The organism is Xanthomonas sp. 60 (assembly GCF_011761925.1).
Window position 1 is genome coordinate 1 of the sequence record NZ_JAASQW010000010.1, and the last position, 57,671, is coordinate 57,671.

44 protein-coding genes are annotated in these 57,671 nt (G+C 67.5%); 11 read left to right on the forward strand and 33 right to left on the reverse strand.

Annotated features, from left to right (window positions below; all coding sequences use genetic code 11):
* Nucleotides 1-412: 412 nt before the first annotated feature.
* From FHY09_RS15835 to FHY09_RS15865, 7 genes are all read right to left on the reverse strand, one after another.
* A complete protein-coding gene (locus FHY09_RS15835; RefSeq protein WP_166927875.1) occupies nucleotides 413-754 on the reverse strand; it encodes a lipid-A-disaccharide synthase N-terminal domain-containing protein in 342 nt (113 codons plus the stop codon).
* Nucleotides 754-1,476: a glycosyltransferase family 2 protein gene (locus FHY09_RS15840; RefSeq protein ID WP_166927876.1), complete on the reverse strand. Its 723-nt coding sequence runs from the start codon at nucleotides 1,474-1,476 to the stop codon at nucleotides 754-756. Before FHY09_RS15840 ends, FHY09_RS15835 begins: the two co-directional genes overlap by 1 nt.
* A gap of 95 nt (nucleotides 1,477-1,571) precedes the next feature.
* Nucleotides 1,572-2,537 (reverse strand): NAD-dependent epimerase/dehydratase family protein, encoded by a 966-nt coding sequence (locus FHY09_RS15845; RefSeq protein ID WP_166927877.1) that lies wholly within the window; start codon nucleotides 2,535-2,537, stop codon nucleotides 1,572-1,574.
* Nucleotides 2,538-2,658: 121 nt separating this feature from the next.
* A complete protein-coding gene (locus FHY09_RS15850; RefSeq protein ID WP_166927878.1) occupies nucleotides 2,659-3,582 on the reverse strand; it encodes a ParB/RepB/Spo0J family partition protein in 924 nt (307 codons plus the stop codon).
* Nucleotides 3,582-4,379, reverse strand: a complete 798-nt coding sequence (locus FHY09_RS15855) for a ParA family protein (RefSeq protein WP_166927879.1) — start codon at nucleotides 4,377-4,379, stop codon at nucleotides 3,582-3,584. The genes FHY09_RS15850 and FHY09_RS15855 overlap by 1 nt, the downstream gene beginning before the upstream one ends.
* Nucleotides 4,380-4,490: 111 nt before the next feature.
* Complete coding sequence (rsmG, locus tag FHY09_RS15860; protein ID WP_166927880.1) at nucleotides 4,491-5,132, reverse strand: 16S rRNA (guanine(527)-N(7))-methyltransferase RsmG; 642 nt, start codon at nucleotides 5,130-5,132, stop codon at nucleotides 4,491-4,493.
* 24 nt (nucleotides 5,133-5,156) lie between these two features.
* Nucleotides 5,157-5,771 (reverse strand): 4'-phosphopantetheinyl transferase superfamily protein, encoded by a 615-nt coding sequence (locus tag FHY09_RS15865; RefSeq protein ID WP_166927940.1) that lies wholly within the window; start codon nucleotides 5,769-5,771, stop codon nucleotides 5,157-5,159.
* Nucleotides 5,772-5,852: 81 nt separating this feature from the next.
* Here FHY09_RS15865 and FHY09_RS15870 point away from each other — a divergent pair, with 81 nt between their 5' ends.
* Nucleotides 5,853-6,104, forward strand: coding sequence for a GlsB/YeaQ/YmgE family stress response membrane protein (locus tag FHY09_RS15870; protein ID WP_166927881.1), 252 nt, complete (start codon nucleotides 5,853-5,855; stop codon nucleotides 6,102-6,104).
* 75 nt (nucleotides 6,105-6,179) lie between these two features.
* Here FHY09_RS15870 and xth read toward each other — a convergent pair whose 3' ends face one another.
* Complete coding sequence (xth, locus tag FHY09_RS15875; RefSeq protein WP_166927882.1) at nucleotides 6,180-6,947, reverse strand: exodeoxyribonuclease III; 768 nt, start codon at nucleotides 6,945-6,947, stop codon at nucleotides 6,180-6,182.
* 66 nt (nucleotides 6,948-7,013) lie between these two features.
* Nucleotides 7,014-8,423, reverse strand: coding sequence for a coniferyl aldehyde dehydrogenase (locus FHY09_RS15880; protein WP_166927883.1), 1,410 nt, complete (start codon nucleotides 8,421-8,423; stop codon nucleotides 7,014-7,016).
* Nucleotides 8,424-8,763: 340 nt separating this feature from the next.
* Between FHY09_RS15880 and FHY09_RS15885 the strand changes: the two genes are divergently transcribed.
* A complete protein-coding gene (locus FHY09_RS15885) occupies nucleotides 8,764-8,949 on the forward strand; it encodes a hypothetical protein (protein ID WP_166927884.1) in 186 nt (61 codons plus the stop codon).
* 78 nt (nucleotides 8,950-9,027) lie between these two features.
* Here the strand turns inward: FHY09_RS15885 and FHY09_RS15890 are convergent, their stop codons facing one another.
* On the reverse strand, nucleotides 9,028-10,683 hold the full coding sequence (locus FHY09_RS15890; protein ID WP_166927885.1) for an MFS transporter: 1,656 nt from the start codon (nucleotides 10,681-10,683) through the stop codon (nucleotides 9,028-9,030).
* 75 nt (nucleotides 10,684-10,758) lie between these two features.
* Nucleotides 10,759-12,195 carry a DcaP family trimeric outer membrane transporter gene (locus FHY09_RS15895; protein WP_166927886.1) on the reverse strand — a complete coding sequence of 479 codons (1,437 nt, stop codon included), beginning with the start codon at nucleotides 12,193-12,195 and terminating at the stop codon, nucleotides 10,759-10,761.
* A gap of 236 nt (nucleotides 12,196-12,431) precedes the next feature.
* Here FHY09_RS15895 and acs point away from each other — a divergent pair, with 236 nt between their 5' ends.
* The 8 genes from acs to FHY09_RS15935 all read left to right on the forward strand — a co-directional run bounded on the left by acs (nucleotide 12,432) and on the right by FHY09_RS15935 (nucleotide 23,289).
* On the forward strand, nucleotides 12,432-14,375 hold the full coding sequence (gene acs, locus FHY09_RS15900) for an acetate--CoA ligase (RefSeq protein WP_166927887.1): 1,944 nt from the start codon (nucleotides 12,432-12,434) through the stop codon (nucleotides 14,373-14,375).
* Between the two features lie 71 nt (nucleotides 14,376-14,446).
* A complete protein-coding gene (locus FHY09_RS15905; RefSeq protein ID WP_166927888.1) occupies nucleotides 14,447-15,112 on the forward strand; it encodes a response regulator transcription factor in 666 nt (221 codons plus the stop codon).
* A gap of 251 nt (nucleotides 15,113-15,363) precedes the next feature.
* Nucleotides 15,364-16,539: a porin gene (locus FHY09_RS15910; protein WP_166927889.1), complete on the forward strand. Its 1,176-nt coding sequence runs from the start codon at nucleotides 15,364-15,366 to the stop codon at nucleotides 16,537-16,539.
* Nucleotides 16,540-16,569: 30 nt separating this feature from the next.
* Nucleotides 16,570-17,466, forward strand: a complete 897-nt coding sequence (locus tag FHY09_RS15915; protein WP_166927890.1) for a LysR substrate-binding domain-containing protein — start codon at nucleotides 16,570-16,572, stop codon at nucleotides 17,464-17,466.
* A 180-nt stretch (nucleotides 17,467-17,646) separates the two neighbouring features.
* Entirely contained in the window at nucleotides 17,647-19,071 is a 1,425-nt protein-coding gene (gene aldA, locus FHY09_RS15920; protein WP_166927891.1) for an aldehyde dehydrogenase, read from the forward strand.
* Between the two features lie 58 nt (nucleotides 19,072-19,129).
* Nucleotides 19,130-20,431 (forward strand): MFS transporter, encoded by a 1,302-nt coding sequence (locus tag FHY09_RS15925; protein ID WP_208407963.1) that lies wholly within the window; start codon nucleotides 19,130-19,132, stop codon nucleotides 20,429-20,431.
* Nucleotides 20,428-21,645, forward strand: coding sequence for a mandelate racemase/muconate lactonizing enzyme family protein (locus FHY09_RS15930; RefSeq protein WP_166927893.1), 1,218 nt, complete (start codon nucleotides 20,428-20,430; stop codon nucleotides 21,643-21,645). The genes FHY09_RS15925 and FHY09_RS15930 overlap by 4 nt, the downstream gene beginning before the upstream one ends.
* Before the next feature lie 15 nt (nucleotides 21,646-21,660).
* The gene (locus FHY09_RS15935; RefSeq protein ID WP_166927894.1) at nucleotides 21,661-23,289 is read left to right on the forward strand and encodes a GMC family oxidoreductase N-terminal domain-containing protein; all 1,629 of its coding nucleotides are present in this window, start codon (nucleotides 21,661-21,663) and stop codon (nucleotides 23,287-23,289) included.
* Nucleotides 23,290-23,377: 88 nt separating this feature from the next.
* Here FHY09_RS15935 and FHY09_RS15940 read toward each other — a convergent pair whose 3' ends face one another.
* From FHY09_RS15940 to FHY09_RS15950, 3 genes are all read right to left on the reverse strand, one after another.
* Entirely contained in the window at nucleotides 23,378-23,950 is a 573-nt protein-coding gene (locus tag FHY09_RS15940; protein WP_166927895.1) for a manganese efflux pump MntP, read from the reverse strand.
* Nucleotides 23,951-24,242: 292 nt separating this feature from the next.
* Nucleotides 24,243-25,442 (reverse strand): hypothetical protein, encoded by a 1,200-nt coding sequence (locus tag FHY09_RS15945; protein WP_166927896.1) that lies wholly within the window; start codon nucleotides 25,440-25,442, stop codon nucleotides 24,243-24,245.
* Nucleotides 25,443-25,529: 87 nt separating this feature from the next.
* Nucleotides 25,530-28,967, reverse strand: a complete 3,438-nt coding sequence (locus FHY09_RS15950) for a hybrid sensor histidine kinase/response regulator (RefSeq protein WP_166927897.1) — start codon at nucleotides 28,965-28,967, stop codon at nucleotides 25,530-25,532.
* A 230-nt stretch (nucleotides 28,968-29,197) separates the two neighbouring features.
* Here FHY09_RS15950 and FHY09_RS15955 point away from each other — a divergent pair, with 230 nt between their 5' ends.
* On the forward strand, nucleotides 29,198-29,857 hold the full coding sequence (locus tag FHY09_RS15955; protein WP_166927898.1) for a hypothetical protein: 660 nt from the start codon (nucleotides 29,198-29,200) through the stop codon (nucleotides 29,855-29,857).
* On the opposite strand, the gene FHY09_RS15960 is transcribed toward FHY09_RS15955, so the two are convergent.
* The 19 genes from FHY09_RS15960 to sctE form a co-directional block, all read right to left on the reverse strand.
* The gene (locus FHY09_RS15960) at nucleotides 29,782-31,929 is read right to left on the reverse strand and encodes a S46 family peptidase (protein WP_166927899.1); all 2,148 of its coding nucleotides are present in this window, start codon (nucleotides 31,927-31,929) and stop codon (nucleotides 29,782-29,784) included. The genes FHY09_RS15955 and FHY09_RS15960 overlap by 76 nt on opposite strands.
* 108 nt (nucleotides 31,930-32,037) lie before the next feature.
* Nucleotides 32,038-32,484: a hypothetical protein gene (locus FHY09_RS15965; protein ID WP_166927900.1), complete on the reverse strand. Its 447-nt coding sequence runs from the start codon at nucleotides 32,482-32,484 to the stop codon at nucleotides 32,038-32,040.
* A gap of 15 nt (nucleotides 32,485-32,499) precedes the next feature.
* Nucleotides 32,500-39,126 (reverse strand): hypothetical protein, encoded by a 6,627-nt coding sequence (locus FHY09_RS15970; protein WP_166927901.1) that lies wholly within the window; start codon nucleotides 39,124-39,126, stop codon nucleotides 32,500-32,502.
* Between the two features lie 180 nt (nucleotides 39,127-39,306).
* The gene (locus FHY09_RS15975) at nucleotides 39,307-43,161 is read right to left on the reverse strand and encodes a translocation/assembly module TamB domain-containing protein (protein ID WP_456362845.1); all 3,855 of its coding nucleotides are present in this window, start codon (nucleotides 43,159-43,161) and stop codon (nucleotides 39,307-39,309) included.
* Entirely contained in the window at nucleotides 43,158-44,942 is a 1,785-nt protein-coding gene (locus tag FHY09_RS15980) for an autotransporter assembly complex protein TamA (RefSeq protein WP_166927902.1), read from the reverse strand. The genes FHY09_RS15975 and FHY09_RS15980 overlap by 4 nt, the downstream gene beginning before the upstream one ends.
* An 82-nt stretch (nucleotides 44,943-45,024) precedes the next feature.
* The gene (locus FHY09_RS15985; protein WP_166927903.1) at nucleotides 45,025-45,324 is read right to left on the reverse strand and encodes a hypothetical protein; all 300 of its coding nucleotides are present in this window, start codon (nucleotides 45,322-45,324) and stop codon (nucleotides 45,025-45,027) included.
* Nucleotides 45,321-46,019, reverse strand: a complete 699-nt coding sequence (locus FHY09_RS15990; protein ID WP_166927904.1) for a hypothetical protein — start codon at nucleotides 46,017-46,019, stop codon at nucleotides 45,321-45,323. Before FHY09_RS15990 ends, FHY09_RS15985 begins: the two co-directional genes overlap by 4 nt.
* Nucleotides 45,976-46,548 (reverse strand): hypothetical protein, encoded by a 573-nt coding sequence (locus FHY09_RS15995; protein ID WP_166927905.1) that lies wholly within the window; start codon nucleotides 46,546-46,548, stop codon nucleotides 45,976-45,978. Before FHY09_RS15995 ends, FHY09_RS15990 begins: the two co-directional genes overlap by 44 nt.
* Complete coding sequence (gene sctJ / locus FHY09_RS16000) at nucleotides 46,532-47,311, reverse strand: type III secretion system inner membrane ring lipoprotein SctJ (RefSeq protein ID WP_166927906.1); 780 nt, start codon at nucleotides 47,309-47,311, stop codon at nucleotides 46,532-46,534. Before sctJ ends, FHY09_RS15995 begins: the two co-directional genes overlap by 17 nt.
* 3 nt (nucleotides 47,312-47,314) lie before the next feature.
* The gene (locus FHY09_RS16005; protein ID WP_166927907.1) at nucleotides 47,315-47,605 is read right to left on the reverse strand and encodes a hypothetical protein; all 291 of its coding nucleotides are present in this window, start codon (nucleotides 47,603-47,605) and stop codon (nucleotides 47,315-47,317) included.
* A 48-nt stretch (nucleotides 47,606-47,653) separates the two neighbouring features.
* A complete protein-coding gene (locus FHY09_RS16010) occupies nucleotides 47,654-47,872 on the reverse strand; it encodes an EscF/YscF/HrpA family type III secretion system needle major subunit (protein WP_208407964.1) in 219 nt (72 codons plus the stop codon).
* 105 nt (nucleotides 47,873-47,977) lie between these two features.
* The gene (locus tag FHY09_RS16015) at nucleotides 47,978-49,177 is read right to left on the reverse strand and encodes a PrgH/EprH family type III secretion apparatus protein (RefSeq protein WP_166927909.1); all 1,200 of its coding nucleotides are present in this window, start codon (nucleotides 49,175-49,177) and stop codon (nucleotides 47,978-47,980) included.
* Between the two features lie 126 nt (nucleotides 49,178-49,303).
* The gene (locus FHY09_RS16020) at nucleotides 49,304-49,921 is read right to left on the reverse strand and encodes a lytic transglycosylase domain-containing protein (RefSeq protein WP_166927910.1); all 618 of its coding nucleotides are present in this window, start codon (nucleotides 49,919-49,921) and stop codon (nucleotides 49,304-49,306) included.
* A complete protein-coding gene (locus FHY09_RS16025; protein ID WP_166927911.1) occupies nucleotides 49,918-50,145 on the reverse strand; it encodes a phosphopantetheine-binding protein in 228 nt (75 codons plus the stop codon). Before FHY09_RS16025 ends, FHY09_RS16020 begins: the two co-directional genes overlap by 4 nt.
* Before the next feature lie 26 nt (nucleotides 50,146-50,171).
* Nucleotides 50,172-52,049 (reverse strand): hypothetical protein, encoded by a 1,878-nt coding sequence (locus FHY09_RS16030; RefSeq protein ID WP_166927912.1) that lies wholly within the window; start codon nucleotides 52,047-52,049, stop codon nucleotides 50,172-50,174.
* Between the two features lie 156 nt (nucleotides 52,050-52,205).
* Complete coding sequence (locus tag FHY09_RS16035) at nucleotides 52,206-53,339, reverse strand: hypothetical protein (RefSeq protein WP_166927913.1); 1,134 nt, start codon at nucleotides 53,337-53,339, stop codon at nucleotides 52,206-52,208.
* A 10-nt stretch (nucleotides 53,340-53,349) separates the two neighbouring features.
* Nucleotides 53,350-54,477, reverse strand: coding sequence for an IpaD/SipD/SspD family type III secretion system needle tip protein (locus FHY09_RS16040; protein WP_166927914.1), 1,128 nt, complete (start codon nucleotides 54,475-54,477; stop codon nucleotides 53,350-53,352).
* 51 nt (nucleotides 54,478-54,528) lie between these two features.
* On the reverse strand, nucleotides 54,529-55,902 hold the full coding sequence (locus FHY09_RS16045; protein WP_166927915.1) for a hypothetical protein: 1,374 nt from the start codon (nucleotides 55,900-55,902) through the stop codon (nucleotides 54,529-54,531).
* 28 nt (nucleotides 55,903-55,930) lie between these two features.
* Nucleotides 55,931-57,373, reverse strand: coding sequence for a type III secretion system translocon subunit SctE (sctE, locus tag FHY09_RS16050; protein WP_166927916.1), 1,443 nt, complete (start codon nucleotides 57,371-57,373; stop codon nucleotides 55,931-55,933).
* Nucleotides 57,374-57,671 lie beyond the last annotated feature (298 nt).

A 57,671-nucleotide genomic window follows, 5' to 3' on the forward strand; every position in this document is an offset into this window, starting at 1 on the left:
GTTGGGTGGGGGCGTTGAGCGCCATGGATGGCGCGAAGCGAGGCCCGCAGGAGCGGCTTTTGCCGTCCCCCACCCAACCCCACCGCCCGGCCCAATCCCAGTAACCCAGCCCCAGCGCCACCACGGAGGGGCGCAGCCGTTCGCCGCCAGTCTCACAGCCGTCAGCCGTCAGCAATGAAGCGGAACCGCTTCTGCTTTTGCTTTTTTTCTTCTTTCCCGTGGTGGGCGCAGCCCTGTCACAGGGCTGGGCGGTGGGGTTGGGTGGGGGCGTTGAGCGCCATGGATGGCGCGAAAGCGAGGCCCGCAGGAGCGGCTCTTGCCGTCCCCCACCCAACCCCACCGCCCGGCCCAGCCCAACGATGCAAACGAACGCGCCCACCACGGAGGGGCCCAGCCGTTCGCCGCAAGACCGTCAGTGCGCCGCCTTGTCCCGCTTCCATCCCCGATGCTGGATATCCAGTTTCAGGCTGTACAACGCCGTGAACGCCGGAAACAGGTTCTGCAGCACCCCCACCGAATCCTGCTTGGCCGAGAACAGGAAGTAGCTCAGCGTCATCAGGCTGCCAACCACGCTCATGTACCAGAACAACCGCGGAATCACCGGTTTGCCAGCCCGCCGCGAGGCCACGAACTGCACCAGCCAACGCCCGCCGAACATCAACGCACCGGTGTAGCCGATCACCTTCCAGCCTGTGACGTGCAGGCCAGTCCAGTACAGCCAGGTCAGCGGCTGGTCGAGCACATGCAGTTCCATCAGCGTTCTTCCACCTGCGTGCGCTTGCTGCGCACGATCAGCCAGGCCACCCCGCGCAGATCGCGGATACCCACCAACGCGCGCCCCAGGTTGTTGTACTTGGAAACCCCTGCGGTGCGGTGGCGGTGGTTCACTGGCACGCTCAGTGTCTTCCAGCCGGCACGCTGCATCAGCGCCGGCAGGTAGCGGTGCATGTGATCGAAATACGGCAGGTCCAGGAACGCGGCACGTTCGAACAGCTTGATGCCGCAGCCGGTGTCCGGGGTGTCGTCGCGCAGCATGCGCGCGCGGATCGCGTTGGCCCACTTGCTGGCCCAGCGCTTGCTGCCGCTGTCCTGGCGGTTGACCCGCCAGCCGGCGAACAGGCGCACGTCCGCAGGCGCCGCCGCGCGGGCGGCCAGCAGCCTGGGGATGTCGGCCGGATCATTCTGGCCGTCACCGTCCAGCGTGGCGATCCACGGCGCACGCGCATGGCGCACGCCGGTGCGCACGGCCGTGCTCTGCCCGCTCTGGGTGACATGGTGGAGCACGCGCAGTTCGGGCGTGGTGGCCTTCAGGGCGTCGAGCACGGCCAGCGTGTCATCGCGGGAGTGGTCGTCCACGTAGATGATTTCGAAAGGCACCGCGCCCCGCAGCGCAGCGGTGATCTCGGCGATCAGCGGGGCAACGTTGTCGCGCTCGTTGAAGACCGGAACGACGACGGACAACTCGGGTGGGCTCATCGGGCTCTCAGCCATGGAGGTGGGTCAAAGACCGGGCATTTTCCGCTGGCGAGGTTATCCGGAGATGAACCGCCCCATCGGCCCGCCCCGTACGGTCAGGCGCGCTCACCGAAATAGTCCCGGCACCATGCCACGACCGGCGGCAGGCCCGCTTCGATGGGCGTGCGCGCCGCGAAGCCGAAAGCGTCATGCGCACGTCGGGTATCGGCCATCGTCCGCACCATGTCGCCCGGCTGCATCGGCTTGTAGATCTTCCGCGCCGGGCGTCCGGCCGCCTGCTCGATCACCCCGATGAAGCGCTCCAGCTCCACCGGGGTGTGGTTGCCCAGGTTGAAGACGCGGTGCGGCACCGGCGCGGTGCTGGGCTGCCCGAGCGCGCCCAGGATACCGGCCACGATATCCGACACGTGGGTGAAATCGCGCTGCATGCGGCCCTCGTTGAACACCTCGATCGGCCGTCCGGCCAGCACCGCGCGCGAGAACAGCAGCGGCGCCATGTCCGGCCGGCCCCAGGGACCGTACACGGTGAAGAACCGCAGGCCGGTGGCGTGCAGGCCGAACAGCTGCGCGTAGGTATAGGCCATCAGTTCGTTGGCGGCCTTGGTGGCGGCGTACAGCGATCGCGGCTGGTCCACGCGCTGGTCCTCGGAGAACGGCGGCACCGCCGAGTCCCCGTAGACCGAGCTGCTGGAGGCATACACCAGATGGCCGACGCCACGGTGCCGGCACAGTTCCAGGATGTTCACGAAGCCGCTGATGTTGCTGTCCACATAGGCGTGCGGGTTCTGCAGCGAATAGCGCACGCCCGCCTGCGCGGCCAGATGGATCACCGCGGTTGGCCGGACCTCCTCGAACAGCGCCGCCAGGCCGTCGCGGTCGGTCAGGTCCAGCGCGCGCAGGTCCAGCGTCGGGCACAGCGCGGCGACGCGGTCGCGCTTGATCTGCGGATCGTAGTAGTCGTTGAAGTTGTCCAGGCCCACCACGCTGCGGCCCGCCTCGAGCAGGGCACGGGCGGTGTAGGCACCGATGAAGCCGGCAGCGCCGGTGAGCAGGAGGGTCATGGCAGAGCTCGGGTAGTCACGAAGGCAGAGTCTAGGGCAGGCGCTGTCCGGGAAAAGTCCGAAGCGCGTATTCGTCGACGTCGTGGCGCATGTCCCGCTCCCGGCCAGGGCTGCGCCGCGCTCAGCCCTGGCGCGTGCGCAGCCGTTCCAGCACGCCTTCCAGCGTGTCCAGATCGGTGTAATGGATGACCAGCTTGCCCTTGCCGCCGCGCCCGTGGGCAATGGCCACGCGGGTGCCGAGGCTTTCGCTCAGCTCGGTTTCCAGCGAGGCGATGTCCGCCTGCGGCGCGGATTTCGCTGGCGGCTGCGGACGGTTGGCCGGCACCTTGCCGGCCGCGAAGGCCTGCGCACGGCGTTCGACTTCCCGCACGGACCAGCCTTCGTCGGCCGCTTCCTGCGCCAGCCGGCTCGCCAGCTCCGGGGCCAGCGTGGCCAGCGCACGGGCGTGACCCATTTCCAGCCGCCGCGTCTCCAGCAGCATGCGGATGGCGATAGGCAGTTCGAGCAGGCGCAGCAGGTTGGACACCGCCGCGCGTGAGCGGCCCACCGCTTCGGCCGCCTCGGCATGGGTGAGCGTGAACTCAGTGATCAGCCGCTGCAGGGCATCGGCTTCTTCGAGGGGATTGAGGTCTTCGCGCTGGATGTTCTCGATCAGCGCCATGGCGATGACGGTGCGGTCTTCCAGCTCGCGCACCACCACCGGCACTTCGTCCAGGCCGGCCAGCTGCGAAGCGCGCCAGCGGCGTTCGCCGGCCACGATTTCATAGGTGCCGCCGGGCAGCTGCCGCGCCAGGATCGGCTGGATCACCCCCTGCGAGCGGATCGAGTCGGCCAGCTCGGCCAGCTTGCCCTGGTCCATCTCGCGACGCGGCTGGTACTTGCCGGGCTGCAGCTGGCCGATGGGCAGCTTGCGCAGCACTTCACCGGGCAGCGGCTCGATCACCGCCGTGGCCTGCACCTGGCTGACCGATGCCTTCGGCCCCAGCAGAGCATCCAGACCGCGGCCGAGGCCACGCTTCTTCCCTGCAGCAGGCTTGGTGGTCATCACAGGGTCTCCATGGCCGGCGTGGCCGTGTTGCGTTCACTGTTGCGGCGGATGATCTCACCGGCCAGGCCGAGGTAGGCCACGCCACCGCGCGAGCCACGATCGTAGCCGACGATGCTCTGGCCATGGCTGGGGGCTTCGGCCAGGCGCACGTTGCGCGGCACGATGGTGCGGAACACGAGGTCGCCGAAGTGCTCGGTCAGTTCGGCCGAGACCTGGTTGGCGAGGTTGTTGCGCACATCGAACATGGTGCGCAGCACGCCCTCCACTTCCAGCACCGGGTTGAGCGTGCCGCGCAGCGCTTCGATGGTTTCCACCAGCGCGCTCAGGCCTTCCAGCGCGTAGTACTCGCATTGCATCGGCACCAGCACCGAATCGGCGGCGGCCAGCGCGTTGAGCGTCAGCAGGGACAGGGCCGGTGGACAGTCGATGAGGATGAAATCGTACTCGTCGCGGATCGGTGCCAGCGCGCGCTTCAGGCGCTGCTCGCGCTCGCCCTGCGCCATCAGCTGGATCTCCGCGGCGGTCAGGTCGATGTTGCCCGGCAGCAGGTCGAAGCCTTCGGCCGCCTTCACCCGCACCTCCACCGCGCTGCGCTCGCCCAGCAGCAGATCGCACGTGGACGCCTCCAGCTCGCGCTTGTCCACGCCGCTGCCCATGGTGGCATTGCCCTGCGAATCCAGGTCGACCAGCAGGACACGCCGGGGCGCATGGGCCAGCGCGGCGGCGAGGTTGACGGCGGTCGTGGTCTTGCCCACGCCACCCTTCTGGTTGGCGATGGCGATGATGCGGGCCATGCGGGTGAGCCTCGTCGACGTTAACTGGGACCGGTCATTATGCGTACAACCGGCCCCGGGCGGAAATCGGCGTGCGCCATCTGCCGGGTCCGCAACCGGCGGACAGCGGCCTCAGGGACCGGTCACGGTGACCAGATGCCGCTCGCCGGCCAGCCCGGGCACCTGCAGCGGACGCACCTGGCGCACCTGCCAGCCGGCCGGCAGCGCGGCGATTTCCTCATGCGGATGCACGCCCTTCATGGCCAGCAGCACGCCCCCCGGACGCAGCAGGTGGCCGCCGACGCGGACGATGCCGGCCAGGGTATCCATCGCGCGCGCGGTCAGCTGGTCGTACTGGCCGGGCTCGTCCAGCGCTTCGGCGCGGGATTCGGCCACGCGTGCATTGGCCAGCCCGAGCTGGCGCACGGCCTCGCGCATGAAGCGTGCCTTCTTGCCATTGCTCTCCACCAGGGTGACGCGCAGGCCGGGGCAGGCGATGGCCAGCGGAATGCCGGGCAACCCGGGGCCGGTGCCCAGGTCGGCCAGCGAGCCATCGGCCACGTGCGGTTGCATGGCCAGCGAATCGAGCAGGTGGCGGGTGACCATCTCCTGCGGATCACGCACGGCGGTCAGGTTGTAGGTGCCGTTCCAGCGGTGCAGCAGAGCCAGGTAGCGCAGCAGGGGCGGTGCCAGCGCTGCCGCATCCAGGCCCATCTGGGCCAGGCCACGCTGCAGCGTATCGGCCACGGCGGCCGGGAGATCATGTTCGCTCATGCCGCCATTATCACCATTCCGCGCTCAGATCGGCGCCTCGCTGCGCCGGTGCCAGGCCAGCGCGGCACGGAAACGGTCGCTGGCCTGCCATTCGTGCAGGTGCCAGCGCGCGGCAGGACCGAGCGCTTCATCGCACCACGCCATCTCCAGCGCGCCTGCCGGCCCGGCCATGAGCTGCAGGCGATGCAGCCCGAACGAAATGCCCTGGCCATCGGCCTTGAGAATGGCTTCCTTCGCACACCACAGGCGGAAGAACCAGTGCGCGAACGTGGCCTCGTCCAGCGGCTGCAGCCAGGCGATCTCGGCCGGATGGAAAAAGCGCTGCACGATCTCGCGCATGCGCGGCCGTGGACGCACCAGTTCAAGGTCCACGCCAAGGCGCACGCCCTCGCCCAGCGCCACCAGCAGCACATCGCCGCTGTGGCTCCAGCCGGCCTCGTGGGCGGCCAGCGCACCGGCCAGGGAGGGGCGCCCGCGTGGATCGCGGACCAGCGGGATCGCCATCGGATCGCCCCCGAGTGCCTGGGCCAGCACCTCCCGGGCCTGGGGTTCGCCACGCTGCCCCGGCACGTGGGGGCGCTGCCAGACCGTGACTGGACCGAAGCGCCACGGACCGAAGGGGCCTGCCGCAGGCGCCATCACGCCGCCGCGATGGGGCTGCACGGGGGGTTCACGGCGGACCGCGTCAACTGGGGGCGGTATTCAACAGGAGTCTGGACCATGGGCATCATCATCTGGCTGATCGTGGGCGGTATCGTGGGCTGGCTGGCCAGCCTCATCATGCGGCGCGATGCACAGCAGGGCATCATTCTCAACATCGTGGTCGGCATCGTCGGTGCGCTGATTGCCGGCTTCCTGTTCGGCGGCGGCATCAACCAGGCCATCACGGTGCGGACGTTCCTGTACTCGTTGATCGGCGCGGTGATCCTGCTCGCAATCGTCAACCTGTTCACCCGCAAGAGCATCCGCTGACCCGCGCACCGCGCCCTGCGGGGCGTGGACCGGTGCGGTTCTGCGAGGCCCGGCAGCTGCCGGGCCTCGTTCGTTTCAGCCCAGCTGCACCCATGCCGGCGCATGGTCGCTGGGGCGGTCCCAGGTACGTGGCTCGCGGTCGATGCCAGACGCCACCGCGGTGTCCTTCAACGCATCGGAGACCAGCGTCAGATCGATGCGCAGGCCGAGGTTGCGCCGGAATCCGGCCGCACGGTAATCCCACCAGCTGAAGATGCCACCCTCCTCGTTGTGCAGGCGGTAGCCGTCATGCAGGCCGAGCTGCAGCAGCCGGGTCAGCGCAGCGCGCTCGGCGGTGGAGGTGAGGATGTGGTTCTCGTTCCACACCAGCGGATCATTGACGTCGCGCTCGTCCGGGGCGATGTTGAAGTCACCCAGCACGACCAGCTTCGGGTACCGCTGCAGCTCTGCGGCCACCCACGCATGTACGGCCTCCAGCCAGCGCAGCTTGTAGGCGTACTTGTCGGTGCCCACGTCCTGGCCGTTGACCACGTAGAGATTGATCACCCGCAGGTCCCCGAAGGTTCCGGCGATCACCCGTTTCTGCTCGTCCTCGAAGCCGGGAATGCCGATCTGCACGTCCTGCGCCGGCTCGCGCGAGAGCAGCGCCACGCCGTTGTAGGTCTTCTGTCCGGCGAACACACTGCGGTAGCCGGCCGCGGCCAACGCGGTATCCGGGAATTTATGGTCTTCCAGCTTGGTTTCCTGGATGCCCACGATGTCCGGGCCGAAATCGGCCAACCACTGCAGCAGGTGCGGCAGGCGGACATTGAGCGAGTTGACGTTCCACGAGACGATTTTCATGCGGGCGATTGTACCTGCCAGGCGGCGGGAGGATGCCCGGCAACGCAGACCGGCCAGGCCACGCCACTACCGCATCAGCAGCCTCAGCAGGCCCGCCACGCGCGAATACGGTGGCCGCAGGAAATCCGTCGCCGCCCAGCGTGGCTGCCACAGCACCGGCATCAGCTTGCTCATGCCGTCGAATCCCGCGCGGCCGTGGTAGGCCCCCATGCCACTGGCGCCGACACCGCCGAATGGCAGGCCCTCGGCGGCGAAGTGCAGCAGCGTGTCATTGACCGTTACCCCGCCGGCCACCACCGTGCCAAGGATACGCTCCACCGTCGCCCGGTCATGGCTGAAGGGGTACAGCGCGAGCGGTCGATCGCGTGACAGCACATCATCGAGCGCAGCCTGCAGATCCACGTGGCCGCGCACCGGCAGGACCGGTCCGAAGATCTCCTCGCGCATCAGGTCCAGGTCATCGGGCGGATCCAGCACCACGGTGGGGGCGATCAGGCGCTCGCGGGCCGCGCGCTCCGGATCGATATCGACCAGCGGGATGACCACCACGCCCCGTGCACGCGCCTGCGCCAGATAGCCCTGCAGGCGCTCGAACTGGCCCTGGTTGACGATCCGGGTGTAGTCGGGCGCCTCACTGAGATCACCATAGCGTTGCACCACCTGCTGCTGCAGCTGCTGCACGAATGCGTCCCGGCGCGCAATGTCGATCAGTACATGATCCGGGGCGATGCAGGTCTGCCCGGCATTGAAGAACTTGCCGGTGGCCAGCCGCGCCGCCGCCTTGTCGAGCGGATAATCGCTGCAGACGATGGCAGGCGACTTGCCGCCCAGTTCCAGCGTCAACGGCACCAGATGTTCGGCCGCCGCCGCCATGACCTTGCGGCCCACGGCAGTGGAGCCGGTGAACACCAGGTGGTCCAGCGGCAAGGCGGAGATTGCGGCGGCGACGTCCGCACCACCCTGCACCACCGCCACGCGATCGGGCGGGAACACGCTGGCCAGCAGATCGGCAAGGAACGCGCTGGTGCGTGGCGTGTGTTCCGAGGGCTTGAGCAGCACATGGTTGCCGGCGGCGATCGCCGTGGCCAGCGGCACCAGGGCCAGCGTCACCGGGTAATTCCACGGCGAAATCACGCCCACCACGCCCAAGGGCACAGGCCGCAGCTGGGCGCGGGCCGGCCACAGTTTCGCACCCGCCCGGGCGCGCCTGGGTCTGGCCCAGCGCCTGAGGTTGCCAAGCAGGTGATCGATGGCCGAGAGCACGCTCATGCCATCGGCAATGCGTGATTCGTCGTGCGAGCGGTGTCCGAAATCCGCCGCGATGGTGGCGGCCATCTCATCGATGCGGGGCTTGAGGGCGGCTCGCAGGCGACGGAGGTCGTCTACGCGCTGGGCCAGCGAAGGGCGCTGCCGCTGCCAGGCGGCACGCAGAAAGCGCTGCACGGAAAGAAGATCGGGCGGGCTGTTCGGGATCATGCCCGGACTATAGAGCGTGCGTGACGGCGTGGGCGTCAAGCCGCTCCCCGGAGGCGCGTCCACTGAAGCGTGACAGGGCCGGGTGCAACGGCATGCAGCCTTTCTGAAAGCCAGTCTGGCGGCGTTCCATCATCGTTGATGGTTTCCACGCCCGGCCTTTGTCTTGCCAACGATCAGTGCACTGACGCCGTCGCAACCGCTGCCCATCTCCCACCCTGAGGAGGTTCCGCTGCGGGAGGTGCGCGTGGAGAACCGTGCGCTTCCCGCAGGGTTCGGCCCGTCCTGCGCCCTGCCCTGCATGCCGGGTGGATGCGCCAGGCACCTGCGGATCGTGCTGAACATGGCCGTTCTGGTCGCCGGGATGGTCGTGCTGTACTGGGCCTTCGGCAGGCCGTTCGTCAGCGCCGGCGGTGCCGCAGGACAGGCAGCCGGCCAGGCACCTGACACCCCGGGATCGGCCGCCACCCCGGCAATGAGCGCGCGTGCGTACGCCATGTGGCGGGTGCTGGCGAAATCCTGGGGATGACAGGGCTCTCCGGAGCCCGCATGCAGGAAGGCCGCGGTCTGCACCGCGGCCTTCCGTTCACACCATCGGCTGTCCCGCTTACTGGGTGATGTCCACCTTGCGGGTGTCATGCAGGAACAGGCCACCGATCACCACGGTCATCAACGCGATGATGATGGGATACCACAGGCCGTAGTAGAGGTTGCCGGTACCTGCCACCAGTGCGAAGGAAATCGCCGGGAGGAAGCCACCGAACCAGCCGTTGCCGATGTGGTAGGGCAGCGACATCGAGGTGTAGCGGATGCGGGTCGGGAACAGCTCCACCAGATAGGCCGCGATCGGTCCGTAGACCATCGTGACGTACAGCACCAGCAGCCACAGCATGAAGATCGTGCCTGCGATGTTGATGCGTGCACCGTCTGCCTTGGCCGGGTAACCGGCTGCCGTCAGCGCGCCCTTCAGCTCCGCCCCGAAGGCATCGGCCTTGGCCTTGCCATCGTCCTTGGACAGGCCGGCGGCCTCATAGGACGCTACTTCGCCGTTGCCCACGTTCACCACCGCCAGCGAACCGGCCGGCGCCGGCTTCACGTCGTACGGCACGCCCGCCTTGGTCAGCGCGGCGGTGGCCACGTCGCAGGAGCTGGTGAACTTGCGCAGGCCCACCGGATCGAACTGGAACGAGCAGGTGTTGGGATCGGCCACCACCAGCGCCGGCGAAGACGCACGCGCTTCTTCGATGGCCGGGTTGGCGAAGTGGGTCAGGCCCTTGAAGATCGGGATGTAGGTGATGGCTGCCAGCAGGCAGCCGGCCAGGATGATCCACTTGCGGCCGATGCGGTCGGACAGCCAGCCGAAGAAGATGAAGAACGGCACGCCCAGCGCCAGCGCTGCGGCGATCAGCAGATAGGAGGTGGTCGGATCGACCTTCAGCATGCTGCTCAGGAAGAACAGCGCGTAGAACTGGCCGCCGTACCACACCACCGCCTGGCCGGCCGCGGCACCGAGCAGCACCAGCAGCATCAGCTTCAGGTTGCCGTCTTTCAGGCTGTCACGGAACGGCGTCTTGGAGCCCTTGCCTTCGGCCTTCATCTGCTGGAACAGCGGCGATTCACTCAGCTGCAGGCGGATCCACACCGAGATGCCCAGCAGCACGATGGAGACCAGGAACGGGATGCGCCAGCCCCAGGCTTCGAAGGCCTCGTTGCCCAGTGCGTAGCGGCAGGCGAGGATGATCAGCAGCGACATGAACAGGCCGAGCGTGGCCGTGCACTGGATGAAGCTGGTGTACAGGCCACGCTTGTTCGCCGGTGCGTGTTCGGCCACGTAGGTGGCGGCGCCACCGTATTCGCCGCCCATCGCCAGGCCCTGGGCCAGGCGCAGGATGATCAGGATCACCGGTGCGGCAAACCCGATGGAGGCGTAGTTGGGCAGCACGCCGACCAGGAAGGTCGAGATGCCCATGATCAGGATGGTGACCAGGAAGGTGTACTTGCGCCCGATGCGATCGCCGAGGCTGCCGAAGAATGCCGCGCCGAACGGACGGACGAAGAAGCCCGCCGCGAACGCCAGCAACGCGAAGATCATGCCCGTGGTTTCGTTGACGCCACTGAAGAACTGCTTGGCGATGATGGCCGCCAGCGAGCCGTACAGGAAGAAGTCATACCATTCGAACACCGTGCCAAGGCTCGATGCGAAAATGACCTTCTTGTGACCCTTGGTCAAAGCGGCCTGGGTGGGTACGGGTGTTGTGGACATACAGTGCTTCCCCTCGTAGTGCCGGGGGCTGCCCGGCAACGGTTGTCAATCTGTTTTCAGGTCGGTGCGGACGGATCAGAAGCTGTATTTGGTGGTGAACTGCACGCGGCTGATATCGCCCTTGCGGCCGTCTTCGATCTCACGCACGCCGTACATCAGTTCGGCGCCCACATCGACCTTCGGCATCGGGGTGTAGAACACATTGCCGCGGATGCTCTGCACGCTTCTGGTCACCAGCGGACCGAGCGTTCCATCGTTGTCGTAGTCACTGCGCGCGTAGATCAGGTTGGTGCGCAGTTTCGGCGTGAAGGCATGCCGCCAGCCGACGTAACCGGCGAGGACGCCGGTGGTGGCCAGTTCGTCGCGGGCCGCGTCATAGGCGGTATCGGCGGTGATCCCCAGGCCGATGTAGCGCGAGATACCTTCGCCACCGGTGAGCTGGTAGTGCAGCGTATCGGTATCGCCCATCACCCACTTGCCGCCCAGCGTCAGGCCGCCGGCCATCTTGTCCGCGTCGGCCCCGGAGGCCTGGTTGTCCACCTTGAGCTGGCGCACCAGACCGGCCACGCCGAAGGTGCCCCAGTCGCCCTTCCAGCCATAGCGCACGGTCAGGTCCGGCAGGCTGCCGCGATCGGAGTTCGCACTGGCGTTGGTCCATGCGCCGGTGAGCGGATTGCGGGTGCCGGTGAGCGTGGTGGTTTCCGGGTTCTCCAGCGCGACGCTGAGGCCGCCCTGCGTATACCGGATCTGTGCCTGGCGCACGAACACCACGCCGTCGGTGGGCCCCACGAAGTCGGCCGCTTCCGGAAGCGAGGCCGCATCCATGAAGTTGGTCCAGGTCTGGCCGGCCAGCCAGTTGTTCCAGTACATGTATGCGTGCCGCAGGGTCACGCCGTAGGTATTGGTGGCCGTCTGGTTGCCCAGCGAATTGCCGAAGAAATCCATCTCGAAGAACGCACCGGCCTTGTCACCGGATTGGCTCACGTTGTCGATGCCCAGGTTGAAGCGCGAGAACTTGGCGTGCGCGTTGTAGTCCACGTCCGAGCGTTCGCCGCTGCCGCCTGCCCCGGCCACCGGGGTCTGTCCCGGCAGGTACAGCGCGCGGCCGGTGGCATCATCGGCCAGCTGGCCATCACCGGTCTGCGTGGCGAGGAAATCGGCCTTGATGAAACCGCCGACCTTGACCGTGGTACCCGGCGCGGCGCCCGGGGTGATCGTGGTCACCTGGATCGGCTGCTTGCCGGCCGGTACCGCCGGCTTCTGTTCGGCCTGCACGGTCCGCACTTCGGTCACGGCCTGCTGGGTCTGGCTGATCTGGCTCTGCTGCTGTTGCTGCGAGGACAGCAGCAGCTGCACCTGGCGCTCCAGTTCCATGACACGTGCTTCCAGCGCCTGCTCCCTGGCGCTCTGGCCTTTCGCCGATTGCGCGAACGCCATGCCAGGGGCGACCAGCGCGACCAGCATGCAGGCCGCAAGCGGCTTGCGCAGGGTCTTCAACGTACGGTGGCTCATGTTGCCCTCTCTCCCAAAAGTGGCAAATCGAAAGCCGCGCGTGGGGCACGGTCAGGCCGAGGTTGCGGCCGCGCCTGCGCATCCGGCTATACGCCATTAGTCGATAGGCCACCCGGTTACGACCATCGTCTAATCACCGTCCACGCCCAGTACGCGGGTGATGCGGCAAACTGGGCTGAACAGGTCGCGCGCATGCTGCGGCCGCACATACAGTCCACGTGGAAGTGAGGGTGCAGATGGCCGACCGTTATCCCGTTGATCCGCAGTTCGCCGCCCAGGCGCGTATCGACAAGACCGCCTATGAGCAGCAGTACCAGCAATCGCTGAGCGATCCGGATGCGTTCTGGGGCAAGGCCGCCGAGCGCCTGGACTGGATGCGTGCACCGACCCGGATCAAGAACGTCAGTTATGACCTGGCCGACTTCCGCATCAAGTGGTTCGAAGACGGCGAGCTCAATGCCAGCGTGAACTGCCTGGACCGTCAGCTGGCCACGCGCGGGGACAAGACCGCGCTGCTGTTCGAGCCGGACAGCCCGGACGCCCCGGCCCAGCACGTGACCTATCGCGAGCTGTACGAGCGCACCTGCCGGCTGGGTAACGCACTGCGCAGCCTGGGCGTCCAGAAGGGCGACCGCGTCACGATCTACCTGCCGATGATCATCGATGCCGCCGTGGCGATGCTCGCCTGCGCACGCATCGGTGCGATCCATTCGGTGGTGTTCGGCGGCTTCGCACCGAACTCCATCGCCGACCGCGTGATCGACTGCCAGAGCAAGCTGATCATCACCGCCGATGAAGGCCTGCGCGGTGGCCGCCGGATCCCGCTGAAGGCCAACGTGGACGCCGCGCTCAAGCTCCCGGGCACCACCACCGTGGAAACCGTGCTGGTAGTGCGCCACACCGGCGGCGCGGTGGACATGCAGGCCCCGCGCGACCGCTGGTTCCATGACGTGGTGGACAGCCAGCCGGCGGCCTGCGAGCCGGAACGCATGAATGCCGAGGACCCGCTGTTCATCCTCTACACCTCCGGCTCCACCGGCAAACCCAAGGGCGTGCTGCACACCACCGGCGGGTACCTGCTGTACGCGGCGTATACCCACGAAGCGGTGTTCGACCTGCGCGAGGACGACATCTACTGGTGCACCGCCGACGTCGGCTGGGTGACCGGCCACAGTTACATCGTGTACGGGCCGCTGGCCAACGGCGCCACCTCGCTGATGTTCGAAGGCGTGCCGAACTTCCCTGATACCGCGCGCTTCTGGAATGTCATCGACAAGCACAAGGTGACGTTGTTCTATACCGCGCCGACCGCCATCCGCGCCCTCATGCGCGAGGGCGACGAGCCGGTCAAGACGACCTCGCGCGCCTCGCTCCGCCTGCTCGGCAGTGTCGGCGAGCCGATCAATCCCGAAGCCTGGCGCTGGTACTACGAGGTGGTCGGCGACAGCCGCTGCCCGATCGTCGACACCTGGTGGCAGACCGAAACCGGCGGCATCCTGATCTCGCCGCTGCCGGGAGCGGTGGACCTCAAGCCGGGCTCGGCCACCCTGCCCTTCTTCGGGGTGCAGCCGGCGCTGGTCAATGCCGACGGCGAGATCCAGGAAGGCCCCACCGAGGGCAACCTGATCATCCGCGATTCGTGGCCGGGCCAGATGCGCACCGTCTATGGCGATGACCAGCGCTTCATCGACACCTACTTCCGTACCTACCCGGGCAGTTACTTCACCGGCGACGGCTGCCGCCGCGACGAGGACGGTTACTACTGGATCACCGGCCGCGTGGACGATGTGATCAACGTCAGCGGCCACCGCATCGGTACCGCCGAGGTGGAAAGCGCCCTGGTCTCGCACCCCAAGGTCGCCGAGGCCGCCGTGGTCGGCTTCCCGCATGACGTGAAGGGCCAGGGCATCTACGCGTATGTCACGTTGATCGCCGAAGAAACGCCCAGCGACGCGCTGCACAAGGAGCTGGTGGCGTGGGTGCGCAAGGAGATCGGCCCCATCGCCACGCCGGACCACCTGCAGTGGGCCCCGGGCCTGCCGAAGACGCGCTCGGGCAAGATCATGCGCCGCATCCTGCGCAAGATCGCCGAGAATGCACCGGACCAGCTCGGCGATACCTCGACCCTGGCCGATCCGTCGGTGGTGGCGTCGCTGGTGGACGAACGCAAGGTCCGATGATCCAACGCCCGGTGCCTCCCACCGTGGAGGCCCGGGCCTGTTCAAGCTGCCCCCCCCTACAAGCCAACCCCATGCCCACCCTGCTGATTGCCGATGACCATCCGCTGTTCCGAGAAGCGCTGAGGGGGGCGGTGCAGCGCGTGATGCCGGGCGTGCAGCTGCACGAGGCCGACAGCGTGGAGGCGCTGTACGCGCTGGCCGACCAGCACAACGATGCCGACCTGGTGCTGATGGACCTCAACATGCCCGGCGCCCAAGGCTTCAATGCGCTGGTGCACATGCGTTCGCTGCACCCGCACCTGCCGGTGGTCGTGGTGTCGGCACGCGAGGAGCCCACGGTGATGCGCCGCGCGCTCGACCATGGCGCGTTCGGGTTCATTCCAAAATCCGCCGATTCGGACACCATCGGGCACGCCCTGGGTACCATCCTCGACGGCGAAACCTGGGCCCCGCCGGAGGCCCACAACGTGCCGCCGACCGGGCGCGAGGAACGCGAGGTCGGACAACGCCTGCGCGAGCTCACCCCGCAGCAGTTCCGCGTGCTGCAGATGCTCGGCGCCGGCCGCCTCAACAAGCAGATCGCCTATGACCTGGGTGTTTCCGAGGCGACGATCAAGGCGCACGTCACCGCCATCCTGCGCAAGCTCGGGGTCACAAACCGCACGCAGGCCGTGCTGATGGCCGGCAAGCTGGCCGTGGATGACGAACAGATCGTGCTGCCGCCCGAAGAAGACTGACGCAACCGGCCACCTCCGGCGTGCGCCGCGTCCGCCGCGCGGTTCGTGCTGCGGCCACCGCATTGATGTGCCTGACGTGTCCGGCACCCGCAGCGCGCGGCTCGAGAAGAAACATTCCAAAAACGCATCCATGGCATGCCATTTCGCCGTTTGCCGGCGCACGCCCGGGTGGCTAGCGTCGCTCGCGCGCAGAAACCGTCCAGTTGACCGGGGGTCATCCGGCCTGCGCTTGTCAGGTAGCGAGAACGACCATGGCGCTTTTCTGTTCCTGCGGCGTACGCGCCGTGTTCCTGCTTGCCACGGCCTCGGCAAGTCCCGCCGCACTGGCCATCGCCGTCACCGATCACCTCGCACTGGGCGGCGCCGTGCGGCTGCGTTTCGACCACGATCCGGATCGCGACATCGAGAAGGCCGGCCTGGACGTGGTGATGCTCAATGGCGCCTATGACGATGGCCGCTGGATGGCCGCCGCGCGATACCGCTGGTACGGCGGTGCCCACCCCTACCAGTACACCCGTTTTGGCGGGGTGCGCTTCCTGGAATACGGCTGGGCGGGCCTGCACCTGGACGACACGCAGCAGATCAAGGTAGGCCTGCACAACGTGCCATTCGGCCTGCAGCCGCTCTTCAGCAGCACCTTCTACGAGACGCTGGGCAATGTGATCGGCCTGGAGGACCTCAACCAGGTGGGCGCCAGCTGGCAGCGCAGCGGCACGGACTGGAACCTGCAGGCGGGTCTGTACGCACGCCCGGCGTGGGCAGGCCACGGCACGGGCAATGGCACCACGTATGCCGTCACGGTGACCCCGGCCGATCCCGGCGTCGCGGGCGGCACCCGGAACGTGGAACGCGGCCTGGTGGCGGTCCGCCTGGCCCGTACGCTGCACGTTGGCGAGGGGGCAGGCGAGTTCGGCGTGTCGTTTCTGCACTCCACGCTTCACAACCGCGACACCGGCCGCGACGGCGAGCGCCGCAGCGCGGCCGTGCACTATCGCTATCAGCAGGGTCCCTGGCAAACACGGGCCCTGCTGGCCCGGCAGCTGATGACGCCGCGCAATCCCGACGGCAGCCAGCACGTGACGTTCGGCGCCTATGATGGCACCTTCAACGTGGCCAGCCGCGGTACGTTGGGCGTGCTCGACCTCAGCTACAGCGTGCCGGGACGGTGGCTGCACGGCTGGGTCGGCAACGTCCGTCCGTACGTCAATTACAGCCGGTTCGCCAAGTCCGCCGCAGGAGCCAGGGCCAGTGAGCGCGCCTTCCTCGGTGTGGCGGCGTCGGTACGCGCGCTCCAGGTGGCGCTGGAGTGGATGCACGGGCGCAATGACCCTTACATTGGCGGCAGCAGCTATACCCAGAGCCTGGCCGAAGGCGGCATCGACCGCTGGAAGAGCCAGCTGTACATGAACATCGGCTATTACTTCTGATCTCCTGCCCTCCGCGCCCCGGGTGCCCGCATGAAACGTCGCATGCCCACGCTCAATGCTCTGAAGGCCTTCGAGATGGCCGGAAGCACGGGCAGTTTCACCCGCGCCGCGGCGCAGCTCAGCGTCACCCAGAGCGCCGTCAGCCGCCAGGTGCGGCAGCTGGAGGACCAGCTGGGCGAACCGCTGCTGCTGCGCCAGCACCATCACCTGCAGCTGACGCCTGCAGGCGTGATCCTGCTGCGCGCGTTGCAGCAGTCGTTCGATCGCATCGAACAGACCGTGAGGGCACTGCAGGAGCAGCAGCACCTGCGCCGGCTCCGGCTCAACGCACCGCCCACCTTCGCGCGGCGCTGGCTGCTGCCGCGGCTGGGCACGCTGCGGGCGGCGCATCCGGAACTGGACATCAGCCTGACCACCCGCCTGCGCGATGACCTGTACGAATCAGGCCAGCTGGACGTGGCCATCCGCTTCGGCGATGGCGAATGGGAGGGACTGGACGCCACGCGGTTGATGACCGAACAGCACGTCGCCGTCTGCGCGCCGGCCCTGCTGGAACGCTACCGCAACGCCGATGGCAGCCCCGCGCTGGACCGCATGCCGCTGCTGCACGTGCTGGCTGGCACCGATCACCGTTACCTGACCTGGGCGCACTGGCTGGGTGCGGCCGGCATCGACGGGGTGGACCTGCAGGGCGGCTGCGAGTTCGATCTGCTCGACCTCGCCATCCGTGCCGCCCGCGATGGCCTGGGCGTCACCATTGCTGATCGCCACATGCTGGCCGAAGAACTCGACAGTGGCGCGCTGCAACAGGTCGGAGAGGCGCAGGTGGACGGCCACCAGTCCTATTGGCTGGTGCAGCGGACAGAAAGTGCATTATCGCCGGCGGTGGGTATTTTCCGCGCGTGGCTGCTCGCGCAGCGGGCGTAACGGTTCATTCGCGACACATTGCATCGCCTTGCGCGTGAACCTGAGTTTTTCGCATGCCGCGTCCGCCAAATCGTCGCTTGCAGACGCAGTGCAGCAACTTCAAAGCTTGCAGCACGCCGGCGATCAGGCGTCGGCACGGTGCCGATCTCGTCAGATCGTGGCCCACAGCGAGCAGGAATCATGCGCACCGAGTACCCCTTCATCGACGGCCGCTCTGCGGCACACGACGGCGATACGTTCATCGAGGTCATCAATCCGGCCACCGGCCAGTGCATCGGCCGTGTCGCCGCGGCCAGCGCCGCGCAGGCGACGGCCGCCGTAGCGGCTGCCCGGCGCGCGCAGCGCGGCTGGGCGCGCCTGCCGGCCATCGAACGCGCCAGGCACCTGCACCGCCTGGCCGACGCCCTGTGCGCCGAAGCCAGCGCCATCGGCGCGGTGCTGGCCGACGAATCGGGCAAGAGCCTGGACGATGCCAGCAATGAAGCGCGCTATGCCGCCGAGATCACCCGCTACCACGCCGAATGGGCACGCCGCATCGAAGGTGAAGTGATTCCCAGCGACAGTCCGCACGAAACCTTGCTGCTGCAGCGCGAGCCGATCGGCGTGGTCGCCTGCCTGATCCCGTTCAATTTCCCGGTCTACACGCTGCTGCGCAAGATCGCCCCGGCGTTGATCACCGGCAACACGGTGGTAGTGCGCCCCAGCAACAACACGCCGCTGTCCGCGTTCGCCATCGCCCGTGCAGTGGTCGCCGCCGGCCTGCCGGACGGTGTGGTCAACATCCTGGCGATGGACCACGACGTGGCCCAGGTCCTGTGCACGCAGCCGGCGGTGGGCATGATCACGCTCACCGGCAGTGTGGGCGTGGGCCGTACCGTACTGGAGTACTGCAAGGCCAACATCGCCAAGCCGTCGCTGGAACTGGGCGGCAAGACGCCCGCGATCGTCTGTGCCGATGCGGACCTGGAAACGGCCGCTACCGCCATCGCGGCATCGCGCACCACCCACTGCGGCCAGCTGTGCACGGCGGTGGAGCGCGTCTACGTGGACACGCAGGTGCACGACCGCTTCCTGGCGTTGCTGCGCGATGCGATGGCTGCCGTGCGCAGCGGCGACCGTCGGCAGGCGCCGGGCTGCATGGGACCGTTGGCCACCGCCGCCGCGCGTGCGCAGATCCATGCCAAGGTGCAGCGCGCGGTGGCCGAGGGCGCGGTAGTGGAAACCGGCGGCGTCGTGCCGCCCGGCGAAGGCTTCTTCTACCCGGCCACGCTGCTGTCCAACTGCCACCAGGCGATGGAGATCGTACAGGAGGAAACCTTCGGGCCCGTGCTGCCCGTGCTGCGTTTCGATGGCATCGAGGAGGCCCTGGCGCTGGCCAACGACCATCAGTTCGGGCTGTCCTCGGTGCTCTATACCGAGGACTATCGCACGGCCCTGCGGTGCGCCCACGCCATCGAAGCCGGCGAACTGTACGTCAACCGCACGCCTGCGGACCCCTACCAGGGCTACCACGCGGGCTGGAAGCGATCCGGACTGGGCGGCGATGACGGCAAGCACGGCATGCTCGAATTCACCCAGACCCGTCTGGTGGTGATGGCCTTCTGAACGCGCCGCGCCCTGCCGCGCAAGGCAGGCCCGGCCCTTACCGATCTGGATGCTTCCCATGACCGATACGCTTGTCGTTGCGGCGACCGCGCCGCAGCAGGCCGACCGCGCGCGTCTGCTGCGCTATGTCCAGCTGGCCCTGCTGGTGATCGCCGCTGGCGCCATCTTCCCGATGCTCTACCTGCGCCAGGTCTACCAGGGCACCATGCTGCACGCCATGGACATCAGCGAGGTCCAGCTGGGCGTGCTGTATTCCCTGCTGGGCACCGCCTTCATGTTCAGCTACCTGCCCAGCGGCTGGATCGCCGACCGGCTCTCGCCACGGTTCCTGATCAGCTTTTCACTGATCGGCACCGGCCTGCTCGGTCTGGTCTACGCCACGCTGCCGCCGTACGCCACGCTGGTCTGGATCTTTGTCGGCTTCGGCATCACCTGCGGGCTGACGTTCTGGGCCGCGCTGCTGAAGCGTGTCCGGATGATCGCACTGGCCGACGAACAGGGCCGATTCTTCGGCGTGCTGGACGGCGGCCGCGGGCTGGTCGAAGCCTCGCTGGCCACTGTGGCGATCGCCCTGTTCGCCTGGACGGTCAACCGCGGTCAGTCCGAGGCCACGGGACTGCGCCATGTGATCCATCTCTATGCTTTCTGCTGCATCGGGCTGGGCGTGCTGCTGGGCTTTGTCCGCGACCCGCGCGCGGTGGCCGATGAGGACGGCGCGGCCCCGGCGGCGCGGTCCTCGCTCCGCGCGGACCTGGCAACGCTGATCCGCATTCCCGAGCTGTGGCTGGTCACCGCCATCATTTTCTGCGGGTATCACTTCTTCTGGGCCACCTACAGTTTCTCCGCACTGCTTGAGCAGGACGGCCTTGGCCTGAGTGCCACCCTGGCCGGCGTCGTCACCACCATCAAGCTGTGGATGCGGCCGGTGGGCGGCATCGGAGGCGGCTGGCTGGGCGACCGCTTCTCGAAGATCGGCGTGCTGATCGTCGCGCTGTCGCTGGATGCGGCCGGCATGCTCGGCCTGGCCCTGCTGCCGGCCCTGCACAACGTCGGCATCCTGGTGTTCCTGGTCATCTTCATCGGCATGGTGACCTACGCCATCCGTGGACTGTACTGGGCCATCCTCGACGACTGCCGCGTGCCCACGCGGATCACCGGCCTGGCCATCGGCATCATCTCGATGATCGGCTACATGCCCGATGCCTTCCTGCCCCTGGTCAACGCGTGGTTCATCGGCCGCTTCCCCGGACTGCTGGGGTATCAGCTCTATTTCACTTACATCCTGGTGGTGGGCCTGCTTGGCGTGGTCGCCGCCGTGGCCCTCAAGCGCCGCCTGCAGGCAAGGACCTCTACACCATGAAGATCATCGCACTGGAAACCCACGTCGTCGCCGTTCCGCCGCCGCATGTGGGCGGCATGTACTGGCTGTTCGTCACCCTCACCACTGACTGCGGCATCACCGGCGTCGGCGAGATCTATGCCGCCACTTTCCACCCGAAGGTGATGGTGCCGGCCGTGGCCGATGTGTTCGAGCGCTACCTGCTCGGCCACGATCCGCACCACATCGAGCGTTTCTTCCGCCAGGCCTATTCCAGCGGCTTCACCCAGCGTCCGGACCTGACCATGATGGGCATCGTCAGTGGCCTGGAGATGGCCTGCTGGGACATCATCGGAAAGGCGGCCGGCAAGCCCGTGTACGAACTGCTGGGGGGCCGGGTGCACGAGCGGCTGCGCAGCTACACCTATCTGTATCCGCGCAATGCGGCTGGCGAGTACGACTACAGCGATCCGGACCTTGCCGCCGAATGCGCCGCACAGGAAGTGGCGCGCGGATTCACCGCCGTCAAGTTCGATCCCGCAGGTCCGTACTCGGCCTACTCCGGTCACCAGTTGTCACTGGAGGTGCTGGAGCGGTGCGAGACGTTCTGCCGGAAGATCCGCGAGGCGGTGGGCAACCGCGCCGACCTGCTGTTCGGGACGCACGGGCAGATGGTGCCCTCCTCCGCCATCCGCCTGGCGCAGCGCCTGCAGCGCTACGACCCGTTGTGGTTCGAAGAGCCCGTGCCGCCCGGACAGGATGAGGCCATGGGCCGCGTCGCGCGCGCCACGTCCATTCCCATCGCCAGCGGCGAGCGGTTGACCACCAAATACGAGTTCGCACGGCTGCTGCAGACCGGCGGCGCGTCGATCCTGCAGATGAATGTCGGCCGTTGTGGCGGTCTGCTCGAAGCGAAGAAGATCGCATCGCTGGCCGAAGTGCACTACGCGCAGATCGCCCCGCACCTGTACAACGGGCCGGTGGGTGCGGCGGCCAGTTTCCAGCTCGCCGCCTGCTCGCCGAACTTCCTCATCCAGGAAAGCATCGGCACGTGGGACGGTTTCCACGCACAGATCCTGACCCGGCCGCTGCAGTGGGAAGACGGTTATGTCATTCCCTCGCGCGAGCCCGGCCTTGGCGTGGAACTGGACATGGATGTGGTGCGTGCGCACAGCCCGTATACCGGGCAGCGCCTGCACCTGCAGATGGCGGAGGCGCCGGTGGACGTGCGCGACTGCCTGCCGGCGCGGGGCTGACCCATGGAAACACGCATGCGCTATGACTACATCATTGTCGGCGCCGGTTCGGCCGGCTCCGTGCTTGCGGCGCGCCTCACCGAAAGCGGCCAGCATTCGGTGCTGCTGCTCGAGGCAGGCGGCAAGGACGATTCGCTGTGGTTCAAGCTGCCGGTGGGCTTTGCGAAACTCTATTACGACGCCCGCTGCAACTGGATGTACCACTCCACGCCGCAGCCCAACCTGGACGGCCGTTGCCTGTATGCACCGCGTGGCAAGGTGCAGGGCGGCTCCGGCTCGATCAACGCGATGATCTACGTCCGTGGGCTGCCGAAGGATTTCGACGACTGGGCCGCGCAGGGCAATCCCGGCTGGAGCTTTGAGGAGGTGCTGCCGTTCTTCCGCCAGCTGGAAACCCACCCACGGGGGAACACGGCCTACCACGGCGGCGATGGCCCCATCCACATCACCCCCATGCGCGGCGCCACGCATGCGGTGACCGACGCCTTCCTGCGTGGCTGCGACGAGCTCGGCCTGCCCGCCTGCGATGACTTCAACGGCGGCCACGTGGACGGTGCCGGTGTCTATGACATCAACACCCGCAAGGGCCAGCGCTGCAGCAGCAGTGTCGGCTATCTGCAACCGGCGCTGGGCCGGAGCCAGCTGAGCATCGAGTATCACGCACAGGCGCAGCGGCTGCTGTTCAATGCGCAGGGGCGCGCCGAGGGCGTGGAGGTGGTCCAGCAGGGCGTGCGCCGATCCTTCCACGCGCGCCGCGAGGTGATCCTCGCTGCCGGTGCGGTGGACAGCCCCAAGCTGCTGCAGCTGTCCGGCATCGGCGATCCGGCCGCGCTGGCCCGGCAGGGCATCGCGGTGCGCCATGCGCTGCCGTCGGTGGGTGCGAACCTGCAGGACCATCTCTGCGCGAGTTACTACTACCGCGCCAACCAGCCAACGCTCAACGATGCCTTCCGTGGCTGGGGCTCACGCCTGCGGATGGGGCTGCAGTACGCGCTGCACCGCACCGGGCCGCTGGCGATGAGCGTGAACCAGGCCGGAGGATTCTTCCGTGGAACGCCCGGGCTGGCCACGCCGAACCTGCAGTTCTACTTCAATCCGTTGTCGTACCAGATCCCGAAGAACGGCAAGGCGCGCATCCAGCCTGAGCCCTATCCAGGTTTCCTGCTGTGCTTCAACCCGTGCCGCCCCACCAGCCGCGGCAGCATCCGGCTCGCCTCCGCCGATGCGGCCGACGCGGCGTTGATCGATCCCAACTATCTGGCCACCGCACATGATGTGGATGAAGTCCTGCAGGGCAGCCGTCTGATCCGCACGCTCATGATGACACCGGCCCTGCGCGCGGTCACCGTGGAGGAGGTGCTGCCGGGCGCAGCCGTCGCCGATGACGATGACGAGGCCCTGCTGGCGTATTTCCGCCAGAACTGCGGCTCGATCTACCACCTGTGCGGCAGCTGCGCGATGGGACCGGACCCGGCCACGGCCGTGGTGGACGCGCGCCTGCGCGTGCACGGCGTACCGGGGCTGCGGATCGTGGATGCGTCCATCTTTCCCAACGTCACCTCCGGCAACACCAATGCGGCGGTGATGATGGTGGCCGAAAAGGGCGCTTCGATGATCCTGGAAGATGCCATGCGGGGCGTGTGAGGGGCGCATCGGCCACGCCGGTGTGGCCGATGCCGTGCGCCCGCTCGCCGGAACGCCACGATGCGCTGACCGCCCTCGTAGGCCCCGATCACGCCACGCCGCTGAGGTGCTCGTAGAGGATCGTGCTGCCGATCAGGATCAGGATCACTCCACCGATCGTCTCGGCACGCTTGCCCACCAGACTGCCCAGCAGGCGCCCGAGCATGATGCCGGCGGTGACCATGGTCAGTGTGCACAGGCCGATGATGGCCGCCATGACCCCGATGTTGACGTCGAGGAAGGCAAGACCGATGCCTACGGCCATGGCATCGATGCTGGTGGCGAAACCGGTCAACGCCAGCTGCCAGAAACTGCCCGGGCGCGCGCCCTCTTCCTCGTCGTCGTCTTCCGGACGCAGGCCGTTGATGATCATGTGCAGCCCGAGCGCGCCGAGCAGGCCGAAGGCGATCCAGTGATCGTAGGCCTGCACATAATCGAGCGCGACACGACCGATCAGCCAACCGATGACCGGTGTGACCGCCTCGATGACACCGAAGATCAGCCCGGCGCGAAGGGCATCGACGAAGACCGGCCGTCGCATCGCCGCGCCCTTGCCGATCGCCGCAGCGAAGGCATCGGTGGACATGGCAAAGCCGATGAGGAGCATGGAAAGCGGAGACATCGCAGCAACTTCAGGCCGGGCGGGACGAGACACGGCCTGCGCCCGCGCCCAACCTTCGTTGCGCACGCAGACCGCTGGTCTCGCCAACCATCACTGGCTGCCCGCACCACGGCGCACTGGCCGAGCATGTTGACGCGGGCGCTTCCTTCTGCAGGAAACAGGCTACTCCCCAAGGGGACGCGCAGCTTAGCACCGGGTGGATGGCCCGTGGCGTCAGTTGGCCATCGCGCAGGCCAAGCTGCCTTTCATAGCCTGGGCTATGAGTGCACCAACGCTCGGCAGGGCGGCGTACTCATGGCGACCATCTGACCGGATGCGGGCTGGCGTGGTAGTCGTAGATGCCCAACAGCTCATAGCCTGCCTCGTTGCGCTTGTAGAGCACACGCCATCTGCCCCGGTCGCGGTCACCCTCGACCGAGGCATCGGAGGCGTAGCAGGCCTGTCCACGCAGTTTCACCATGTGTCCTTGCAACCGGCCGTGTTCCAGGTCGTCGATCAGCTCTTTCAGTTTCTGCAACGTGGGACTGTGTGGCGGCAGCTGATCCAGCTCACGCGAGAACCCCGCCGAGATGACCACCGTTCGGCACGGTCTTTGCGTCGCCCCGGGCTCGGCACCCTCGTTCGATCGCCGCGTCGGCGTGGCGCCCGGAGAGGCTCTGCCACTGCGTGCGATGCGCTGTACACGCACCACCGGCTCGGCGGACGGCAGATAGCAGTCCACCAGCGGTACCGGGTCGAGCGTCGCACTCGGCGCGACCGTCCATTCGCCCGCCGCGCAGGTCACGCGGAAAGAAGACGCCTCGCGCAGGGCATTGCCCAGCAGATCCAGGCGCACGAAGGGCAGACCCATCTCATGGAGAACGTCGCGGGGAGCCCGCCCTTCGACATTGATGGCCTGGTCCAGATCGGCCGGCGCCGCCGAACCGACGGCCACCATGTAGCGACTGCCCTCCTCCAGGCAGGTGATGATGCAACCCGCCTGGTGGGTGCAGTGACTGAGGTAGAACGCCTTGATGACGTTGTCCAGGATCTCGCTCTGCGGCAGGTTGCGCAGCTGGCAGTGCTGGCGGTAGCGCTGCACCTTCTCGTCCAGGCGGCGCTGCAGTTCGTCGTGGATCGTGCGTACGCGGGCGCGATCATCCATGCGCACGCCATACTGGTCGCAGAGCTCCCGCAGCGCGGGATAGGCCTGGAGCAGGCTTACGCGATGGGGATGCTGCGCACGATCCCAGCGCTCGCCCCGCGAGAGCAGCAGGGATGTTTCGCCCAGCAGTGCGCCGAGCACCAGCGCGGGCACCGGGGCGATGGCATTGGCCACCAGTCCCACCAGGCCGCCGAGGGTGGCGCCGATCACCAGCGCAAGCGGGCGGGCGGCCGGTGCGTCCATGTCCAGGTTGCGCACGCTGTGCAGCACGTGCCAGCCGGTGCTGGAGGGATGCCGGGCGGCGCAGGGATGGGGTGGCGCGGGCTGCGCGATGGCGGAAGCGTTCATGGAGCGCCTGCAATAACGTCGGGGGTATCATTTGATACTGCCCGGCGGCGCGACGACCATGAGCATTGTCCTAAACCGGCCCCCACCTCATCCGCGCAGCGTCGAGTACGCCGCCAGGAACGCCCGCAGCGAGGCCGGTTTGATCGGCTTGGTCAGCAGCCGATAACCCCTGTCACGCGCCTGTTTCTTCAGCTCGTCGCGTCCGTCGGCGGTGAGCAGCGCACCTGGCACGTCGCTGCCTGCCGCCTCGCGCAGCGCGACCAGCGTGTCCAGGCCGTTCATGCGGTCGTGCAGGTGGTAATCCACCAGCATCACGTCCGGGTGGTCGGCGACCCTTTCCAGTGCCTGGTCCACCGTGCTGGCTGTCAGCACCTGCACCTGCCAGCGTCCCAGCAGCGCGCGCATGCCGTCCAGGATCTCCTCGTCATTGTCCACGCACAGCACGCGCATGCCGGCCAGCGAATCATTGCGTGTCACCGGCAGCGTGGCCGCCTCCCCGGCCGCCACGCCCGGCACTCCCGCTACCCGTGGCAGGGTGATGGAGAACATCGAGCCGCTGCCGACGCGGCTGCGCGCGTTGAGGCGATGATCCAGCAGACGCGAGATACGCTGGCAGATCGAGAGGCCGAGCCCGAGCCCCTGCTCGCCCCAATCGAACGGCTGCTGATAGCGATGGAACTCATCGAAGATCTGCTGCATGTGGTGCTGCGGAATGCCTGGCCCGGTATCCCACACCTGCAGCTCCACTTCATCGCCGCGCTGCCGAACCGCCAGCACGATGCGGCCCTGCCGTGTATAGCGCAACGCGTTGGCGAGGAAGTTCTGCAGCACGCGCCGCAGCAGGCGACGGTCGCTGCACACCCAGGCCGGGCGCGCGAACAGATCAAGCCGCAGCCCACGCCCGGCCGCCACCGGTGAGTACTGCGCCGCCAACTCGCGCATCAGGGCGCTGGCATCGAACGCGCCGATCACCGGGTGCAGGCCACCGGCATCCAGGCGCGAGACATCCAGCAGGCCATCGAGCAGTTCCTCGGCGGCACGCAGCGAGGCATCCACGCGCTCGGCGAGGTGGCGCTGCTCCTCGTTGTTGGCGTGGCTCTCGCGCAGTGCCGAAGCGAACAGCCGTGCGGCGTTCAATGGTTGCAGCACGTCATGGCTGATCGCGGCCAGGAAACGCGATTTGGACTGCTGCGCGGTCTCGGCCGCGTGCGAGCGCTCGGCCACCCGCTGTTCGAGGGTTTCGTTGGCTTCCAGCAGCGCCTTCTCGGCATGCTTGTAATCGGTGATGTCGTTGTAGCTGGTGACATAGCCGCCCCCCGGCAACGCCTGGCCCCGCATCTCGATCACCTTGCCATCGCTGCGCGTGCGCTCGAACACGTGCGGTGAGCCGGCCCGCATGTAGCGGATGCGGCGGCTGATCTGCTGTTCGATGTCACCTTCTCCGAGCTCGCCGCGCTCGGCGTTGTAGCGGATCAGGTCGGCCACGGGGCGACCCACGTACAGCATGCCGTCGGGGTAGCCGAACATGTCCTGGTAACGGCGGTTCCACGCGGTCAGGCGCATGTCCGGATCGACCACGCTCACGCCTGCGCTGATGTTCTCCAGCGTGGTGGACAGGATCTCGCGGTTGAAGCGCAGTTCCTGGCCGGCTTCGTCCAGTACCGCCACCACCTCACCCAGGTCCATGCCCGAGCCGCGCAGCAGGCTGGTCAGCAGCAGGCGTGCCGATGCCGCGCCGATGGACGCGGCAAGCAGGCGTTCGGTGAACTGCACCCAGGAACGATCGGCCGGCACCTGGCTCTGCAACTCGCGCCCCAGCGACTGCGCCTGTTCGACGAACGAGCGCCGGGCGTGGCGCTCGCCGACCACGCGCGAGGCCAGCGCCAGCAGGTCACCCACGTGCACATGGCCGGGCCAGCCACTGCTCACCGAGGGGCGCTGCACGTAGGGGTCCAGGAACGGTGCGGCCCGCAGGCGTTCGTCCACGCCAGGGCGCCAGCGCGCGGAGACCAGCATCATCGTCGCCGCGTTGATCAACAATGACCAGAACGTGCCGTGGGTGAGCGGATCCCAGCCGCTCATGCCGAACAGCTGCTGCGGCCGCAGCCACGTCACCCCGAACGGCCCGTGGAACAGCCAGCCGGCGTCCATCCACCCGGCCTGGGTCAGCGCGGGAAGCAGCAGCGTATAGATCCACGTACCGAAACCGAGCACGATGCCGGTTTCCACGCCGCGGCGGCTGGCACCGCGCCAGTACAGGCCGCCGATCAGTCCGGGCGCGAACTGCGCCACGGCGGCGAAAGCCATCAGGCCATAGGAGGCCAGCGAATTGTCGTTGCCGCTGCTGCGGTAGTAGCTGTACGCCATCAGGGCCAGCAGCAGGATCGCCAGCCGACGGATCCACAGCACCCGTGAGGCCACGTCCGCCGCATGCTCATGGTTGCGCCGCCGGCGCAGCAGCAGTGGCATCACCAGGTCGTTGCTGATCATCGTCGCCAGTGCGATGGACGAGACGATCACCATGCCGGTGGCGGCCGAGAACCCGCCGATGTAGGCCACCAGCGCCAGCACGTTGCGGCCCTCGTGCAGCGGCAGCGCCAGCACCATGGAGTCGTTGGCCACCGTGCCATCGGTTCCGAACAGGGTCATGCCGGCGGTGGCGATGGGCATCACCATGGCCGAGATCAGCACCAGGTAGCCGCCGAACATCCAGCGCGCGCGGCGGACATCACGCACATCCCCGCACTCCACCACCGCCACGTGGAACTGGCGCGGCAGGCAGATCAGGGCCAGGAAGCTGAGCAGGGTCTGGGAGATGAAGCCCACCGGCGGCAGCGCGGTGAACAGCGCATGTGTCGAGGCGACCACCGCATCGGTGCGCTCGCTGAGCCAGACATAGGCGAAGACGCCCACGGCCACCATGGCCAGCAGCTTGATCACCGACTCCAGCGCGATGGCCAGCATCATGCCGTGGTGGTGCTCGGTGGCATCCACCTGGCGGGTGCCGAACAAGGTGGCGAACAGGGCCATCAGCAGGGCCACGTACAGCGCTGGATCACTGAAGAAGCCGGTGGGCCCGTGATCGCCGGTCAGCACCTGCAGGCTCATCGCCACGGCTTTGTACTGCAATGCCAGATAGGGCACCACGCCGACCAGCGCGATGATCGCCACCAGCGCGGCCAGCCGCCGTGAGCGCCCGAAGCGCGAGGACATGAAGTCGGCGATGGAGACCACGTTCTGGCTGCGCGCGATGAGCGCCAGGCGTTCGATGATGCGCCACCCGAACAGCATCATCAGCAGTGGCCCGATGTAGATCGGCAGGTAGCCGAAGCCGCTGCGGACGGCCGTGCCCACGGCCCCGTAGAACGTCCACGAGGAGCAGTACACCGCCAGCGCCAGGCTGTAGACCACCGGTCGCAGCCATGGGCGGTCGGGGTACATCGGGCGTCGGTCACCCCACCAGGCCACCCCGAACAGCAGGGCGGCGTAGGCAACGGACACCAGCAGGAGGATCCAGCTCGACACCGGGCGAAGGTTCCGCGGGGCGGGAAGGCTGACAGTGTAGTCGTGATCGACCGGATGCGGCGGTGGCCGCGTGCTGGAAACCCGGACGTGAAGGCTCGCCTGCCTTCAGGTTTCGCGCAGGCAGGCGGCGGAGCAAGGTGACTGCGACGCGTGAGCGCTTTCCAGATCGACACGTGCCGCTTTCAAGGCAAGCGTAGCGGTCCAGCTACGACCGGAAAGGCAGTAAGATCATGTTCACCCCCCCTTTGCGTCCGACCCCTCAGCTCACCCCGACGCCGCTCGATCCGACAGGTCGGTCGATGCCTCGGCGGTCGGAGCGCATCCGGATCGATCCCAAGCACATCGCCAATGGGCAGCTGGACCCCTCCGGCGGCAGCGCTGTTCCACCCATCGCTTCCCCCCGCCGGCATTTGATCGCTGAACTGATGCGGGAACTGGGCACCACCGCATGGGCCGAGACGCAGGCCGCCTGCAGCCCGGCATCGCGACGGCAGGCGATCGCGGCGAAGGTGGCCGACTGCATCCTCGCTGTGACTGCCCACGGTGGTCCCACGATTACCGACGTGCGCATCGTCGATTACAGCGACACCGTCTGGGTCATGGGGTGGTCCGCTGATTCCCCGCTGCCCTTGTGCAGGTCGCACAGAGGCGGTGAGAGCGGCTGGAACCCTTCCAATCCGCTTTCACTGCCGGAACCTGCCGCACCGGACTATACCCGCGCCCCGTTGCGCCTGCGGCTCATGGAGATCGCCCCCGAGGCCTTCGATGCAGACCTGCCGACACCGCCGCCCAGCACGGCTGGGGTGGCCGTCGGCTACTCCTTCGGCACGCCCATTTCCTGCAGCAGTGCCGGTGCCGGATACACCTTGGCCAGCAGCCAGCGCAGGTAGCGCATGTCCACGTGCACGGCACGCTTGTAGCGCGGGTCGAACCACCAGCTGGCGCTGACCGACTCCCAGTTGCTGTCGAAGTTCAGACCGATCAGTTCGCCCTTGGCGTTGAGCACCGGCGAGCCGGAATTGCCACCGGTGGTGTCCAGGTTGGTCAGGAAGTTCACCGTCTGGGTCTTCAGCGCCGGGTCGGCGGTGCTGCCGAAATCTCCCCTGGCGATGGCGGCCAGCAGGGGCGCCGGTGCATCGAAGGGATAGGCGCCGGTGTTCTTCTCCACGATGCCGGCCACGGTGGTGACCGGATCGAAACGCACTGCGTCTCGAGGCTGCAGCGCTTCCACGGTGCCGTAGCTCACGCGCAGGGTGCGGTTGGCGTCCGGATAGACCGCACGCCCCTGCTGCGCGCGCCAGTCGAACAGCGCCTGCATGTAGGCCGGCCGCAGGCGCAGCTGCTCGCCATCGCGGGCCTTCTTCTCATCTTCGATCCGTCGCTGCGCCGCCACCAGCGGACCCGCCAGGTCGAGCAGCGGATCGGCGGCCAGCGGCCGGCCTTCGCGCGCGGCGGCCAGCCGTGACAGCCGCTCCTGTTCATCGCCCAGGCGGGTGCGCGCGTACAGGCCGTCCAGCGCCTGGGCCAGGGCCTGGGGCGTGCGTCCGAACGCAGCATCGAATTCGGGGACGCGCTGCGCGTCGGGCAACTGCTGGTAACGCGTCAGCAGCGTCTTCAGCAACGCCTTCTCCACGGCCGGCGCGTAACGTCGCTGCACCTGCTTGAGCACCCCTTCGATCAGCGCCTGGTCACGCTGCTGGAAGCCGGTCTCGCGCTGTGCATCCGGCTTGGCCGATTCGATGCGCAGGCGCTCCAGCAGCAGGGCCGAACGCAGCAGCTGCGACTGTGCCGCCAGCTGGTCGAGCAGCAGATCGCGCTCGCCCACGCTCGCCCCCTGTCCGAGGCCGGCCAGCAGGGCCTGGATGTCGGCGCGATGACGTGCATCGGCCGTGGCCAGCATGGCCTGCTCGTCCTGGGCACGCTGCGCCTTCGCATCGCTGCGCAGCAGCCCTTCCAGCTCGCCTGCCGCGCGCTTGCGGTTGTTCTTCAGCGACTGCAGCTGCGAGGCATAGCGGGTGCGCGCCTGCGCATCCTCGCGCGTGGCCGCTTCGATGGTGTCGATCATCTGCTGGAACAGCGCGACGCGGCGCGGCAGCACGCTGTCGATCTGGCTGGCGAACTCGGCCGCGGTGCGGTGGCGGTAGGTGATGCCCGGGTAGCCGGCAAGCATCGCGAAATCGCCGGCCTTCGGCCCTTCCAGCGACATCTTCAGATGCGCCGGGGGATGGTAGGGCACATTGTCCGGACTGTACGCGGCAGGTTTGCCGTCCTTGCCCACATACGCGCGCAGCAGAGTGAAATCCCCGGTGTGGCGCGGCCACATGAAGTTGTCGATCTCATCGCCGTAATTGCCGATCGCCCGTGGCGGGGCATAGACCAGCCGCACATCGCTCAGCTCGAGCTGCGAGATGCGGTAGAAATCGGTGCCGTAATACATGTCCGCCACCGAGCACCGGACCTCGCCGCTGCGCTCGCAGTCGGCCACGATCTGCTTGCTCGCCGCATCCACCGCATCGAAGTAGGCGCGACCGGTCTTGCCCCTGGCCTGCGCCAGCACCTGGTCGGTGACCTTGTCGAAGCCCACCGTCACCAGCACGCGGAAGTCCGGGTTGGACGGACGTTCGTCCGCGCGGCCCGCTGCGATGAAGCCCTCGTTGATGAAGTCGTGCCCGGAACCACTGTTGTACTGGATCACGCCCATGGCCACGTGGTGGTTGGTCAGCAGCAGGCCGTCGCCGGACACGAACGATCCGGTGCCGCCGCCCGCCCGCACCACCGCGCTCAGCGGTGCCGCAGTGACGTCGGCCAGGTCGCGGGGCGCGCCCCTGAACCCGGCGGCCTTGAGCGGCTTGGCCAGCTCGGGCAGCTGCGTGGGCATCCACATGCCCTCATCGGCATGGGCGGCAGCGGACAGCGTCAGGCCCAGGGCGAGCGCGGCGGGAAGGACGTTACGTACGGGCATGGGCGGTTCCGGTGGTGCAGTGGCAGGAGCCGACCTTAGCCGCTGCCGTCCAGGACGGCAACGGCTCCCCCCATCGCGGATCTTCGCTTCGGACCCGGAGCGAGCACCTCAGTCCTGCTGCAACTTCACCACCACCCGATCAAAGTGTTCCCAGGTCTTCCAGTCACTGACCCAGACCTCGTTCGTCCCGTCTTCGCCCTGATCGATGACAACGTGGGCAAAGCGCGAATCTTCGCGGGTCGCGCCGGGCTCGTACAGGTAATAGATCGCCGGGTCGGTCGGTCGCCAGGCAAAAACGCAGGCCCGGGGCAGGCGTCGCAGCCGGGGTTGCGAGTCGACGACTACCTCGGCCAACGGGCCACGGACCTCACTGTCCGGGCGCAGCCGGGCCGTTTCCAGCAGCGCATCCAGTTCGCGCTGTGTTTCGCCGGGCCGCCCCGGCACGACCACCTCCGGATCGACGAACGCCACGTTACGCAGGTCCTCCAGCGTGGCTTGGGACGGGGCATTCACCGGGGATGACGGTCCGGACGGACCTGGGACAATGCTGATCATGGCGTTTGCTGCTCCTCATTCGTAGACGTTGGTGCTGTGGCCTGTTGCATCCCAGGTACGAGGGGGATGGTCGTATTGATGCGCATACCAGGCCTGCGTGGCGAGCTCGGTCATTTCAGCATCGGTCTTCCGGGCCTGCTGCCACTGTCCGCGCATGGCCTCGATGTAGGACTGCCGCCACTGGGCCTGCGCGTCGATGCGCGCCCTCTGATCAGCGAAGGCGCTCTGCACGCGGATCTGGAGATTGGGGAAAAGGTTCTGCAACGCACGCAGGCGCCGGTCGCAGCTGGTCTGGCATGGGTCCATATCGGTAAACAACGCGATTCGCCCCCGCACGTCGGGATCCGGCCTCAGCGCACCGCTCTGGAGACGAGCGTAGCCGTCGCTGCTGCGCATTTCACGGGCAGAGGACGAGTGCGTGGCCAAGGCATCGAGCAGGCCATCAAGGAATTTTCCTTCAGCACACGAACGCACGTCATAAGCACGGTACGTACCAGGCTTGAGCTTTTCCAGGTTTTTCTGCATCAGTACGGGCTTGCCGGCGCCGAAGAAAACCCTCAGGGGCTCTGGCACCTGGTTGGGCTGCACCTTGGCCAGTTCGGTATCCGTCATCTCCGTGATTTTCTTCCTCGACTTTCCAATCGGCATGTCCAGGGCGGCCTGGGTCACCTCGACCAGATCGCCCCGGGTGCCCTCCGTCCTGGCGATTCCATCCGCACCGAACGCGTAGTGTTCAGGCATCACGCCGCGCAGGACCCCACTCGTCGCTGCGCCACCTTCGACGGGCACCAGCAGGGTGGTCAAGGGTGCGCCGGGCAGCATGCCGTCCAGCCGGAAACTACCACTGACCGTGCTCCCCTGGGCAATTCCGGGCGGCAGCTGGATCGCGACCCCGTTCACCTGCATGCCCTCTGTTTTCCAGCTTGCGAAGTTCGCATTGCTGAGCGCGGTCCTGGTTTTCCTGTCGAGGTTCAGCGCGCCTGAATCGACCTTTTTCCAGATGTCCGCCGTGGTGGTCCTGTGCTGTGCCAGCACATCCTCGCTCGCGCTGATCAGTACCGGATCGGTGGGGGGCTGTTTGACCGGTGCCGGGCACGGGAGATCAACCGGCGTGCGCTTTTTCCTCCGCCCGCTGGTAATGCTGCGAACGATGCAGCTGCGTCCCAGTGCAGTCACGCTCAGCTGCTCGGCCACGTGCTGACGCAGCGTGGCCGGCGCAGGTATCGCCTGCCTTGCAGCGTCGGGCAATCGCGGGTGGATGCAGGCCTGCCACGACGTGCAGGCGGTGGCGGAACCCGGCGGGTACATCGTGCCCGCCTCGTCGATGCGCATGCACTCGCGGGTCCGGCCATCATGCACGTAGTGCAGGATCTGGCCCCTGCCCGGCTCTCCCCGGATGCTCCAGCGTACATAGGGCATCAGCTCGCCGAGCTGTGTCTGCAGGGTGGTCAGGTGAGCCAGGCTGTCAGCCCGGCCATCGAGCAGGTCCTCGCGCACCTTGCGCGCGTTGCGCTGCGCGAGGAGCTCGCTGACCAGGCCATCGGTCCGGGTATTGAACTGCCCTGCGCGTGCAGCCTGCGCCACCCCGGGGTCCTGCTGGACCAGATGCCGGGCCTCCCGCCGGGTCAGCGCCGGGTATTGCTGCTGCAGCGCATCGGCGGGGGGGTGCAGCGGATCGGCATGATGCGCCTGCCAGCGTCGCCACCCCCGCGCGGCCTGCCCCTGATCCGCGGCGAACTGGGCAGCGAGCTCGTGCCTGACCGCGGTCATGACCGGGTCCCACGCGCTGTCTGGCGGCAGCCCCAGCTGGCTGGCGACCTTGGACACGCCCACGGTTTCAACGACCTTTTCCAGCGAAGGCAGGCCGTGGCCCGGCGGAACCGCGATGCTGACGCCGATGTCCGCGTAGCCGAACACCGGTCCAATGGCCCCCCCTTGGTTGCGTGTCGAGGCGGTATAGACCTGGAGGCCCTGCTGCTGGCCGAGCCGGGGTGAGCGGCACCAGGCCGTCAACACGGCCGGCATGTCCGTTGGCAGGCCGATGCTCCCGGGGTCTTCAGTCATCTGCCTGATGCGCGTTGCAATCATCGCCTCCTCCACGCGCCCTGCCAGATCCGGAATCGAATGCACTTTTCCGCTGCCCAGTCCAAAGGCCGCGGAAAGGCGCGTCTGGTCGGCGGCGTCCAGCAGCGCGTAGGCGGGCACGTCGGCCACGGTCACCGGCAGTGCGGCCGTCGGCGGCGTGGTCCGCAGGTGCCAGTGTTCGGGTACGGCATCCTGCCGGCGCCATTTGCCTGCGCTGTAGGTCACCGGCGCACCCGGTGCGCCCGCCCGTTGCGCGTGCGCCACACGTCGGACGCCATGTTCGTCGACGATCGTCTCGGCAAAGCCACCGTCGGCGGTCGCCACAAAGGTGCGGCCGTCCTGGATCACCTCGGTCGCTCCGTCGCGCCCACGCCGCGTGATCGCCGGCAGGTGGCCCAGCAGGCCGGCAGAAGACACCAGCACCCCGTGGACATCGAAGCTGGCGGCCTGCGCGCCCACGTCGAGCAGCATCTCGGCGGCATCGAGCATGTTTGACACGACGCGTCGATTCGCATGGAACAGCATGCGGGCGATGCCTGATGGTCCCAGCAGGCCCAGGGTTCCCGCGCCGGCGCCCAGCAGCTCACCCAGCGCGCGCCCGAGCTCGCCACGCTCCAGCGCCTCGGTGCCGTCGCGGAAGCCCTGGAGCACCCAGCCCGCGCTGGCCACCGTGCACAGTGCCGTGCCAAGCCCGCCCGTCGCCAGGGTGCACACGCCCATCGTCGCCAGGCCCGCTCCCACCGTGAGCCACTCCTCCAGCGTCATGTCGCCCTGCGTGGCGAGTGCGACCGCATTGGCCTCCAGCTTCTGCAGCCACTGCCCGGCGGCCGCGGCAGGTGTGTGACGTCCTTGGCAACCCACGTCGATGCCGACGCTCGCGCGCCTGCGCGTCAGGATCCCTGCCAGGTCGGCATGCGTGTCAAAGGCCGCACGCCGCTGCAGGAAGGATTCGGCGCGGTCGTAGTCGTCAGCGATGAACGCCTGGAACTGGGCGGTGTCCATCAACTGGTCGCCGTTGGGACCGGACAGCACGATGACGTAGGGTTCCTGCGCCGTGCGCAGGGCCCAGAGCCCTTCGACAGCAACGCCACCCAGCGTCACCACTGACAGCGAAGGCTCTGCACCGTCCAGGCGCGCGTAGGCGTCCAGCAGCGCTGCGCGTTTCTCCGGCTGCAGGTTGCCGTCCGCTGCGGTGGCGCGTTCGATCAGGGCACGCGTGCGCCACCGCAGGCTGTCAGCCATGGCGCGTTGCAGTGTGAGACCCTCGGGCTGTGTCCTGAAACGGGCCAGGTAGGTGCGGTACGCAGCCAGGGGCCGTCCTTCGCCGACCAGGGCGCGCATGCCATAGCACAGCTGTGTCAGATAGAGGGGCGTGTTGAGCAGTGCCGTCGTGGTTGCATCAGGTTCCAGGGCACCGCTGGCGGTGGTGCTGAACACCTCGACCTGCATGCCTTCGATCACCGTCCTGTCAGGGAAGATCCTGCCGGTGCCGTCCTGGGGTCCGTGCTGTTTCCAGCCGTGGGTCGCCCACCAGGCCAGGTCTTCGTATTTTCCGCCGAAGCCGAGCATCACCCGGTGCTGCGGGCCAAGCAGTCCGGCCTGTCCTGTCGCCCTTTCGTGGAACGTGTTGAACACGTCCAGGCTCATCGGGCGCGCCACGTCCTCCCAGCTGGAAAGCGCGCTCTGCGCGGCGGCCACCGCCTGCGTTGCCCGCGCCGCCTGGCGCCCGATCGGCGTCCACTGCGCGGCGCCTTGCGCGTGCAGGTCGCGTGCCACCGCCGCTGCATGCAGCGCGTCCTGCGTGGCGGCCTGGCGTGCCCAGTGATCGAAACGGTGGCCCGCCGCTGGCGGTGGGTCGAAGTCGAACTGCAGGTGGTCCTGCCGCGACCACTCCGGCGGACGCCCAGGGTAAGGCGCCCCGCTCTGCGCCGTGCGCAGCAGGGACCGCGAACCCGGTGGCGCGGCGGCCAGGACGTCGGCCCGCAGATCTTCGCGCACGGCCAGCTCCTGCCCGCCGCGCCTGGCGTTGATGAAGCTGTGGAAGGCGTAGTCGTCGGCGAAGGTGTTCATGCTGCGGTCGGACGCGCGGTAGACCACGATCTGTCCACGACGGTGGCTGTCAGGATCGGAGTGGCCGCTTCGCAGTACCAGATAGCCCGGCAACCGGAAGGCATCCGGTGCCACGCCGGCAGGCAGGCGCAGTCCATCGGCTGCGAGGCCTTCGTAGACCAGCGCGCCCTGTTCGATGTGGGGATCGCCGTTGATGAAGCCCAGCACGATCTCGGCGCCGCGCAGATACGACTGGCCACCACTGCCCAGCTGGCCACGCGCCTTGGACTCCAGCGCCGCGCGCTTGAAGCGTGCCTTAACCTTGTCGACCATCACGCTGTCGACCACCGGCGCCCGCGTCGTCGCGCCGGGCAGGTCGCGGCACGCGGGCGATTCGATTACCGCGGTGAGCGTACGCTCCTCGTCCGCCGTCAGCGGCATGCCGTTGCGGCTGAACAGGCGCAGGCCCGCGTGCCCTGGCCGGTACAGGCAGTATTCCAGCAGTGGAAGCTGCTCACGGTACGGCTGTCCATCGATATGGGCGCCTGGCACTTCCACCCGGAGGTCGTCCCAGGGCCCGGTCCACCCGCCCGCCCGCAGGCTGGCCTCCAGCTGCGCGGTGGCGCCAGGATGCTGCTGTACCTGCACGGCGTGCAGCCGTTCCAGCTCGATGTGCTGGGTGAGCCACAGACGTTGCTCGGCGGACGTCAACGCGCTCAACCAGGCGTATGCGGGCCGCTTGGCGAAGCTGGACAGCAGGGCCTCTTCCACCGCGTGGCGGCTGATGACACAGGTGTCCTCGATCTCCCCGGTCGCCTGTGTCTGCACCACCTGCGGTGCCGATGCGTGACGTCGCGAACGGTGGTGTGAGGTCACCGAGGGCGGCGGGGTGTGCTCCACGTCCCACTGACTTGCCCAGCTGCCGTCGGGCAGCGCCACGATGGTGCTTTCGCGCTGCTGCAGGTCACGCAGCGCGGCGGGGGTGGGATCGTCGGTGGCCTGCTCAACCGGTGCCGTGGTGTCCTTCGTGCCTGCCCATGCGCTTCGAACGGCGGCCAACGCGCCGGCACCCACCATCAGCGCGACCGCACCACCGATCGCCCCCGCCAACGACCCCTGCCGCGCCACGCCCTGCTGCTGTGCGGCAGCCACCGCGAGGGTCGGCAGCAGCGCTGCCGTGACCGCTGTATCCCGGGTGGCCGCCGGCGAAGCGGCTGCACGCTGCGGCTGTACGGCGGGGAGTTCCTCGGGCGGCCGTGTTCCACTCCGGCGCAGGTTGCCGATCGATCCAAGCGCGTGGGTCACTGTGGCGGCGCAGGACCGCCACAGGGACGCGGGCGACGCTGCACCGGATGCCTCGGCCGGCGCCGGTTCGCTGGCGGGGTCCGGGGGAAGGCCCTGGAACAGGACAGCACAGGTGGTGGGGTCGGCGACCAGAGCGCTGCCCTGTACAGGAGCCTGCCCGCCCAGCCGCTGGAGGAGTTCGGCGAGATGATCACCCATGTCATTGGACAACGACTGGCAGACCGGCGTGCCTGCGTCCGGACCGGCCAGCCGGCTCTGCAGAAGGCGGGACACCTCCGCATAGGCGCGCGCGACCGGCGTTGCCTGGCCGCGCGTGGCCTCGGCACATTCGATCAGTCCCGTGATCGTGACCTCATCGCGCTGTCCTGCTGCCCTCGCATCATCCAGGAACTGTTTGATGGCCTGGAAGGCGACATACCGGTCCTTGAGTGCCTGGTCCGCCACGACCGGGGGCTCGGGCGTGGCGAAGGCCGCACCCAGCTGGGCATTGGCCCGCAACGCGTGCATGAAGGACTGGGGAAGCCGCAGCAGCCGTTGTGCATGATCGCCGTCCACATCGCCCGCGGCGCCATACAGCGCCCACAGACCCGTTGCGATGGCTAGTGCCGCACAGGCGGGAAGTGAGTGCGGCGTGCATCCCTGTTCCAGCTCGGACAGCGTCTGGTGCGACGATGCGATGAGGTCACGCAGCGTCTCGGGCAGTGCACTCACCAGCTGGTCGATCTGCGCTATTGAACGCAGCGGCGGCAGCAAGGCCTGCCATGGAACCAGCTGCAAGGCCGCCAACGCAGCGGGCCAACGGCCACGCGCCAGGTGCGGCAGGACGCTGCTCGCCATCTGCGCGACAAGGGTCGCCAGCCGCGCCTGGGGGCCGAAGCATGCGCTGGCTGCGCCGTGCACAGCGGACCAGGGTATGCCGCCCAGCAGTGCATCGGCCAGGGGCCTGTGCAGCGGCGGATCGAAGCCGCCGTTTCGCTGGCGATCGACGACGGCCTGGTGCAGGCGTTCCTTGACCGCAGGCCACGCGCTGGCAGGTGTGGTGGCCCTGGCACGTACCGCGAGCGCGGTGAATTCACCGACAGGAAAGCCATCTGCGTTGCGCAGGTTGCTGAGCAGTGCCGGGATGAAGATTTCCTGCGGTGTGCCCTTGAGTACGGCGTCGAGCGCCGCTTTCTCTTCGTGCGGGCAGCGGGCAACGTTCACCGACCCCGACGGTCGAGTGGAGGCATGGACTGGCATTGTGAAAATCCGTGGAAGGGGCCCGGCACGTGCCGGGCGCGCATCTTCACACCGCCCTCACCCCACGCTCTATCAACAACGGGGCGTTTCAGGAAACGCCCTCTTTATCGACAGAATCGGCACATCCGTGCCTCGCCGATGCGCTTATTTCTCCCGCCGCCAATTCAACGAGCCTCGGTTTTCTACCGTGCTCGATTCAACTTCAATATCGAAGCCGCGGCTCAGCAGGTACTTCAACGTCAGCACCGAACCACTGCCGACCAGCGAGACGCCGTAACCGACATAGAGCTTGGGCGAAATGAACTTGCCCACGCCGATCACCGAACCGCCCAGCGCGCGCGACTGGCTGACACCGGCATCGTCCAGGCCCAGCTTGGCACCCAGCTGCGAGGCCAGCAGGCCGCTACCGGCCGACAGGGCCGCCGAAGCGGCGTTGACCTGCTGCGTCTGGTCGCTGGTGGCCCCGGTCAGGCTGCGTCCCAGCACCAGATAGCCCAGCGCCTCGGACTGCGACATCGACGGATCCGACCAGACCTGCGCACGCGGCTGCATGGCACGGCCGGTCACATCGATGCCGGCGGTGACATCACCGATGCGGCGTTCGGCGCGCAGGTTGATGCGCGGGTCCGAGACAGGGTTGTAGTTCCAGGTCAGCTGACCGCGGGTGATGGTCAGGTCCTGCCCGTAGGCCTTGTAGCGTCCGCTGACATCGAGCCCGCCATTGGCGGTCATTTCGCGGCCGGGCCGTGCCCAGACCTGCATCTTGCCGGCGAGCGCGCCCTTCAGGCCGAAGCCGGCCATCTTCACGTTCTCCCCCAGGCTGACGGTCAGGTCCATGTCCAGCGGCGAGGCGACGGTTTCTTCAGGATCCACCGGGTCCAGCACCACCACGTCTTCGGACACCGAGGTGCCACGGTCCAGGCGCTCCAGATCGATGTCCGCTTCCGGCACGTGCACCGTGCCCTTGAGCTGCATCGCCGTGCCGGCCAGCGTGAAATCCAGGTTCGGATTGGCCACCACGCGCAGTTCGCTGGTGTTGGACAGCAGCACGTTCTCGCCATGGATGTTGAGCTGCAGCGGCTGCGCATCGCCGAACCACGACAGCCCCCCGTCCACGTACAGCGTGCCCTTGCCCGAGTTCGCCTGCGCGGTGATCTTCGCCGAGCCGTCGGGCTGTGCGCTGAAGCGCCCACTGCCCTGCTCGAAGGTCAGCCCGAGAGCCGGGAACTCGCCCTTGAAATCCTTCAGCGTGGCTTCGCCGCCCAGCGACGGCGTGCCGCGTGTGCCGCGCAGGCTGACGTGACCTTCGATCAGCCCCGTGGGCCGCACGATGTCCGGGGAGAACAGCTCCAGCCAGTACAAGCGCGCCATGTTGAGGTAAAGCTCGCCGTTGAGCGGTGCGTTGGCGTCCCAGCCGGTCTGCACGCGGGCGTTGACGAAGCCGTTGCCCTGGAAGCCCATGCCGAGGAAGGCCTCGATCCGCGCCGGGGTCAGGTCCAGGTTCACCGAGAACTGGTCGTAGCGCAGCAGTTCGCCGCGGGCGTTGTCGCCCAGCCGCACGCCGCCCTCGCTGGAACGGACTCCCACCTTGCCCTCGAAGGCATTGCCACGCGGACGGATCTGACCGTCCATGGTGACCTCGCCACGCAGGAAGATGCGCCGCCCGGAGGTCGGTGGCAGCCACGGCTGCACCAGCGTCAGCGGCAAGGCGTCACCGCGCACGGTCACGCCCTCGCGCGGCCAGTTGGCCTGGGCGCACAGCGCGCCCCCCGCGGCCGCACCCAGACAGGCCTCGGACAGGGTGAAACGATCACCGATGACGGCGAATTCGGCCGGCGCGCGCAGGGTCCAGGCATCGCCCTTGACCGGCGCGATACGCAGCGCCGACAGCTGGCCGCGCCACTGCGCGTTGAGCTGGCGCACGCTGCCCTGCAGTTCGGCCGCCCCCAGCTCGTTGCGCGTCTGCGCGGCCACGCGCAGGTTGCTCAGGCTGCCCTGCGCCGTCAGATCCAGCGTGTCCAGCAGCAGGCCGACCGTGACGTTGCGGCCCTGCAGCGCCAGCGCACCGCTGTCACCGCTCCAGGGCAGGCGACCCTTGAGGCTGACGGTCTCGGCGCTCCAGTCGTTCCAGTTCAACGCGCTGCCGGCGATATCGGCGGTGATGTCCGGTGCGTCGCGGCGCCCCTTCACCTGCACCTGTCCGCGCAGGCTGCCGTTGGCACCGGGCATGAGATCGCTGAGCAGCAGGGGTTCGAAGCGGGCGTCGATATCCAGCCGATCGCCCACCGTGCCCTTCGCAGTCACCCGGCTGGTGCCCAGTGCCAGGCGGAGATCGCCCTCGCCCTGCTCGCCCTTCAATGCGAAGCGGCCGCGGGCATCCAGGGCACGCTTGCGCAGGATGCCCTTCAGCGCAGGCAGGTCGACCGTGGCTTCAAGCACGCCCGTGGTGCCCGGCGGCGCATTGGCCGCTACCGGCTGCTGCAGGCCAGTGGTGGAGAACGTGCCGGACAGCCGGCCGTCCCAGCCCGGCGCGAAATAGCCCGGGTCGAAGTCCTTCAGGCTGGCATCGGCCGACCATTGCAGCTGGGGAGCCCAGGCCACGGTACCGGCGACATCCAGCGCGCCACCGGGCGTGCGCGCCTGCAGCTGCTCGATGCGCGCAGCCTCCTGGTTGCCGCGCACGTCGAACTGCAGCGCCGCACGCTGGCCCTCGCGCTCCACGTCCGCACGACCGATCGCCGCCCACGCCTGGAGCGTGCCGGCAATGCCCAAGCGGGCGTCCTTCAGGGTCACCGGGACCGCCGGCGCACCGGCCGTGCTGTCGTCGGCCACTGGCGTATAGGTCATGCCGTTGGCAACGACCGCGAAGTTGAGCGTCTCGTTGCCCGCTTGGCGGAAATCGGCGGTGCCGGACACGCGCACGTCGCCCCCGAAGGCCTTCACCACCAGCGGCTGGACGTTGAGGACTTGGTCCTCCAGCGTCACCTTGGATGGCGCCAGCTCCACCACGTCCTGGCCCAGCTGCGCGCGGCCCTGCAGGTCGGCCGCCCCGCCCTTGCCATGGGCCCGCAGGTCCACCGTGACCGGCTGCAGCGTGGAGGCCGCCATGGCCGGTCCGAGCAGGCGCACGTCCAGTTCGTCGGTACGCACGCTGGCCGTCCATGTGGGATCGGTGCGGCCATCGAAAGTCAGCAGCGCGCGCAGCGGCTTGGGCGCGCGTCCTGCCACCGCCACTTCCATGTGCCCCAGGTCACCGCGGGCGACCAGGCCCAGGCTGGCCGGCGTGCGCCCGCGCGGCGCCGGCAGGATCGCCGTGGCGCTCAGGTGGGTGTCGTAGTCCTTGGCCGGATGGTAGTGCCCATCCACGCGCAGGTTGGCCATGTCGCTGTCCACCCGCAACTGGTTGGCCTTGAACTCGCCGGTGGCGACTTCCAGACCGCCGCCGATATGGCTGATGTCGATGGTGGGCTCGCCGGCGGTGGTGATCCGCAGCCCGTTGACCTGGATGACATCGGCCTGGAGGGCCAGCGGCATTTCGATCTGCGGAAGCGAGTCCGGCCACGACGGCAGCTTGAACGGTTCCTCGCTCTTGGCAAGGTTGAGCGTGGCATTGTCCAGTTCCAGCCGGTCCAGCAGCAGCTTGCGGCCCAGCAGCGGACGCAGGTCTGGCTCGAGGTAGGCACGCTCGGCATGGAAGTGGATGTCGTTGTAGCGGAAGTCCACGTTGCGCAGCGTCAGTGGGCCGGCAAGCGGGCCGTCGGCCTCGCTCCAGGTCAGGCTGGCGCCCGCGGGCAGCCGCGCGATCACCTGCGCCAGCAGCACATCGCGGCCGGCCACGGTCTGCAGCAGCCAGTAAAGGGCCAACAGGGCCAGCAGCACCAGCCCGAGCACCCCCACGCCGGACCAGGCCCAGAACCGCTTGCGGCGGTAGAAGCGGCGGCGCGGCATCGGCGCACGCGCCGGGGTGGGCGGGGTGCCGGGCGGCGTGGGCGTACTCACAGGTCAGCTCCGATGTTCAGGTAGATCTGGAACTGGGAGTCCGGATCGTTGAGGCCATGCGCGAGGTCCACGCGCACCGGGCCCACCGGTGATTTCCAGCGCACGCCGAAACCGATGCCGGTGTGCAGATCGATGGTGTCATCGAACGCGCTGCCGGTATCCACGAACGCCGCTGCGCCCCAGGGGCCGCCACCGAAATAATGTTCGTACTCCACCGAACCCACCACCAGGTTCTTGGCGCCGAGCGCGAAGCGGTCCGGCGCAGGCGTGCGCGGACCGACTTCGCGGTACGCGTAGCCGCGGATGCTGCGGTCACCGCCGGCGAAGTAGCGCAGGCTGGGCGGCATCGCCACCAGATCGCTGGTCCAGGTGGTGCCGCCCTCGCCGCGCAGGATCAGCCGGTTGCTTTCGCCGAGTGGCACATACCAGCGCACTGCCAGGTTGGCCTGTACGAAGCTGGTGTCCGAGCCTGCGCCTTCCACGCCACCGCGTACCGTGGCACTGCCGCTGATGCCGCTGCGCGGGAACAGCCGGTCGTCCACGTTCACATAGTCCGCCGCGATCTGCGGATACACCAGCGTGGAATACTGGTACACCGCATTGGTGAACTCGGTACCCGAGGCATAGCCCCAACGCTCGCGCAGCGCATTCATCGAGGCGGTGGCCGTCCAGAATTCGTTGATCTGCCCGCTGCGGCTTGCGATCAGTTTGATGTTGCGCAGATCGATGTAATCAGTCTGTTCGTCATAGGCGCTTGCCGCGAACGTGTACCAGCCGTCGAGCCAGCGGAAGGCCGGAATACGGTAGCTGGTGATCAGACTCTTGCGCTTCTGCGCATAGTCCAACTGCGTGTTCATCTTGTGGCCGCGGCTGTTGAGCCAGCGCCGTTCCAGTCCGCCGCGCACACCGGCGCCGCTTTCGCTGCCGTAGCTCAGACCGGTGGTGTAGATGCTGCGCTTGGCCCGCGTCAGGTTCACATCCACCGGCACATTGCCGTTTTCGTCCGCGCGGTCCGGACGCGGCTGGATGTCGATGGTGCTGAAATAATCCAGCTTGGTCAGCGACTCGCGCAGCCGGTCGAGCTTGCCTTCATGGAAATAGCTGCCCTCGTCCCAGTACACCAGCGGATCGAAAAGCTTGTCGACGAAGTAGTTCTGGTGGAACGTGATCGGGCCCATGTTGTAGCGACGGCCGCTGTCCCACGTCAGGTCGATATCCGCCGCGTTTTCCGCACGCGTGATCTGTACCTGGCGCTGGGTGTAATCGGCGTCGAAGTACCCGCGCTCGGCCAGCCGGCGGGTGACGGTGATCTTGCTGGCCTCGTAGACGGTGTGCTCGAACGGATCGCCGATGCGCGGCCTGAAGGCCTCCAGATCATCCTGCAGGTACCGGTCGTACAGCGCCGGCCCGGTGATTTCCACGTGTTCCTTGCGAACCCGCACCGGCTCGCCCTTGACGACGTTGATCACGACACTCAGCGACTCCCCGGTACGGGGTGCTTCCACGCGGATGGTCGGGTTGTAGAAGCCGAACGGCTCCAGCGCTTCCCGTGTCTGCCGCTCCGCCTGCGACAGCAGGTACTCCAGGCGGGACTCGCCCTGGACCTTGCCGATCGTGTCGAAAAGACTCAGCGAAACCTGGATGTTTTCGATGATTTCGGCGTCGTCCCCCTTGTCGAGACCGGCGATGTCGACCTTTTCGATGGTGCCCCGCGCGTGGGCCAGAGGCGACACCAGCAAGGCCAGACAGATCAGGGGGATAGCGGTTTTCGATGGCTGCATCCGCACAGCATAACGGGGCAGGATGACATCGGGAATGAAGGCAGCGCGGCGTCCCTGCCTGCACCGCTGGCCCTACCGACGATCAGAGATCGATCGACAGCGAAGGAATTCCGGTCTCCTCCTCCTCGCCATACATCATTTTCTCGACGAACTGCTGGCAGGCCCAGTGCTTCACCGCGGCCTCCATCTCAGGGCTGATGATGGGCAGAAAGCCGACGAGATTGTCCTCTGCCGAGGTCTCCTGCGTCGCCGTTGGGGGCTCCTTCCCCTCCGGCGTGCGCGCGAGGTCCCGGCGCACGCGTTCTTCCAGCGGCAGGAGGGCGGTATCGAGGGAAGCAGCCTGTGCAGGCCCCCGGATCGAGCTCAGCAGGGTTGGGGTCATGGGACATCCTTCAGCAGGGCGAATCCACGTGCCTGGGCGGCACGGTCGAGGTGGGTCATCAGTTGGGCCGCGTACTGCCCGGCCAATGCATCCAGGGCATCGTCGATGCCTGGCAGGGTGGCTGCCACGGCGCGGTCCCGGTCCTCGGCCAGCGCGGCCTGCAGGTCGAACTCCCACGCCAGCGCACCGATCTCCAGCAGCGGCGCACCGCGCGCCGCCGCGCGCACGTCCAGTCCCGCCAAGGCCGGCGCCCCGCGCAGGGCCTCGAGCAGTACCGGCTGGTCCTGCGGCACATGCAGCACGGGCCGGGCGGGGGACGTGGCGGGCTGCAGGTGGGCAGCCAGCGCCGCCCGCACCTGTTCGGCCACGATGTCCGGCGCGCAGGTCATGCGCCGCAGGGCCACGTCGAGCTCGGCAGCGACCGCTGCAGCAAGCACCGCCTGCTGGTCGCGCAGCGATTCCACCTGCGGCACGAAACAGGCCAGCGCCTGGATGAGGCCGGCGCGAAAACCTGCCTCGGTCGCCTCGCGCCGCAGGGCCGCGGCTTCGGTCCGCGCCTGCTCACGCTCGCGGGCTGCATGGCGGCGGGCAAAGGCGAGCTGCGCCTGTTCGTCCGCCACGCGGTGCAGGCTCGAGGCCGGAATGACGCCGTCAACGGCGAAGTCCAACAAGCGGTCCGGGAAGGTCTGCAGCATGGTTCCACGCACTCCAGAAACAGGTGATGTCGAAGGATGTATCGGCCGGCGACGCCACGCCGGACGCGCGCGGCAGCCCGCTGAACCACAGGCCGATGCGCGCAACCAGCCACGCCGGCAGGTGGTCGCGCAGCCCCGCCTGCAGGTGGTCCCCGCCCCAGGCGAGCAGCGTTTCAGGTTCCATCGCGGCGCCCGGCGGAGCCGGTGCGAAGCCGAGCAGCAGGAAGGCCTGTACCACCGGCGGTTGCTGCAGCAGCAGCCGCGAGCCGAGTACGCAGTTGCGCTGCTTGGCGCACGCCATCAGCCACGCCACGGACGGAATGCGCTGCCAGCCGGCAACGAGCCGCGCCACGGCGGCCTGCTGCGATCGCTCCGCCGGCCCCTGGGAAGGCAGCTCATAGGTACCGGTCAGCCAGCGGTTGAGGGCACCGCGCTGGGTCGGCGTGAGCCCGTCCAGCCGACCCTGCCACGGGCGGTAATACCCGGCCGGGTCGTGCAGGACCCGCAGCGCGTCATGGCTGGTCGGCATGCCCGAGCCCCAGTCGAGGCGAACCCAACCGCTCACGCAGGCGTGCGGCGTGACGGGTCGGACTGCGCAGCACCCAGACCACCACGCCGACGATCGCCACGACCAGCAGCAGGGGCAGCAGCAGCCAGGTGAGGTTGGATGTCCGATCGGTCGTCCGCGTGACCGCCAGCGTGCCCGGCTCCGCCGCCTGGGTCAGCACCACCGATACATCATCGTAGGCCACGTCCACGAAGGCATTGCGCAGGAAGCGCTTGGCCATGACCTGCAGCGCCTGCTGGTCGGCGGTGCTGGCGTGCGACAGCACCGCCGCCACGTGCATCGACGGTGGCCTGCGTTGTTGCAGGCTGCCTTCGGCCGGGCTCGCGTCGTAGCTCACATGGACCCGGGCCGAGCGCACGCCCTCCAGAAGGGACAGCGATTCTTCCAGGCGCTGCTCGATGGCTGAAAGCAGCCGCACCCGTTCGGCCAGCGGCGTGCTGACCATGGCGTCGGCGGGAAACAGCGCGGCGATCTGCGTGCGCGGCAAGGACGGCAGTCCCTGCAGCTGGACGATGTTGATCGCCTCTGCCAGGTCTGCCCCGCCCACGCGTACGACAAACCCGGCCTTGCCCTGGGCACGCTTCTCGGCATCGATGTTGTGGTGGAGCAGCGCCGCCACCACTTCGTTGGCCTGGCGTTCTTCCAGCCCCTGCAGCAGCTCGGTGCGCGTGCAGCCTGCAAGCAGCAGGCAGAAGAAAAGCGCGGATGTCAGAGGATGCGGCATGGCTCAGCTCTTCAGCAGCGTCTCGACGCCCTTGGTGAAATGGCTCATGAGCGCCGAGCTCACGGCCACTTTCTTGCTGTAGGCCTCCTGCCGCATCTGCAGCTCGTACAGGCGCTGGGGGTCGGCGGCCGTCATCGGATCATTGGCGGTACGCAGCAGTGCATCGCGCTCGGTACCGGCCCAGACGTAGGTTTCCGCCAGGGCGGAAGTGAAGCGGTCCGACAGCGGGACCGCCTGTGAATCGATATCGGTCGCCAGCGGCGAGACGCTGGCGATGGGACTGATGCTCAGCATGGTGAAGCCTCGTGAAGGTGGGGGCCGCAGCCAGCGGCACCCCAGGCGTCATGCCAGGTTGCGGACGACGGACTTGCTCTGGTCGGTCAGGCTCTTGGTCGAGTTCGACTGCAGCATGCGGTACATGTTGTATTCGGACAGCGCGCTCTGGTATTTCGCCAGCAATTCCGGCGAGCTCGCGTCTTGGGAGAGCGCCGCGAAGGCCGCCTCCAGCTTGGCCTTCAGATCGTTGACGCCCTTGTCGAACTGGTTCGAGTGATTGCTCATCCAGCCATCCCATCGCGAAGCGTCGCCCGTACCATCGGACGGGTCGCCCCAGACGGGAGGAGTTGCAGTTGTCGTTGTCATGTCGTGCTCCAGTAGGTGGGGAGGTCAGGGTGATGCAGGTGCAGCGGAGCCGGCACCGCCGGCGTAGTCCCAGCGCCCGTTGCCGATGGACAGCAGCTGGCCCGGGGTATAACGGTAGGAACGGCCCTGCAGAAGGTCGTCCCACAGCCGCGGAATGATGGTGATGCGGCGCGTGCCCCACTGCTGCTGGAATTCCGCCGCCGCAGCGGTCATCTGTGACAGCGCCGCATCGTCCAGGTAGACATCGTTCACCACACTGGCGCGCGTGCCGTCCGGCTCCACGCGCGTGCTGATGCCCCGCACGCGCAGCGCCTGGCGCGCCTGCGCGATGAGCTGCTGGTCGGTGATGGCTTCTACCTGCAGCGCGTGCTGCCAGGGAATCTTCCCGCCCAGCACCTGTTTCACCTGCTCGGCCCGGCGGCCTGGCTGCGCTCCAGCGAGCACGACGGTCGGCCGCGCGGGATTCTCCAGGCGGACGAGAACCACATCGAGCCCGGCCTCGATCAAGGCCTGCTCCAGGCGGCGAACCTGCTCCTGGCGGACCACATGCACATCATGGCGACGCTGCAGGCGGCGGCTGGCACGCTCGGCCCAGGCCTTGTCGGCGGGTGTGTCGGCAAAGACGTACAGGCGGTCGTCCTCCCCGGCGATGATCTGGAAATCGGCCGGCGCATCGTGGAGGACGCCGGCCAGCCCCCGGATGCGGGTCTCGGGCAGGTAGTGCCAGTGGAACCAGCCCGCGCCGACCGCGACCAGCGCGACAATCGCGGTGGCCAGCAGCACCACCGCGCCACGTCGACGGGTGCGGGGTGGCGTCAGGGTGGCCTCGGAGGATGCCAACGCTGCCGGCAGCGCCGGCGGCACGAAGGCCGTGACCGCTTCGGACCAGGACGCGTCGCGGTGGCGGATCGCCACGTGGATGCCGGCAACGGCGTGCGGCGTCTGCAGGGGCGCCTCGCGCCATGTCCATGCGGCCTGTTCGCCTGCACGTTCACCCAGCTGCAGCCTCGGCACACCGTCATCGCCCAAGCACCTGAGCATGAACGCCGCGGGCGCCGCTTCGGCGGGGATGTAGTAGGCATTGTCCGCGTGCCCGAGCAGCCGCGCGGCATTGCCGTTGATCAGTTCCTGCTGCGGTCCGACATGGAACAGCGTCTCGGTGTCCGACAACGTGTACTCGACACCGCTCAGACTGCCGGACAGGATTTTCAGCACGTGATGCATGACGTGAAAGGGGATCCGGGGGTCGGGAAGTTCGTGCATTCTGTTGCGCAGCCACCTGCTTCAACATCAGCAGAATTGTATTTTCGTGACCGGATCACGCCGCTGCACCGCGGTGACCCGCAAGGGTCAGATGCCGCCTGGCGATTCGGCCCGGGCGTAGGTCCGCAGCACCCTGCGGACATACTGCTGCGTCTCGGGAAACGGAGGGATGCGGTTGCCGTGTCTTGCGACGTTGCCTTCGCCAGCGTTGTAGGCCGCCAGCGCCAACGGGACATCGTGTCCGTAGCGCTCAAGCAGCCAGGCAAGGTAGCGGGCTCCACCGCGCAGGCTCTGTGCTGCGTCGAAGCGGTCGTGCACACCGAACCGCTGCGCGGTGCCTGGCATCAACTGCATGACACCGGCCGCGCCAGCCCGGGAAACGGCCAGCGGGTCGTAGCGCGACTCGTTCCACGCCACGGCATGGACCAGCGCAGCCTCGATCCCCGCCTCGGCAGCGGCCCGCTTGATCAACGCGTGCATGGAGGCCGGCGGCTGGGCATCCTGCGCCCGGACGTCTGTCCGCAGGGTGCCGCCAGCGCGCCGTCGGCCATGGGGATCGAATGGCCGCGAGCCCGGGGTCGGGTGTGCGCTGACCTGCAGACGCCCGTCTTCATCCAGCACCGCATGCACGCTGTGCGCGCGCACGGAAGGTGGCGTGGAGACCACGAGCATGGCGGCCAGGGCCGGCAGCCATGCGTGACTCATGCCCGCACCTCATGCCCGGCGCGGACGATCGCCGCGTGCAGGTCATCCACGGTATGAACCGTCTCCAGCATGTCCGAGGTGATGACCACCCCGAAATGGTGTTCGATGTCCACCAGCAGTGCGGCCATCTCAAGTGAATCCACGCCCAGGTCTTCGTGCAGGCGTGCGCCTGGGCGCACCTCCGCCGCGACCGTATCGGCCGCGGCAGCGATCAACCGGGCCAACAACCCGAACCCTGCCGCCCCGCCGCTCATGGCGAGCGCGGCACCGAGATGATGAAGGGCTCTGGCACGACCCGGACGGTACCGTCACGCTCGGCGCCGCGGCCGCGGTGATTGACCTGCTTGGGGGCGTGGGGCTGCTGGACGACCACCGGCAATGTCCCGTCCTCTGTCATGGGACCTTGCGCGACCAGGATGTTGCTGCGACGAACATTGTTTCGTTCTGTGGACAGGTTAAGTGTGAAACGCTCGGCATTGGGCGTCCGCTGGGGCTGCTTAAGTCCCGGATTCTTCATGTTCATGTACAGCCCTGGCCGTCTTGGCGACGTGCGCGATGCCAGACGATCGGCCGCTTCCTCACCGACCGAATCAGTACGTAACGGGGTCACGGCCGGCGTCGACTGGTGGTCCAGCCGCTCTCGCACCATTAGACGGGGTGGTTCGTCGAACATGTCGTTCGGGGGAGGCGGAATGGTGTTTCCGGTCAGCGGGGTCGTTGGCGCATAGTGCTGCGATCGTTCGACGTTGCAAGAGAGGTCATCGAGATCAATGGCATCGCTGCTGGGATCGAATTCGCTGGTCGATGATTCGCTGGTCGATGATGCTCTGGAGGACGCGGAGGTCCGCCGTGCGCCTGCGTTGTCCCTGAGCCAGGGGTCCACCCGCGGCCCCCCAGGTTCCCGCTCGTCATGGCTCGGCGCCACATTGCCCGGCGGCGGGTAGTTTGGTGCTTCGTAATTCGGCGCTTGGTAGTTTGGCGCTTGGTACTTCGGCGCTTTAAACACCGGTGCGTGGTAGTGAATCACCGGTGCTGCCGGGCTCACTGCAGACGCTGCAGTCGGTGATGCAGGCGGCGGCGTGGACGGTGGACTCGGCTGGGTCGGTTCACCGTGGGCCGCGCGCAGCAGCTTGGGCAGGGTGTCTGCCATCCGCAGCAGCATGTCCGGGCGTTCCGTCAGCTTCAGGAACGCCCCGAGCGCCTGCGGGTTGAGTGCTGCCGCAAGCGACCGGTGCGTCACTGGATGACCATTCCTTTCCAGGCCGTCCAACAGCGCGGGGGCAAGGGCCTCCATGATATCGGTACCGATCCGCTCCCTGCCCAGGGCGCTGGTCAATTTTTCCAGTGATCTCCTGATGGCGTCGCACTGCTTGGCCCCACCGCCTCCCCAGGTTTTCTGCGTGGCGTGCAGATCGCCCTTGTCGACCTTGAGATAGGCCAGGATGTCTTTTTCGAGCTGCTTCACAAGCTCACCGTGTCCGGGATCCGCAGCACAGGGCAGCGCGAGTGCGAGACACGCGATGCGCACCATTTCCCCACCCCGATTGGCGCCATGCTCTTCCAGGGCGGCCAGGTAATGCTCGCGTGACTTCTCTGCGTTGCAGAAGCGCGCCACGGCGGTTGCGATCAGGTTGCGCGATTGCGCGATCTGCGCGCCGGAGTAAACGTCCCTCGCCCGCGAAGGCTGGCGATTCTCACGCTGCAGATGGACGGCTGCGGCCTGCATATCCCGGTCGATCCGCTGCTTGGCGGCAGACAACGCTTCGTCCACCGCCTGCGCATGCAGGGCGTCGACGCCGCTGGTGGCTCCGACCTCCGCCATCTGCCGGCGGAGCGTTCCACTGAGCTCGGGTTGTTCGCTTGTGTCGATGGTTCCGAAGGTCGTCATGCCAACCACGTCGGTACCCAGCGGCGAGCTGTAGTCAGCGTCGTCCTGACGCGACACGCGCGAGTGGTGATCCGTAGGCGGGACGGTAGTGGCGTAGAACCTGTTGTACAGACGCGACGCGTCGTTACGCGGCCGCTCCAGACTGCTGGCAGTTTGTGCCGACGCGGCGTTGGGCGTGGTTTTCGCCACCGGTGGCGTCACAACGTTGGTGGCTGAAACGACGCCGTTGTTGACGTTCACCAAGCGCAATGCTGGCTTGTTTTCCGCAGGTATGGACAGGGAAGCGGGCGATAGGGTCAGTGCGGGTTGTTGCGAGATGGCTGTCATGGCAGTCGGGCGTCAAACCTTGTTTTCAATGGGAACGGCGGCGGGGCCGTGAATCAGGCCATGGACGTGTCAATGCCCGGGGAACACAGGAGGTTCCAGCCAGTCGTGCGCTTCGGTCTGTCCGTACTCCGCCGAGGGCGCGGGCCTCAGCAGATTGGGGAGCACAGGCCCTGTCCTCAGCAGACCATCCACCGTTTCCGTCAAGGCCTTGTAACCGCCGAAAGCGGACGGACTCAATGCAGGCGCCAGTGACCGATAGATCGGCAGGTGTCCACGGTTTTCCAGTGATCGCATCAGCGCCGGGACCAGCGCAAGCTTCAGGTCCGTAGCGAGGGCTTCATATCCGATCGCATCCGTAAGACGCTTCAGTGCCTTCTCGACGGATGCGCACTTGTCGAAGTGACGACTGGTCCAGGTGTGACACGTCGCGTGCAATGTCTTGATGTCTACTTTGAGATAGGCCTCGATTTTTGATTCGAGCCAGGTGACCAGCGCCGCATGCTGCGGCGCCATGGCTGAGCTGAACGACAGCACCAGGCAGGCGCTATGTACCACCTCCGCCCCGCGATTATGTTCATGTTCCCTCAGCGCAGCCCGGTAGACAGCGCGTGCGGGTTTCTGGCTGCAGAATCTGTCAACCGCACTTTGCCTGGGGTTTCGCGACGCATGCATTTCCTGTTCGGAGTAGATATCGGCAACCTCCAGGTCGTCGTTCAGATCGCGACCCAGCCGGCTCAGCGCGTTTCGTCGGTCACTGTCGATACGAGCCTTCACAACGCCCAGGTGGTCATCGACGTCCTTGACGTGCTTGGGATGAACGCCTCGCGCGGCGGCCTCCTCCTCCATCGCCAGGCGACGGGCGGTGGCCACCGGCAGTGGCGCCCGGGGATCGTCCCACCAGGCTTGCGTTGTGGAATCGGCCGCTTCGCGTTGGCGTGGCGGGGGAGGCGCCGGTTGTCGCCAGGCTGCAGCCGTAGGGGTCGCGATCGTCGAAGGTCTGAACGTGCCCGTAGCGCGCTCCGGAACGGCCCCCGACGCTGTGCCGATCAGGCGGGCACGGGGCACCTCATGGTAGAGGTGCTGGCCTGCGGGAGGAATGTTCTGCAGTCCGTTCGGTGAAAGGCCGGTGCCGTGCGCGGGTGGTGGCGGTGGCTGCACGCACGCTGCCGGCCTCGTCTGGCGGATTGCATCTGCGACGTTCATGTATTTGTCCTCAGGCCATGTTCTGCATGATGAGCTTGTTGGTGTCGGCCATCGAATCGATGGTGCCGCTCAGCGTTTTCACCAGCGTGTCCCACATCTGCAGCTGCCGCTGATATTTATCGGGCAGAACGCGATTGATGTGGTTGAAGCGCTCCATCAGGCTGTCTTTGGCGCTGGTCATGGCGGCATGCGCCGCAGGACTCATCGGTCCGACCCAGATTGAAACCTCCCCTGGCGGCCGCCTGATTTTTTCCATCAGCTGGTCGATCAACGCCGTGTCCACCACCAGCTCGAAGGTGCCGTCGGCTTTCTGCCGGACCTTGAGGTCCTGCAGCCCCAGGTCGGCCAGGAAGGCCTCGGCCTCGGCTCTGGTCTTGAAATCTCCCCCCAGCCCCAGACCGTTCTCAACCTCCTCCTTGAGTGCTCGCAATGCCCTCTGGACACTGCGGAAGTCGACCCAGAAATTGCCGTCCTTGTCCGTGCTGGTGATCGATCCTGACAGCAACGCCAATGCATCGGTCAGCTTGTTGAAGAAGGTCACATAGTTGCCCAGGATGTCGCTGAAGCGCGAGAGCCACTCCTTGTCCAGCCGTTCCATCAACGCAAAGATGTCTTCCAGGAAATCGCTGCTGGACGACTGCAGCCCCGCTGCCCCGGCGCCTTCGCTGCCGTCAGACGGATGTCCTTCGTCATCGGCCCTCTGCTCCTGCAGCAGGCGTGCTGAAAACTCGCGCAGGGGCGGCGGCGGGTCCTCGAAGGTGGACAGCAGGCTGCGAAACGCGTCCTCTTCGGGCACGTGGCTGTCAGGGGCGTTGAGCGTGACCAGCGCGTCGCGCAACTGGCGGTCGCGGAGCATCGCCTCCTTGGCGATGACGGCCTCCAGCACGTCCGGCTCAAGCGGCGGCAGCGCCGCCTTGTGCTTCAGAGCGATGAAGGCTTGCTGGGCACCGGGGGTCGCGGGGAGCCGCTGACGGCTCATCTCCTGCAGCGACGAGGCGGGCCGCTCCGTATGTGGCGCATCGGTGCCCGAAGGCGCCGGTTCGCTGCGTTCGGTGCGTTCACTGCGTCCCTTCTCCGAGGCCAGCCACGCGGCATGAAGCGGCCTGCTCGACGTGTAATCGATCATGGGTGAAGTCATGTCATGTCTCTCCTGGGCAGCGCGCGCCGCCAGGGCGCGCGTCTTGTGTGGTCAGCGACCGATGTGGCTGGTGATGGCATTGCGGGCATCGGCCTTGTCCTGCTCGGCCTGCTGCGCCTGACGGAACAGGGCTTGGCTGGATTCATCCACCTTGCTGGTGTTCTGGCCGATGGATTGGCTGACCTGCTGCCCGGCGCTCGCGTCGGCGCGTCGCTTTTCCTGTCGCGCGGTCAGATTGGCCGCCTCGATCTCGTGCCCGGAGCCGGCCAGGTTGCCTGCCGCATTGCCGGCGTGGCCCAGCATCTGCCCAGCCTGGTTGATCACGGCCGCGTCGGTCTGCGTGACAGCGTGCTCGGCGGAAAGGACCGCGGCCCGGTTGTTGTCACGGGCGATAGCCTCACGCAGCTGATGGCGCTCAGCGGAGGTCAACGGCACGGGCGTCTTCGCCCTGGGGTCAGTGACGCCGGAGGCGAGCCTGAGCTCATTCTCGGCAGAGTCCTTGTGCAGCCTGTTGGTGTTGCCCTGGTTCCTTTCAATGCTCTTGATGTTGCGGGCGGCCGCCTTGGCACCGACACCTACCGCTACCGTGGAAACCACCACCACCACTACCAGTGCCACGACCTTGGCCAGCTGCTGCTGCCTGGCACTGTCGACCATGCGTTCGCCCATGTCATGGACGGATTTCTCGGCGAAGACCAGCATCCCTGCCGCCTGCTCGCGCTGGGATGCCGCCAACTTCATCAGGAACGCGATCAGCAGGAGAACGAACGCGAAGCGCGGGTCGCTGTTCATCCGCACCGACAGTTCTTCATCATTCAATGCGTTGGCCTCGTCGATCACTGAGGCGATGGCCGGGGTGTCACTGAGCAGCGCACCCAGCGGCTCCTGGCCATCGGTGGTGGGCGTGATCAGGCCGCTCAGGGCTTCGCGCGCCTTCACCGTCGGGAAGACCAGTTCGCCGTTATGGCTCTGCAGGCCGATCAGACTCTTGAACTGTTCCTGCAGCGCCGCCGCAGGCACGGGGGACGGGGTCTCATCGCGCTCCGTGGGGGGCAGATCGGTGCCACGCAGCGAGGGCCGTTCCTGCGCACCGACGCTTCCGATGACCGACCGCATGAACACGGCCAGGTCCGTGCGCGGGTCAGTGCTCATATCAAGTGCCGCATGGAGATCCTGGAGCGCGGCAGGGGTCGGCACCGGTGCCGAGGGCTCATTGAGGGTCGGCAGCGACCTTGAGGCGGCGGTGCTGCGTGCCTGTGCGCGCGGCAGGCTGGTGACCAGCGCGTCGGCGGCACGGTCTGCGTTGCGCAGGTCAGGTGCGGTGGGGGCCCGGGTTGTCTGCGCCGGCGTGGTCTGCGCCTGCAGGTTGGCCAGCAGGCGGCTGGGCTGGCTGGCGCTCGGGACGACAGGGTTGATGGCGGTCATGAGGAAATCTCCGTAGAAAAGGGCGCGCTCAGGCGCGCATCGCGTTGATGATGGTTCGGCCAGTGGCGTCGCTCTCACGCATGACGTTGGAAGACTGCGTCAGCAGCTCGAAGGCCAGGTTGTCCAGCAGGGCCACGGCGTCGCGGATCTTGCCGATCAGGTCACGCAGCACCTCGCTGCCGAACAGGTTTTCCTCGATGGCCTTCATCAGGCGCGCGACTTCGACCATGATGCCGGCCACGACGATCTGGCCCACGCCCTGGGTGACGGACCCGGCCAGGCTGGCCAGTTGACCCAGAACCTGCACGACCTGGACGGCTTTTTCCGCCATCTCGGCCACCCGACCGGCCGTGCTGGCGGCTGCGCTGGCTGCCCTGGTGGCGGCGCTGCTGGCCTGCAGGGCATTGGCCATATTGCCTGCCATGATCGAGGCGGCGATCACCATCACCACCACCACGATAGACGCGGCGATGCTGCCGATCTTCTTGGCCAGTGCTTCGTTCACCCCCACCGCGACCAGAGCCTTGCTGATCCCGGCGCCGATCACGTCAGTCAGCTTGCCCATGACGGAAAAGCCGAGGTGCTCGCCCGCCATGCCGTCGAGGGTCATGGCCACGCTGATGATGCCGGCGGCGATCAATGCCGGATTGGCAGTCAGCACACCCACCGCCAGCACCACGACGGATATGGCCGCGGCCGCCCATTTGAAGACCTTGCCGATACAACCGGTTTTCTTCTCGGCATCAGCCGCACGCTGGGCCTCTTCCTCCTGCTTGCGCACCGCTTCCTTGTTCTGTGCTTCACGCGCCTGCAGGGCGGCCATGATTGCCTCTGTCTCGCTCTTCAGTTTTTCCAGCGCCACGTCGGCGGACAGTGTGCTGAGCATCACCAGCAGCTTCTGCAGCGTGGCTGCCGCCGTGAGTTCGCGACCATCCAGTGGCGGGGAGCCTGCGCCGCGCCGGGCCCCGGCACCCATCTGGTCGCGCTGTAGCTGCACCTGCTCGAGCGCGGCGTTGAACGCCCCGCCGGCTGCCAGCAGCGTCCGTGTAGCCTCCTCCAGGTGGCTCTGTGAGGTCTGCAGACGCTGTTGGGCCGCCTGCAGTTCGCCCTGCTTGGCAGCCAGGCCCGGATCGTCCGGATCCATCGCGTCCAGTTCCGCCTGCCGTGCCGCCACTTCATCGCGAGCGGCCTCCAAGGCCCCGCGTGCGACACCCGCCTCGTCGGCGGCCGCCTCCGCCGCCGCACCGGCGGCCTCAGCAGCTGACAGGGCCTTTTCAAGCGCGGCCGCCAGCTGATTGTTGTAGTGGGTGTTGGCCAGGGCTTTTGCCTGATAGTGCTGCAGCCGCTGTTTCGCAGCTTCCAGCCCGCTCCGCTGCAGCACCTGCTGCAAGGAACCAAGCGCACGGGTCAGCATGGCCTCCGGCGTGAGGCGCTCGCTGCCGGGGCCGGCAGCGGCGGCAACGCGGGCCATGTCCGGCTGGCGCAGCGAGAACGCATCCGCTCCAGCGGACCTGCCGGTGCCGGTGCCGGCAGGCACGGGGCCCGCGCTGACGACGGCGGCAAACAGCTGGGCGGCCGTTCTTTCGATGGCGGTGGCCTGCGCGAGCTGCACGCCGAAGCCGCTGGCCTGCTCGATGGTGGAACGGTGCGCGTTGCTTCGTAGCGCCAGTGGCATCTGCGACGGCGTGACGGGCTGCTGGGTGATCAGCGAAGTCATCTTGATATCCGGGATGAAGGCTGGCGTACCAGCGACCGGGGCAGTATCCCGG

What these genes read in the sequence shown, in the direction of transcription:
- FHY09_RS15925 (WP_208407963.1), top strand. Translation starts at nt 19,130, where the DNA reads ATGACCGATACGCTTGTCGTTGCGGCGACCGCGCCGCAGCAGGCCGAC.
- FHY09_RS15935 (WP_166927894.1), top strand. Translation starts at nt 21,661, where the DNA reads ATGCGCTATGACTACATCATTGTCGGCGCCGGTTCGGCCGGCTCCGTG.
- FHY09_RS15845 (WP_166927877.1), bottom strand. Translation starts at nt 2,537, where the DNA reads ATGACCCTCCTGCTCACCGGCGCTGCCGGCTTCATCGGTGCCTACACC.
- FHY09_RS15835 (WP_166927875.1), bottom strand. Translation starts at nt 754, where the DNA reads ATGGAACTGCATGTGCTCGACCAGCCGCTGACCTGGCTGTACTGGACT.
- FHY09_RS15880 (WP_166927883.1), bottom strand. Translation starts at nt 8,423, where the DNA reads ATGATCCCGAACAGCCCGCCCGATCTTCTTTCCGTGCAGCGCTTTCTG.
- FHY09_RS15990 (WP_166927904.1), bottom strand. Translation starts at nt 46,019, where the DNA reads ATGCTGCAGACCTTCCCGGACCGCTTGTTGGACTTCGCCGTTGACGGC.
- FHY09_RS15895 (WP_166927886.1), bottom strand. Translation starts at nt 12,195, where the DNA reads ATGAGCCACCGTACGTTGAAGACCCTGCGCAAGCCGCTTGCGGCCTGC.
- rsmG (WP_166927880.1), bottom strand. Translation starts at nt 5,132, where the DNA reads ATGAGCGAACATGATCTCCCGGCCGCCGTGGCCGATACGCTGCAGCGT.
- FHY09_RS15885 (WP_166927884.1), top strand. Translation starts at nt 8,764, where the DNA reads ATGGCCGTTCTGGTCGCCGGGATGGTCGTGCTGTACTGGGCCTTCGGC.
- xth (WP_166927882.1), bottom strand. Translation starts at nt 6,947, where the DNA reads ATGAAAATCGTCTCGTGGAACGTCAACTCGCTCAATGTCCGCCTGCCG.
- FHY09_RS15865 (WP_166927940.1), bottom strand. Translation starts at nt 5,771, where the DNA reads ATGGCGCCTGCGGCAGGCCCCTTCGGTCCGTGGCGCTTCGGTCCAGTC.
- FHY09_RS15870 (WP_166927881.1), top strand. Translation starts at nt 5,853, where the DNA reads ATGGGCATCATCATCTGGCTGATCGTGGGCGGTATCGTGGGCTGGCTG.
- FHY09_RS15945 (WP_166927896.1), bottom strand. Translation starts at nt 25,442, where the DNA reads ATGAACGCTTCCGCCATCGCGCAGCCCGCGCCACCCCATCCCTGCGCC.
- sctE (WP_166927916.1), bottom strand. Translation starts at nt 57,373, where the DNA reads ATGGCCCGCGTTGCCGCCGCTGCCGGCCCCGGCAGCGAGCGCCTCACG.
- aldA (WP_166927891.1), top strand. Translation starts at nt 17,647, where the DNA reads ATGCGCACCGAGTACCCCTTCATCGACGGCCGCTCTGCGGCACACGAC.
- FHY09_RS16015 (WP_166927909.1), bottom strand. Translation starts at nt 49,177, where the DNA reads ATGCATCACGTGCTGAAAATCCTGTCCGGCAGTCTGAGCGGTGTCGAG.
- FHY09_RS15850 (WP_166927878.1), bottom strand. Translation starts at nt 3,582, where the DNA reads ATGACCACCAAGCCTGCTGCAGGGAAGAAGCGTGGCCTCGGCCGCGGT.
- FHY09_RS15985 (WP_166927903.1), bottom strand. Translation starts at nt 45,324, where the DNA reads ATGACCCCAACCCTGCTGAGCTCGATCCGGGGGCCTGCACAGGCTGCT.
- FHY09_RS15930 (WP_166927893.1), top strand. Translation starts at nt 20,428, where the DNA reads ATGAAGATCATCGCACTGGAAACCCACGTCGTCGCCGTTCCGCCGCCG.
- FHY09_RS16010 (WP_208407964.1), bottom strand. Translation starts at nt 47,872, where the DNA reads ATGAGCAATCACTCGAACCAGTTCGACAAGGGCGTCAACGATCTGAAG.
- FHY09_RS16040 (WP_166927914.1), bottom strand. Translation starts at nt 54,477, where the DNA reads ATGACTTCACCCATGATCGATTACACGTCGAGCAGGCCGCTTCATGCC.
- FHY09_RS15955 (WP_166927898.1), top strand. Translation starts at nt 29,198, where the DNA reads ATGTTCACCCCCCCTTTGCGTCCGACCCCTCAGCTCACCCCGACGCCG.
- FHY09_RS15910 (WP_166927889.1), top strand. Translation starts at nt 15,364, where the DNA reads ATGGCGCTTTTCTGTTCCTGCGGCGTACGCGCCGTGTTCCTGCTTGCC.
- FHY09_RS15890 (WP_166927885.1), bottom strand. Translation starts at nt 10,683, where the DNA reads ATGTCCACAACACCCGTACCCACCCAGGCCGCTTTGACCAAGGGTCAC.
- FHY09_RS15995 (WP_166927905.1), bottom strand. Translation starts at nt 46,548, where the DNA reads ATGCCGACCAGCCATGACGCGCTGCGGGTCCTGCACGACCCGGCCGGG.
- FHY09_RS16045 (WP_166927915.1), bottom strand. Translation starts at nt 55,902, where the DNA reads ATGACCGCCATCAACCCTGTCGTCCCGAGCGCCAGCCAGCCCAGCCGC.
- FHY09_RS15855 (WP_166927879.1), bottom strand. Translation starts at nt 4,379, where the DNA reads ATGGCCCGCATCATCGCCATCGCCAACCAGAAGGGTGGCGTGGGCAAG.
- FHY09_RS16035 (WP_166927913.1), bottom strand. Translation starts at nt 53,339, where the DNA reads ATGAACGTCGCAGATGCAATCCGCCAGACGAGGCCGGCAGCGTGCGTG.
- FHY09_RS16020 (WP_166927910.1), bottom strand. Translation starts at nt 49,921, where the DNA reads ATGAGTCACGCATGGCTGCCGGCCCTGGCCGCCATGCTCGTGGTCTCC.
- sctJ (WP_166927906.1), bottom strand. Translation starts at nt 47,311, where the DNA reads ATGCCGCATCCTCTGACATCCGCGCTTTTCTTCTGCCTGCTGCTTGCA.
- FHY09_RS15915 (WP_166927890.1), top strand. Translation starts at nt 16,570, where the DNA reads ATGAAACGTCGCATGCCCACGCTCAATGCTCTGAAGGCCTTCGAGATG.
- FHY09_RS15960 (WP_166927899.1), bottom strand. Translation starts at nt 31,929, where the DNA reads ATGCCCGTACGTAACGTCCTTCCCGCCGCGCTCGCCCTGGGCCTGACG.
- FHY09_RS15905 (WP_166927888.1), top strand. Translation starts at nt 14,447, where the DNA reads ATGCCCACCCTGCTGATTGCCGATGACCATCCGCTGTTCCGAGAAGCG.
- FHY09_RS15980 (WP_166927902.1), bottom strand. Translation starts at nt 44,942, where the DNA reads ATGCAGCCATCGAAAACCGCTATCCCCCTGATCTGTCTGGCCTTGCTG.
- FHY09_RS16005 (WP_166927907.1), bottom strand. Translation starts at nt 47,605, where the DNA reads ATGCTGAGCATCAGTCCCATCGCCAGCGTCTCGCCGCTGGCGACCGAT.
- FHY09_RS15965 (WP_166927900.1), bottom strand. Translation starts at nt 32,484, where the DNA reads ATGATCAGCATTGTCCCAGGTCCGTCCGGACCGTCATCCCCGGTGAAT.
- FHY09_RS15940 (WP_166927895.1), bottom strand. Translation starts at nt 23,950, where the DNA reads ATGTCTCCGCTTTCCATGCTCCTCATCGGCTTTGCCATGTCCACCGAT.
- FHY09_RS15840 (WP_166927876.1), bottom strand. Translation starts at nt 1,476, where the DNA reads ATGAGCCCACCCGAGTTGTCCGTCGTCGTTCCGGTCTTCAACGAGCGC.
- acs (WP_166927887.1), top strand. Translation starts at nt 12,432, where the DNA reads ATGGCCGACCGTTATCCCGTTGATCCGCAGTTCGCCGCCCAGGCGCGT.